The 56,910-nt window shown below is 33.2% G+C and carries 63 protein-coding genes (2 of these 63 running past the window's edge); 21 read left to right on the forward strand and 42 right to left on the reverse strand.

The features are described from left to right. The 5 genes from ASG22_RS00260 to ASG22_RS00280 all read right to left on the reverse strand — a co-directional run. A protein-coding gene (locus tag ASG22_RS00260; protein WP_055978802.1) for a PD-(D/E)XK nuclease family protein crosses the window boundary here: on the reverse strand, nt 1-928 show its start. 1,766 nt of this gene lie to the left of the window's left edge; the window shows 928 of its 2,694 coding nt (coding positions 1-928); the start codon lies at nt 926-928; its stop codon lies beyond the left edge, outside the window. After that, nucleotides 925-1,461, reverse strand: coding sequence for a hypothetical protein (locus tag ASG22_RS00265; protein WP_055978805.1), 537 nt, complete (start codon nt 1,459-1,461; stop codon nt 925-927). Before ASG22_RS00265 ends, ASG22_RS00260 begins: the two co-directional genes overlap by 4 nt. A gap of 4 nt (nt 1,462-1,465) precedes the next feature. Next, entirely contained in the window at nt 1,466-1,873 is a 408-nt protein-coding gene (locus tag ASG22_RS00270) for a hypothetical protein (RefSeq protein WP_055978809.1), read from the reverse strand. 62 nt (nt 1,874-1,935) lie between these two features. Beyond that, a complete protein-coding gene (rsmG, locus tag ASG22_RS00275; RefSeq protein ID WP_055978812.1) occupies nt 1,936-2,571 on the reverse strand; it encodes a 16S rRNA (guanine(527)-N(7))-methyltransferase RsmG in 636 nt (211 codons plus the stop codon). A gap of 239 nt (nt 2,572-2,810) precedes the next feature. Beyond that, nucleotides 2,811-3,632: a GLPGLI family protein gene (locus ASG22_RS00280; protein WP_055978815.1), complete on the reverse strand. Its 822-nt coding sequence runs from the start codon at nt 3,630-3,632 to the stop codon at nt 2,811-2,813. Nucleotides 3,633-3,780: 148 nt separating this feature from the next. Between ASG22_RS00280 and ASG22_RS00285 the strand changes: the two genes are divergently transcribed. Continuing rightward, nucleotides 3,781-4,971, forward strand: a complete 1,191-nt coding sequence (locus ASG22_RS00285; protein WP_055978818.1) for a pyridoxal phosphate-dependent aminotransferase — start codon at nt 3,781-3,783, stop codon at nt 4,969-4,971. Between the two features lie 43 nt (nt 4,972-5,014). Here the strand turns inward: ASG22_RS00285 and ASG22_RS00290 are convergent, their stop codons facing one another. Continuing rightward, nucleotides 5,015-5,194: a bacteriocin-like protein gene (locus ASG22_RS00290; protein ID WP_055978821.1), complete on the reverse strand. Its 180-nt coding sequence runs from the start codon at nt 5,192-5,194 to the stop codon at nt 5,015-5,017. Nucleotides 5,195-5,522: 328 nt separating this feature from the next. Between ASG22_RS00290 and ASG22_RS00295 the strand changes: the two genes are divergently transcribed. The 3 genes from ASG22_RS00295 to ASG22_RS00305 all read left to right on the forward strand — a co-directional run bounded on the left by ASG22_RS00295 (nt 5,523) and on the right by ASG22_RS00305 (nt 6,831). Then, complete coding sequence (locus ASG22_RS00295; RefSeq protein WP_055978824.1) at nt 5,523-6,155, forward strand: peroxiredoxin; 633 nt, start codon at nt 5,523-5,525, stop codon at nt 6,153-6,155. 119 nt (nt 6,156-6,274) lie between these two features. Beyond that, nucleotides 6,275-6,580 carry a thioredoxin family protein gene (locus ASG22_RS00300; protein WP_055978828.1) on the forward strand — a complete coding sequence of 102 codons (306 nt, stop codon included), beginning with the start codon at nt 6,275-6,277 and terminating at the stop codon, nt 6,578-6,580. A gap of 2 nt (nt 6,581-6,582) precedes the next feature. Further along, on the forward strand, nt 6,583-6,831 hold the full coding sequence (locus tag ASG22_RS00305; RefSeq protein WP_055978832.1) for a DUF6952 family protein: 249 nt from the start codon (nt 6,583-6,585) through the stop codon (nt 6,829-6,831). Nucleotides 6,832-6,933: 102 nt separating this feature from the next. Here the strand turns inward: ASG22_RS00305 and ASG22_RS00310 are convergent, their stop codons facing one another. Genes ASG22_RS00310 through ASG22_RS00320 form a run of 3 tightly spaced genes read right to left on the reverse strand, consistent with a single transcriptional unit; the run spans nt 6,934 to nt 9,175 of the window. Further along, the gene (locus ASG22_RS00310) at nt 6,934-7,620 is read right to left on the reverse strand and encodes a Bax inhibitor-1 family protein (RefSeq protein ID WP_055978834.1); all 687 of its coding nucleotides are present in this window, start codon (nt 7,618-7,620) and stop codon (nt 6,934-6,936) included. Between the two features lie 35 nt (nt 7,621-7,655). After that, on the reverse strand, nt 7,656-8,102 hold the full coding sequence (locus ASG22_RS00315; RefSeq protein ID WP_055978837.1) for a hypothetical protein: 447 nt from the start codon (nt 8,100-8,102) through the stop codon (nt 7,656-7,658). Between the two features lie 38 nt (nt 8,103-8,140). Beyond that, nucleotides 8,141-9,175, reverse strand: a complete 1,035-nt coding sequence (locus ASG22_RS00320) for an acyl-CoA reductase (protein WP_055978841.1) — start codon at nt 9,173-9,175, stop codon at nt 8,141-8,143. A gap of 59 nt (nt 9,176-9,234) precedes the next feature. On the opposite strand from ASG22_RS00320, the gene ASG22_RS00325 reads away from it, so the two are divergent. The 6 genes from ASG22_RS00325 (at nt 9,235) to ASG22_RS00350 (ending at nt 15,915) form a co-directional block, all read left to right on the forward strand. Then, on the forward strand, nt 9,235-9,585 hold the full coding sequence (locus tag ASG22_RS00325; protein WP_055978843.1) for a 4Fe-4S binding protein: 351 nt from the start codon (nt 9,235-9,237) through the stop codon (nt 9,583-9,585). Nucleotides 9,586-9,704: 119 nt separating this feature from the next. Then, entirely contained in the window at nt 9,705-10,769 is a 1,065-nt protein-coding gene (gene serC, locus ASG22_RS00330) for a 3-phosphoserine/phosphohydroxythreonine transaminase (RefSeq protein WP_055978844.1), read from the forward strand. Nucleotides 10,770-10,893: 124 nt separating this feature from the next. Next, nucleotides 10,894-11,856 carry a D-2-hydroxyacid dehydrogenase gene (locus tag ASG22_RS00335; protein WP_055978846.1) on the forward strand — a complete coding sequence of 321 codons (963 nt, stop codon included), beginning with the start codon at nt 10,894-10,896 and terminating at the stop codon, nt 11,854-11,856. 3 nt (nt 11,857-11,859) lie between these two features. Continuing rightward, entirely contained in the window at nt 11,860-13,104 is a 1,245-nt protein-coding gene (locus ASG22_RS00340; protein ID WP_055978848.1) for a DUF1015 domain-containing protein, read from the forward strand. 50 nt (nt 13,105-13,154) lie between these two features. Continuing rightward, a complete protein-coding gene (locus tag ASG22_RS00345) occupies nt 13,155-14,561 on the forward strand; it encodes a M28 family peptidase (protein WP_055978851.1) in 1,407 nt (468 codons plus the stop codon). Between the two features lies 1 nt (nt 14,562). Beyond that, on the forward strand, nt 14,563-15,915 hold the full coding sequence (locus tag ASG22_RS00350) for a M28 family peptidase (protein WP_055978854.1): 1,353 nt from the start codon (nt 14,563-14,565) through the stop codon (nt 15,913-15,915). A gap of 44 nt (nt 15,916-15,959) precedes the next feature. Here the strand turns inward: ASG22_RS00350 and ASG22_RS21595 are convergent, their stop codons facing one another. Both ASG22_RS21595 and ASG22_RS00355 read right to left on the reverse strand, forming a co-directional pair. Continuing rightward, nucleotides 15,960-16,073 carry an NTF2 fold immunity protein gene (locus ASG22_RS21595; protein ID WP_157844691.1) on the reverse strand — a complete coding sequence of 38 codons (114 nt, stop codon included), beginning with the start codon at nt 16,071-16,073 and terminating at the stop codon, nt 15,960-15,962. A 10-nt stretch (nt 16,074-16,083) separates the two neighbouring features. After that, nucleotides 16,084-16,359 carry a lipoprotein gene (locus ASG22_RS00355; RefSeq protein WP_055978856.1) on the reverse strand — a complete coding sequence of 92 codons (276 nt, stop codon included), beginning with the start codon at nt 16,357-16,359 and terminating at the stop codon, nt 16,084-16,086. A gap of 372 nt (nt 16,360-16,731) precedes the next feature. Between ASG22_RS00355 and ASG22_RS00360 the strand changes: the two genes are divergently transcribed. Genes ASG22_RS00360 through ASG22_RS00365 form a run of 3 tightly spaced genes read left to right on the forward strand, consistent with a single transcriptional unit; the run spans nt 16,732 to nt 17,721 of the window. After that, nucleotides 16,732-17,337, forward strand: coding sequence for a DUF6261 family protein (locus ASG22_RS00360; RefSeq protein ID WP_055978859.1), 606 nt, complete (start codon nt 16,732-16,734; stop codon nt 17,335-17,337). Then, complete coding sequence (locus ASG22_RS20930) at nt 17,319-17,459, forward strand: hypothetical protein (protein ID WP_157844692.1); 141 nt, start codon at nt 17,319-17,321, stop codon at nt 17,457-17,459. Before ASG22_RS00360 ends, ASG22_RS20930 begins: the two co-directional genes overlap by 19 nt. A gap of 16 nt (nt 17,460-17,475) precedes the next feature. Then, nucleotides 17,476-17,721, forward strand: coding sequence for a hypothetical protein (locus ASG22_RS00365; protein ID WP_131726126.1), 246 nt, complete (start codon nt 17,476-17,478; stop codon nt 17,719-17,721). Nucleotides 17,722-18,016: 295 nt separating this feature from the next. Here the strand turns inward: ASG22_RS00365 and ASG22_RS00370 are convergent, their stop codons facing one another. From ASG22_RS00370 to ASG22_RS00390, 5 genes are all read right to left on the reverse strand, one after another. Then, nucleotides 18,017-18,835: a hypothetical protein gene (locus ASG22_RS00370; RefSeq protein WP_055978865.1), complete on the reverse strand. Its 819-nt coding sequence runs from the start codon at nt 18,833-18,835 to the stop codon at nt 18,017-18,019. Next, complete coding sequence (locus tag ASG22_RS00375) at nt 18,835-19,404, reverse strand: hypothetical protein (protein ID WP_055978868.1); 570 nt, start codon at nt 19,402-19,404, stop codon at nt 18,835-18,837. The genes ASG22_RS00370 and ASG22_RS00375 overlap by 1 nt, the downstream gene beginning before the upstream one ends. Nucleotides 19,405-19,524: 120 nt before the next feature. Continuing rightward, nucleotides 19,525-20,562 (reverse strand): peptidylprolyl isomerase, encoded by a 1,038-nt coding sequence (locus ASG22_RS00380; protein ID WP_238586842.1) that lies wholly within the window; start codon nt 20,560-20,562, stop codon nt 19,525-19,527. Between the two features lie 81 nt (nt 20,563-20,643). Continuing rightward, nucleotides 20,644-21,153, reverse strand: coding sequence for an FKBP-type peptidyl-prolyl cis-trans isomerase (locus tag ASG22_RS00385; RefSeq protein WP_055980201.1), 510 nt, complete (start codon nt 21,151-21,153; stop codon nt 20,644-20,646). A 274-nt stretch (nt 21,154-21,427) separates the two neighbouring features. Then, entirely contained in the window at nt 21,428-22,498 is a 1,071-nt protein-coding gene (locus tag ASG22_RS00390) for a branched-chain amino acid aminotransferase (protein WP_055978875.1), read from the reverse strand. Between the two features lie 84 nt (nt 22,499-22,582). Between ASG22_RS00390 and mnmD the strand changes: the two genes are divergently transcribed. Together mnmD and ASG22_RS00400 are read left to right on the forward strand one after the other, a co-directional pair. Further along, the gene (gene mnmD, locus ASG22_RS00395) at nt 22,583-23,257 is read left to right on the forward strand and encodes a tRNA (5-methylaminomethyl-2-thiouridine)(34)-methyltransferase MnmD (protein WP_055978878.1); all 675 of its coding nucleotides are present in this window, start codon (nt 22,583-22,585) and stop codon (nt 23,255-23,257) included. Nucleotides 23,258-23,413: 156 nt separating this feature from the next. After that, a complete protein-coding gene (locus tag ASG22_RS00400; protein ID WP_055978880.1) occupies nt 23,414-23,830 on the forward strand; it encodes an NUDIX domain-containing protein in 417 nt (138 codons plus the stop codon). A gap of 30 nt (nt 23,831-23,860) precedes the next feature. Here the strand turns inward: ASG22_RS00400 and ASG22_RS00405 are convergent, their stop codons facing one another. Further along, on the reverse strand, nt 23,861-24,565 hold the full coding sequence (locus tag ASG22_RS00405; RefSeq protein ID WP_055978883.1) for a DUF4294 domain-containing protein: 705 nt from the start codon (nt 24,563-24,565) through the stop codon (nt 23,861-23,863). A gap of 51 nt (nt 24,566-24,616) precedes the next feature. On the opposite strand from ASG22_RS00405, the gene ASG22_RS00410 reads away from it, so the two are divergent. Both ASG22_RS00410 and rpe read left to right on the forward strand, forming a co-directional pair. Next, nucleotides 24,617-25,693, forward strand: a complete 1,077-nt coding sequence (locus ASG22_RS00410; RefSeq protein ID WP_055978886.1) for a M42 family metallopeptidase — start codon at nt 24,617-24,619, stop codon at nt 25,691-25,693. Nucleotides 25,694-26,020: 327 nt separating this feature from the next. After that, on the forward strand, nt 26,021-26,671 hold the full coding sequence (rpe, locus tag ASG22_RS00415; RefSeq protein WP_055978890.1) for a ribulose-phosphate 3-epimerase: 651 nt from the start codon (nt 26,021-26,023) through the stop codon (nt 26,669-26,671). 422 nt (nt 26,672-27,093) lie between these two features. On the opposite strand, the gene ASG22_RS00420 is transcribed toward rpe, so the two are convergent. The 8 genes from ASG22_RS00420 to ASG22_RS00455 all read right to left on the reverse strand — a co-directional run bounded on the left by ASG22_RS00420 (nt 27,094) and on the right by ASG22_RS00455 (nt 35,159). Further along, the gene (locus ASG22_RS00420) at nt 27,094-27,510 is read right to left on the reverse strand and encodes a nucleoside-diphosphate kinase (RefSeq protein WP_055978893.1); all 417 of its coding nucleotides are present in this window, start codon (nt 27,508-27,510) and stop codon (nt 27,094-27,096) included. 301 nt (nt 27,511-27,811) lie between these two features. After that, entirely contained in the window at nt 27,812-28,747 is a 936-nt protein-coding gene (rsgA, locus tag ASG22_RS00425; protein WP_055978895.1) for a ribosome small subunit-dependent GTPase A, read from the reverse strand. A 122-nt stretch (nt 28,748-28,869) separates the two neighbouring features. After that, nucleotides 28,870-29,949: a chorismate mutase gene (locus ASG22_RS00430; RefSeq protein WP_055978898.1), complete on the reverse strand. Its 1,080-nt coding sequence runs from the start codon at nt 29,947-29,949 to the stop codon at nt 28,870-28,872. Between the two features lie 533 nt (nt 29,950-30,482). Further along, entirely contained in the window at nt 30,483-30,743 is a 261-nt protein-coding gene (locus tag ASG22_RS00435; protein ID WP_238586825.1) for a hypothetical protein, read from the reverse strand. A 356-nt stretch (nt 30,744-31,099) separates the two neighbouring features. Continuing rightward, complete coding sequence (dnaX, locus tag ASG22_RS00440) at nt 31,100-32,185, reverse strand: DNA polymerase III subunit gamma/tau (RefSeq protein WP_055978904.1); 1,086 nt, start codon at nt 32,183-32,185, stop codon at nt 31,100-31,102. 97 nt (nt 32,186-32,282) lie between these two features. Beyond that, nucleotides 32,283-32,912, reverse strand: coding sequence for a TetR/AcrR family transcriptional regulator (locus ASG22_RS00445; protein WP_055978907.1), 630 nt, complete (start codon nt 32,910-32,912; stop codon nt 32,283-32,285). A gap of 6 nt (nt 32,913-32,918) precedes the next feature. Beyond that, nucleotides 32,919-34,178 carry an aminotransferase class I/II-fold pyridoxal phosphate-dependent enzyme gene (locus tag ASG22_RS00450; RefSeq protein WP_055978910.1) on the reverse strand — a complete coding sequence of 420 codons (1,260 nt, stop codon included), beginning with the start codon at nt 34,176-34,178 and terminating at the stop codon, nt 32,919-32,921. A 225-nt stretch (nt 34,179-34,403) separates the two neighbouring features. After that, nucleotides 34,404-35,159 (reverse strand): response regulator transcription factor, encoded by a 756-nt coding sequence (locus tag ASG22_RS00455; RefSeq protein ID WP_055978913.1) that lies wholly within the window; start codon nt 35,157-35,159, stop codon nt 34,404-34,406. A gap of 97 nt (nt 35,160-35,256) precedes the next feature. Between ASG22_RS00455 and ASG22_RS00460 the strand changes: the two genes are divergently transcribed. Then, nucleotides 35,257-35,904, forward strand: coding sequence for a DUF1349 domain-containing protein (locus ASG22_RS00460; RefSeq protein WP_055980204.1), 648 nt, complete (start codon nt 35,257-35,259; stop codon nt 35,902-35,904). A gap of 644 nt (nt 35,905-36,548) precedes the next feature. Then, a complete protein-coding gene (locus ASG22_RS00465; protein ID WP_055978916.1) occupies nt 36,549-36,881 on the forward strand; it encodes a hypothetical protein in 333 nt (110 codons plus the stop codon). Here ASG22_RS00465 and ASG22_RS00470 read toward each other — a convergent pair. After that, on the reverse strand, nt 36,867-38,450 hold the full coding sequence (locus ASG22_RS00470; protein ID WP_055978919.1) for a Na+/H+ antiporter: 1,584 nt from the start codon (nt 38,448-38,450) through the stop codon (nt 36,867-36,869). The two genes, ASG22_RS00465 and ASG22_RS00470, sit on opposite strands and share 15 nt — an antisense overlap. A gap of 394 nt (nt 38,451-38,844) precedes the next feature. On the opposite strand from ASG22_RS00470, the gene ASG22_RS00475 reads away from it, so the two are divergent. Continuing rightward, nucleotides 38,845-39,261: a hypothetical protein gene (locus ASG22_RS00475; RefSeq protein WP_055978922.1), complete on the forward strand. Its 417-nt coding sequence runs from the start codon at nt 38,845-38,847 to the stop codon at nt 39,259-39,261. Between the two features lie 94 nt (nt 39,262-39,355). Here ASG22_RS00475 and ASG22_RS00480 read toward each other — a convergent pair whose 3' ends face one another. From ASG22_RS00480 to ASG22_RS00500, 5 genes are all read right to left on the reverse strand, one after another. Beyond that, a complete protein-coding gene (locus tag ASG22_RS00480; protein WP_117590767.1) occupies nt 39,356-41,080 on the reverse strand; it encodes a DUF4041 domain-containing protein in 1,725 nt (574 codons plus the stop codon). Nucleotides 41,081-41,223: 143 nt separating this feature from the next. Further along, the gene (locus tag ASG22_RS00485) at nt 41,224-41,643 is read right to left on the reverse strand and encodes a hypothetical protein (protein WP_055978925.1); all 420 of its coding nucleotides are present in this window, start codon (nt 41,641-41,643) and stop codon (nt 41,224-41,226) included. 9 nt (nt 41,644-41,652) lie between these two features. Continuing rightward, nucleotides 41,653-42,363: a glycohydrolase toxin TNT-related protein gene (locus ASG22_RS00490; protein WP_055978932.1), complete on the reverse strand. Its 711-nt coding sequence runs from the start codon at nt 42,361-42,363 to the stop codon at nt 41,653-41,655. A gap of 529 nt (nt 42,364-42,892) precedes the next feature. Further along, on the reverse strand, nt 42,893-43,693 hold the full coding sequence (locus ASG22_RS00495; protein WP_055978935.1) for a Cof-type HAD-IIB family hydrolase: 801 nt from the start codon (nt 43,691-43,693) through the stop codon (nt 42,893-42,895). A gap of 114 nt (nt 43,694-43,807) precedes the next feature. Continuing rightward, nucleotides 43,808-44,680: an AraC family transcriptional regulator gene (locus tag ASG22_RS00500; protein WP_055978938.1), complete on the reverse strand. Its 873-nt coding sequence runs from the start codon at nt 44,678-44,680 to the stop codon at nt 43,808-43,810. A 160-nt stretch (nt 44,681-44,840) separates the two neighbouring features. Between ASG22_RS00500 and ASG22_RS00505 the strand changes: the two genes are divergently transcribed. Then, on the forward strand, nt 44,841-45,437 hold the full coding sequence (locus ASG22_RS00505) for a hypothetical protein (protein WP_055978943.1): 597 nt from the start codon (nt 44,841-44,843) through the stop codon (nt 45,435-45,437). 143 nt (nt 45,438-45,580) lie between these two features. On the opposite strand, the gene ASG22_RS00510 is transcribed toward ASG22_RS00505, so the two are convergent. The 11 genes from ASG22_RS00510 to egtB form a co-directional block, all read right to left on the reverse strand. Then, on the reverse strand, nt 45,581-45,805 hold the full coding sequence (locus ASG22_RS00510) for a hypothetical protein (protein WP_055978946.1): 225 nt from the start codon (nt 45,803-45,805) through the stop codon (nt 45,581-45,583). Between the two features lie 10 nt (nt 45,806-45,815). Next, entirely contained in the window at nt 45,816-46,043 is a 228-nt protein-coding gene (locus ASG22_RS00515) for a hypothetical protein (RefSeq protein WP_055978949.1), read from the reverse strand. Between the two features lie 62 nt (nt 46,044-46,105). Then, nucleotides 46,106-47,272: a cytochrome-c peroxidase gene (locus ASG22_RS00520; protein WP_055978952.1), complete on the reverse strand. Its 1,167-nt coding sequence runs from the start codon at nt 47,270-47,272 to the stop codon at nt 46,106-46,108. Between the two features lie 320 nt (nt 47,273-47,592). Beyond that, a complete protein-coding gene (locus ASG22_RS00525) occupies nt 47,593-47,958 on the reverse strand; it encodes a response regulator (protein WP_055978954.1) in 366 nt (121 codons plus the stop codon). Nucleotides 47,959-47,995: 37 nt separating this feature from the next. After that, on the reverse strand, nt 47,996-48,568 hold the full coding sequence (locus ASG22_RS00530) for a chemotaxis protein CheB (RefSeq protein WP_055978957.1): 573 nt from the start codon (nt 48,566-48,568) through the stop codon (nt 47,996-47,998). A 12-nt stretch (nt 48,569-48,580) separates the two neighbouring features. Next, entirely contained in the window at nt 48,581-49,411 is an 831-nt protein-coding gene (locus ASG22_RS00535; protein WP_055978959.1) for a CheR family methyltransferase, read from the reverse strand. After that, a complete protein-coding gene (locus ASG22_RS00540; RefSeq protein ID WP_055978962.1) occupies nt 49,411-49,779 on the reverse strand; it encodes a response regulator in 369 nt (122 codons plus the stop codon). Before ASG22_RS00540 ends, ASG22_RS00535 begins: the two co-directional genes overlap by 1 nt. Nucleotides 49,780-49,793: 14 nt before the next feature. Continuing rightward, a complete protein-coding gene (locus ASG22_RS00545; RefSeq protein ID WP_055978965.1) occupies nt 49,794-53,390 on the reverse strand; it encodes a response regulator in 3,597 nt (1,198 codons plus the stop codon). Nucleotides 53,391-53,393: 3 nt separating this feature from the next. After that, on the reverse strand, nt 53,394-54,869 hold the full coding sequence (locus ASG22_RS00550) for a response regulator (protein WP_055978968.1): 1,476 nt from the start codon (nt 54,867-54,869) through the stop codon (nt 53,394-53,396). A gap of 342 nt (nt 54,870-55,211) precedes the next feature. Further along, complete coding sequence (locus tag ASG22_RS00555) at nt 55,212-55,886, reverse strand: YceI family protein (protein WP_055978971.1); 675 nt, start codon at nt 55,884-55,886, stop codon at nt 55,212-55,214. 180 nt (nt 55,887-56,066) lie between these two features. Continuing rightward, nucleotides 56,067-56,910 carry the 3' portion of an ergothioneine biosynthesis protein EgtB gene (gene egtB / locus ASG22_RS00560; protein WP_055978975.1) on the reverse strand. 329 nt of this gene lie beyond the right edge of the window, so only the last 844 of its 1,173 coding nucleotides appear in the window; its start codon lies beyond the right edge, outside the window — the gene reads right to left on this strand; its stop codon occupies nt 56,067-56,069.

The following is a 56,910-nucleotide window of genomic DNA, read 5'->3' on the forward strand; positions in this document are numbered from 1 at the left end:
CCGGAAGAAGATTTTCATCCAACAAAACCAATGCGGTAGTTGAAAAGGTTTTATTTTCTATATTTTTGAAAATCTCCGGTAAAATTTTCGTTTGTGTTACATTTCCGGAAACTTCATAGACTTTAATGTCTTTGGGTTGATTAAAATCATCTTCAATCCATTGAAAAGCACGGTTGTCATCAAATTCTTTCCATGTTTTATGATTTCTCAGAAACTTTCCTGCTTCCTGTCTTTCATCATCAAAATAATAATGATCTGCCTGAAAAAAACACTGTCCTTTATTCCATTGCAAAAGACTTCTTACTAACTTTTCTTCAACGGGAGTAAAGGCATTGAAACCACAGAAAACAAACTGTTCGTTGGTATTTTTAGCAAAATTAATAATTTCAGACTTTGCTCTCTCATGAATCATTCCGGAAGTTGCCCAGTTTTTCTCCTGCAATTTTTCTTTTAAAACAGGAAGAAAAACATTCATATTTTTCCAGAAATTAAGGAATTTTTTTCTCGGAACATCATCATCTTCACCCAGATCCTGCGCCCATTCTTTAATTCTTTCTTCATCAAACATATATTGCAAAACTGCCTGATCGCTGTCTGAAAATTTTAAAATATCGTCCCAATCTTTCTGTAAAGTCGGAAACCACTTTAAAAAATCAGCAAAATCATCATTTGGAATAAGATTGAGACTTTTATAAACATCAAATGCAAAAAGCCACAAAGAAATTCCCTGGATCGGTTGCTTATCAGCAATTCTGTCAATTAATTCTTCAATAGTAAAAAAATTCGGAAGAAATCCTGAATAATTATTTTCTTCCAAAATCTCACGAATGAACACGATCGGACGCTTGCCCGGCAGCACAATATTGAAATCCGAAAGATCCGAATTCTGAGATAAAAGTTCATGAATGATTTTGTTGAGAAATTTCAAGAGGCTTTAAAGTTTTTTAAATGATCCAACTCCTCAGCAATAATACGATTATATTCTGATTGTTTTTCTTCAATCATTCCGTTTTTAGTTTCTCCGTCGTAGGTATTCTGAAACTCTCGGTACTCATTCAGAATTCGGTTATAAATAGCCTTAAAATAGCCATCAAAATCTGAAGATGTTTTTATTTTTTCACTTACTTCCTTGCGCAGTTTTCTTGCAAAAACTTCTGCTACATCAAAATGTTTCTGCTCGTGTAACAAAACGTAATTATTTATCCTTTTTACATCTTTCCACGATTGATCCTCGTTGAAAATAGTCTGGATTTTTATTTTTATCGGAGCTTTCGGATTGGATGATTTAACATAAGAATACGTCCATCCGCAATTGGTATAAGCCACCACATTTTCTCCTTTCTGATTGTTTATTTTACTTTTAAAATTACTCCAATTCAGTTTTCTATCCTCTTCCCAATATATTTTCTGACTCCATATCATATTAGAAATCAGAAAACAAGCTGCAAAAATCCATTTCATTATATTATTTTACGACAATTGTTTTGGTGATCCAATTTGTTCCACCATTCCAAAATTTTAAAGTGTAAGTTCCAGTCTGCTGAGGACTGAAATTAATCTGGTTAGTTCCGGTATACACGCTTTGAGTACAAGGTCCGGTAGAAATATATTTATAAGCAGTAATTGTTCTTGTCAAATTCTCATTATGAATATAATCGTAACCATAAAACCCCTCACAATGAGAAGGATAAGTAGAATAAGTCCTGATACTCTGAATGGTAAAAACGTCCATCGTGTCGTTTACAATTTTCACACTGTCAATTTTAATTTTATCAATTGATTCGACTGTCTGATAATCGTCGTCGTCCTTACATGAAGTAAAAAATAATCCTAATAGTACTGCTGAAAATCCGATGTTTAAAAACTTTTTCATAAGGCTATTTATATTTCGATTATTAATAAAACTTAAAAAAATTATTCCTTAATGATATAAAATTAAGAATTAAAATTACCTTTTGACAGATAAACTACTTTTTTCGTCTCAAAAAATTCTTCATCAAAATAGTTTTTAAGGCTGAAAATTTCACATTTCAGTCCGGCAAGTTCTTCAGCAAGATCTCCACCTTTTAAATATAAAATCCCGTTGTGTTTAGGATTAATTTGTTCTTTTTCAAACTTTCCTTTCAGCCATCTTAAAAATTCCGGCATTTGTGTAACCGCACGGCTCACTACAAAATGGAATTTTTCCTTTAATTTTTCTGCTCTTCCGTGAATAGCAGTTAAATTTTTTAACCCAACACCTTCTGCAACAGCATTTACTACAGTGATTTTTTTTCCGATAGAATCAATTAAAGTAAATTGTGATTCGGGAAACAAAATCGCTAAGGGAATTCCTGGAAAACCGCCACCTGTACCGATATCCAAAACTTTGGTTCCCGGTGCAAATTCCATCACTTTCGCTACTCCTAACGAGTGCAGAATATGCTTTTCATACAGAGATTCCATATCTTTTCTGGAAATCACGTTGATTTTTTCGTTCCATTCCTTATATAAATCTTCCAATTTATTGAACTGATCAATCTGTGTTTCTGTAAGATCCGGAAAGTATTTTAGTAGTAACGTTGTAGACATGTGAAATATTATAGAATGCAAAAATAAGTTTTTTACCAGCGTTATTCAAATCTCAAAAAATAAAAGATTGCCAAATGACAATCTTTCAGGTTTAATACCCGTTGTGCATTTTGATGTATTTTCGTCACTTCTTGAAGGCAGATCTATTCTCGATACATTTTTTCTCCACTTCATTACGAAAAAACACTCGAATTGACGTATCTAACATTAAAATTTTTCAAAATGCACACCGCGTAGGTTTAATTTCTTTCGATATAATTATTGGTTCGTCTCAGTCGCTTGGTAATTTCTTCATCAAATTTCTTCATTTTTTTCATTTCATCAAGTCCGATTTTAGTTATATAGCCGTCTTTTAACTGAATATCTGCTTTACCGGTTTGCTTATTAATACTCATACTTTCAATATCATCATTGCTAAAAGTATAACTATTCATGTACTTTTTATATTCAGCAAATGTCATTTGTTTACTCGACTTTGGTAACAGTGAAAAAATTTCTTTTACTTTTTTAATTTGAATTAAATTGAAAACATGATCATCATCAGAATCTTTCAGACTTACAACCAATCCCGGAAGCCCTGAAAACTTATACGGACCGTCGTTCACAGGATAATCTTTGCTGAACCAAGCTTCCCAAATTCTTCCTTTATAATTTGTAGTCGCTTTTTGACAATTAATATTATTGATTTTTAAAAATTCTTTCTCAATTTTCCATTTCGGACTTTCATTTTCAAATATCAACAAGTTGACAGTCTTAAATTTATCATAAAAATTCATACTTTTTTTAGAATAGTCTTTTTCAACAACATAACTCAAGTTTTGATCATAAGATTTTGCATTCAATAGATCTTTATAATTTTTTGATGCATTATAAGTTGAATCTCGCTCATATTTTGTGGAATTATAGAAATACGATTTCTTCCCATCCGTATCAAGATTCATATAATCAGTAACTATAGAATCCTTTTTATTGGTGTCCGGTTTCATTTTATATTCGTAAACAAATCGATAATTCTGTGCAGAAACAAAAGACACAATTAGTAAGAAAAGTAATTTATACATATTTAAGATTAGTATTTAAAAATTCATACCACATAACTACAAAAATAGTGATAAAATTTGTGTTGAACAAAAAATACCACAATCTTACTTGGATAAATTTTTTAAGAAATACTTTTTATCATATATTTGTTACAATAGAAATAATTAAATGAATAAACTTTCAGATAGAGTAAATAGACTAGGTTACTCGCAAACTTTCGTAATGTCAAATAAAGCAAGAGAAATGAAAGCCAATGGAATTGACGTCATCAGCTTAACTCTTGGTGAACCAGATTTTGACGTTCCCGATAACATTAAACAAGCCGCTTTTGACGCCATCAACGAAAATTACAGTCACTACTCTCCTGTTCCAGGATTTTTGGAACTTCGTCAGGCAATTGTTCATAAACTTAAAAGAGATAATAATTTAGAATATCAACCTTCACAGATTTGTGTTTCAAATGGTGCTAAACAGGCTATTATCAATGTTTTGGCTGCACTTGTAAATGATGGAGATGAAGTTATTCTTCCTAATCCGTATTGGGTCAGCTATGATGAAATGGTAAAAATGATGGGTGGAAATTCTGTCATGCTTCCTACCTCGTATGTAACTGATTTTAAGATCACTGCTGAACAACTGGAAGAAGCAATCACCGATAAAACAAAAGCCGTTTTATTTAGTTCACCATGTAATCCTTCAGGAGGTTATTACACGTATGATGAACTAAAATCTATCGCTAAAGTTATCGCTAAATATCCTCACGTAACAATTATTTCTGACGAGATTTACGAATATATCAACTACGAAACACAAACGACTTCTATTGCCCAGTTCCCTGAAGTTTATGAACAAACAGCCGTAATCAACGGGATGTCTAAAGCTTTTGCAATGACAGGCTGGAGAATAGGATATTCTGCATGTCCCGAATGGTTGGCTAAAGCTTGTGAAAAAGTACAGGGACAAATGACCAGTGGCGCCAATACAGTAGCACAAAGAGCTTCGATTGTTGCTTTACAGGCTGATCCTTCTGAATACAAATACATGATTGATGCCTTTAAAATAAGAAGAGATCTTGTGTACGATTTAATGAAAGAAATTCCTGGCTTTAAAGTTGTTTTACCTAAAGCTGCATTTTATTTCTTTCCAGACATTTCATATTATGTAGGAAAAACATTACATGGAACAGAAATTAAAGATTCTGACGATTTTGCGATGTTCCTATTGGAAAAAGCTCATGTTGGCTGCGTTGGCGGAGTTTCTTTCGGAAGCCCGGAATGTATCAGATTTTCTTACGCCGCTTCGGAAGAAGAATTAAGGGAGGCGATGAGAAGAATTAAAGAATTATTAACAAACGTATAAATAAAAAGTTCTTCCTTGGGAAGAACTTTTTTACTGTATTTCATTAGCAAGATAAACAACCTGCTTCTGGTATTTCTGGAACAATTATATAGCATTCCATTATAATAGGAATACATACTGCAGCATCTGGACACCAGTGATCTCCTGGAGGACATTTTGAAGTTGACGCCGCTCCTTTAATTGTTTTCAGTTCTTTTCTTGACAGACTTTTTAAATTTTTCATAATAATTATGTTTGGTTGTTTTTAAGTTTTTTGTTCTATATTCTCAAAGTTATAATATATTTTCATTTGTTTTAAATTTATTTTTTTGATAATTCTTACTAGAAAAAGATTATAAATTACTAATTATGAATAATTTATTATTTGACTCCACCCTACAAGATAAGTTTTCAATAAAAATTAATATACAAAAAGCCTTTTAGTTAAGCATCTTTTATATGATTGATACCAAAAACAATTATAGATTTTATTTATCAAAATACAATTGTTTGATAGATGAAATATTTCTATATTTGTACCGGAAAAATTTAATTATAAAAACGAGAAAATTATGTCTTTAGTAGGAAAAAAATTCCCGAATGTAACAATAGACGCAATGTCTGAAATGGGTGATGATCTTAAAATCAACATCTTTGAAGAAGCAACAACAAATCAACAGAAAGTAATTTTATTCTGGTACCCAAAAGATTTCACTTTTGTTTGCCCGACAGAACTTCACGCTTTTCAAGAAGCTTTAGGTGAATTCGAAAAAAGAAATACTAAAGTAATAGGTGCTTCTTGCGATACAAACGAAGTACATTTTGCTTGGTTGAACGTATCAAAAGATAATGGCGGTATTGAAGGTGTTACTTATCCTCTTTTAGCTGATACTCACAGACAATTGGCTAATATGTTGGGAATTGTAGATCAGGATTTCGAATACAATGACGAAGGTGAAGAAGTTTTCACTGGTTCTAACGTAACGTACAGAGCAACTTATTTGATCGACGAAACAGGAAAAGTATTCCATGAGTCGGTAAATGATATGCCTTTGGGAAGAAACGTAAAAGAATATTTAAGACTAATCGACGCTTACACTCACGTACAAAAGCACGGTGAAGTTTGCCCTGCAAACTGGGAAGAAGGAAAAGATGCGATGAAAGCTGACAGAACTTCTACTGCTGAATATTTGGCAAAAAACTAAAGTTTTAATCTAACAATGTATCAATCTAATAATGTAACAATAATGCAGCAGAAAATGATATTGGTAAACTGTTGTATTGTTATATTGGTACATTGTTAAATTTTATTAAAAATTAACTTATGTATACAGAATTAACAGAAGATACGCTGCAGAATATTGTAAGCGATAATGAAAAAGTGATTGTACAGTATGGAGCAACATGGTGCGGGAACTGCAGAATTATGAAGCCTAAATTCAAGAAATTAGCTTCAGAAAATGATTCAATTCCATTTTTATATGTAGATGCTGAAAAATTACCGGAAAGCAGAAAATTAGCTAAAGTCGATAACTTACCTACATTCGCAATTTTCAAAAACGGAGAATTGGTAAATCAGGTTCAGTCTAATCAGGCAGAAAGTTTAATTAACTTATTTAACGAATTGTAATTATGAAATTACCAATCATCAGACAATTTTATCAGAACCAAACTCCTGAAAATTTAGAAAAAACGTTGGAAGTATTGGAAAGCTTCACAGAATTCAGAGGAACTACAGAAGAAGATATGAATGTTGCAGGAGAATTAATCACGAACATTTGTGGAGCATTGGAAGTACACGCCAACGTACAAAACGGAATGAGCGAAAAAGATGCTTTAAACTCATTTGCGCAAAAGGTTTTAGGATCAATTGATAAATAATTTCAAATAAAATTCTAAGAATAATCAACTATTCTTACAATAAAAAATCCCGATGAAAAGACATCAGGATTTTTTGGGTTTATAAAATTTCTTTAATTCTAATTAGCTTCTTCTGCTCATCAAAATTCTCAGGATATACCAGAACAACAACATAATAGAAGCGAATAATTGTAAAGAGGCTCCAACGTACTGATTCGTAGTATAAGAATCTTTCAGTTTGCTCGTCTGATATAAGATCGTCGCAGAAGCCAAAATTACCATTCCTACCGAAAACCAAAGTCCAAGGTTAAAACCAAAGATTGCTCCGACAATAATAAGCCCCAAAGCAATAAAACCGCCAATTACGATAATATTTCTAAGGAATGAAAAATCTCTTTTTGAAGTAAATGCAACTACGGAAATTCCCGCAAACATTGCAACCGTCAACATCGCAGCCTGATAAATCACTACTCCACCAGCCTGATAGATCGCAATATAAATTAACGGAAGGAAAATTGCCGCTTCAAGCAAAACATAAAATCCTAATCCTAAATATTGAGTTGATCTGCTTTGAGATAATGACCATTTATTAGCCAAAATAGAAGCCAGCCAAAATGCACCGATAATCAATAGCCAAGTATATTTCTGACCAAACATTAAACCGATAATTTCGGGTGGTACAATATTAAACAAAACAGTTTCTACACCGATAAATGCAAGAATTGCAAAAGCAACATGCATATACGTTTTTTTGTAAAATTCTGCCTTTTCCACATCCGTAGAATGCGCAACTAAAACATCTGTCATCATAGTTATATTCTTAATTTTAATTTATTATAATAAGTTTATTCACTGTATTCAGGTTTTACCCCTAAAATTTTTCCATCGTTTTCAAAAATGACCGTAATAAGATCTCTCGGCGGAATCGATTGATCATCAACATATTTATACTGAATTGCAGGATAAATTTCTCCGCCGAGTATTTTTTGATTTCCGGATTTATAAACTTCTGTTTTTCTGTTGAAACTTATTCCCCCGGAAAGTGTCTGAATCATCTTATCACCGACAATAGTTTTCACTTTATCTGAAAGTAAAGTATTGATTGTCTGTTTGTCCGAAGTCTTTAAAGCATCGACAAATTTCAAAAAAGACTGATTGTACAAATCAATTTTATCGTTACTTAATTCTCCCTTTAATTCAATTTTCTTACTTTCAACAACTGTAATACTGCTGTTTTGAGAAAATCCCAACTGAAAAGCCAAAACGCTAAGAATCAGAAATATTTTTTTCATATTAAATTAATGATTGGTTGACAGCAAGGTACGAAGAATTATATTACCGATAAAAATTTCATCGTATCTACATTATCTGCATATGTATCCAAACTTGGATTTTGTGCTTCTCCAAGACCTATCGAATCCAATCCTAATTCCTCTTTTGCTACTATACATTGAATATCATTTTCATTTTCAGCAAGAAAACTTTTCACTTCATTCAAAGAAGAATATCTGCTGAAATTGATCACAGAAAGCGGACTGAATAATTTTTCATCTTCTTGTAGCATGACAAAATTATTATCCCAGAATTTTTCCTGATTTAAAAGGTAAACTGCTCTGTTGTAATCATAATTATTCGCATATTTATGGTGATTGATAATATCTTTAAAATTCAAAAAGTTCTCAAAAATCCTGTCGATTAAAAAATCCTGCGGAATTAAAAGTCTTGTTACATTTCTGCAGCCCAGTCCGAAATACTGAAAAATATCCTTTGCTAAAAGCTGTAATTCTTCATCCGATTCATCGCCTTTTAAAACCGCTACAGAAGTTCTGTTTTTTCTGATAATACTTAAATGATTTTTAAAATAATATTCTAAATATCTCGCCGTATTATTACTTCCGGTTGCAATGACGGCATCGAAATCCTCTAACTTCTCAACAAACTCAAATTTAATATCTTCTCCTGAAAATTCTTTCCACTTTTTTAATAAAAACGGAATCATATATCGGTCTTTAGAAGATAATTTAATTAACGGAATGTGATTGCTTAAAACCACAGAAATCACATCGTGTAATCCGACCAATGGTATATTTCCGGCAAGAATCAATCCTACTTTCTTTGATGTTTTTGAAGTTTTATATTCTTTGATCCAGTTGTTAATATTTTCCTCTGTCAACAAATCTGCCCATTGCTGTAAAGCAAATTTCTGATTTTCAATCGTAAACCACGGATTATCTATTTTTGACTTCTCTAATAATAACTCAAAATCGGAATCATTTTCATTATAACTCTCCTTATTTTTTGTTAAAAATTCTTTTATATAACTGCTTAATTTCGCAAGTCCTAAAACTTTGTTTTCAATATTCATAATTACTGTAAAATTGGGGAATATTTTGTAATTTTGTGCAAATTTAAAAAAAATTAGCGATGGCTATTAAAATAACTGATGAATGCATTAATTGTGGCGCCTGCGAGCCAGAGTGTCCTAACAATGCAATTTATGAAGGAGCCGTAGATTGGAAAGCTTCCGAAGGTACCGAACTTTCAGGTACCGTAACATTACCATCAGGTCTTACTGTGGATGCAGATTCGCCGCAAGAACCTGTAAGTGACGATGTTTATTTCATTGTAACAGATAAATGTACAGAATGTAAAGGCTTCCACGAAGAGCCACAGTGTGCGGCCGTATGTCCGGTAGATTGCTGTGTTCCGGATGAGGATCATGTAGAATCTGAAGAAGCACTGCTTAGCAAAAAAGCATTCTTGCACGGAGAATAAAAAACTGCCGTCTCATTCAGCATGAGGCGGTTTTTTATATCAAAAAATCAGAATTTAAATCATAAACCAAAATATAGCTGTAAGACAAAAACCTTTACAGCAACCAAAAAAGTAAAAATATGAGCAAAAAGCATAACTTCAGCGCAGGACCATGTATTTTACCTCAAGAGGTATTCGAAAAATCAGCACAGGCTATCCTTGATTTTAACGGAATCGGACTTTCTCTTCTTGAAATCTCTCATAGAAGTAAAGATTTTGTAGCTGTAATGGACGAAGCGCGTGCGATTGTAAAAAGACTGATGAATTTGGGTGATGATTATGAAGTTTTATACTTGGGAGGCGGTGCAAGTCTGCAATTTGCAATGGTTCCTTACAACTTGATGAAAGTTGGCGGAAAAGCAGCATATACCAATACAGGAACCTGGGCTGCGGGAGCCATTAAAGAAGCTCAAAAAGTAGGAACGGTAGACGTTGTAGGTTCTTCGAAAGAAGAAAATTATTCTTTCATTCCGAAAGATTATACGGTTGGTTCAGAATATGATTATTTCCACTGTACTTCAAACAATACGATCTATGGAACTCAAATGAAATCTTTCCCGGAAGTTGATACTTTGATGGTTTGTGACATGAGTTCTGATATTTTCTCAAGACAATTAGATTTTTCTAAATTTGATTTAATCTACGCAGGGGCTCAGAAAAATATGGGACCTGCAGGAGTAACTTTAGTCGTTATCAAAAAAGAAATTTTAGGCAAAACAGGAAGAGAAAATATGTTCTCCATCTTAGATTATTCTCAGCATATTGCGAAAGAATCTATGTACAATACACCACCGGTTTTTCCTGTTTATGCATCTTTGCTGACTTTACAACATTTAGAAAACAACGGAGGAATTGCCGCCGCTGAAGCAAGAAACGAAGCAAAAGCAAAACTTTTATATAACGAAATCGACAGCAATCCTTTATTTGAGACGTTCTGCGTAAAAGAAGACCGTTCTTTAATGAATGTTTCTTTTAAGCTTATCGACGACAGCAAAAAAGAAGAATTTGATGCTGCATGGAAAGCTGCAGGCATCAGCGGACTAAACGGACACAGAAGTTTAGGAGGTTACAGAGCAAGTCTTTACAACGCTTTACCAATTGAAAGCGTGCAGGTTTTGGTGGATGTCATGAAGTCAATAAAATAACTTATATTAGACGGCTTAAAAAATTGAAAGATTGAGGTACCTGAAAATTAATATTTTCCTTTAAAGTCAGGGAATTGATGATTTTTATTCATTTCTCATCTTTGTATAATTTTAAATAAAAACCATGAAAGTTTTAGCTAACGACGGAATTTCGAAATCAGGAACACAGGCATTGAAAGATGCAGGTATAGAAATTCTGGACCATAAAGTGGCACAGGATCATGTCATTAATTTCATCAACGAGAATAATGTAGACGTTCTTTTGGTAAGAAGTGTGACACAGGTAAGGCAAAATCTTATCGATGCCTGCCCGACTCTGAAAATTATCGGAAGAGGTGGCATCGGAATGGATAACATTGATGTTGAATATGCTAAAAGCAAAGGAATTACGGTCATCAATACTCCGACTGCTTCCTCAAAATCGGTTGCAGAATTGGTTTTCGGGCACTTTATTTCTTTGGCAAGATTTCTTCATGAATCCAACAGATTAATGCCATTGGAAGGAGAAACTCATTTCAATGCCATGAAAAAATCGTTTGCTCATGCGTATGAACTTTCAGGAAAAACATTAGGAGTAATTGGTTTTGGAAGTATTGGTCAGGAAGTATTAAAAATAGGAATTTCTTTAGGAATGAAAGTTAAAGTATTAACCAGAAAGCCTAAAACTAAAGTTCTAACCTTAAGTTTCTTTGACGGACAGTCGGTAGACTTTGAAATTACTTCAATAAATGATATGGATGAATTTCTGAAAGATGCAGATTTTATCAGTATCAATACTCCGAAAACGAACGAATATATCATAGATACGCCTCAGTTTGAAAAAATGAAAGACGGAGTCTATATAGCAAATACTGCAAGAGGTGGTGTAATGAATGAAGTTGCTCTGATTGATTTTATTGAGTCAGGAAAAGTAGCAGGTGCCGCACTGGATGTTTTTGAAAAAGAACCCAATCCGGAAGTGCTTTTGCTGATGAACCCTGCCCTGTCGCTTTCTCCGCACATCGGAGGAAATACGGTGGATGCTCAGGAAAAAATCGGAATCGAACTTGCAGAACAGATTATTAAGATTAAAGAAACCATACTATAAAATATGCCTATTTTTAAACCCTTTCGTGGAATAAGACCTCATAAAGATCATGAGAGCACTTTCCCTACTCACCCTCTGGATAATTTTACTCAGGAACAGATAGCGGAAAAAGCTCAAGTTGAAGATACTTATATCAATATGATTAAGCCATATGTTGTAAGTAAATCAAAAGATATAGACAGGAATTTAAGGAAAATACGTTCTACATTTGAAGAACTCGTGGAAGAGAAAAAACTCGTTCAGGACAATTCTTCCTATTATCTTTATGAGCAGATCTATCCCAACAAACAGGTTTTCAGAGGGCTTTTAGGATTGGCAAGCATAGAAGATTTCTGGGCTGGCAAAATCAAGAGACATGAAAGTACCATTCCTCAGAAGAAAGAGAAACTGGCACATTATCTTGAAAAAGTAAACATTCAGGCAGAACCGGTATTGCTTACCTATCCTGCCAATTCTAAGATTGAGCTGTTGATGAATCATGAAGAGAAAAATGTTCCGATTTTTAATCATGTAGATTCAATAGGCATCAGACATAAAATCTGGAGAATTGATAACCGTTTAAAACTTCAGCAATTTAAGGAAGTTATCGATCAGATCGAGTCTTTCTATATTGCTGATGGTCACCACAGAATCGGTTCTACGGCTCTTAATGCAAAACATCAGAAAGATAAAAACAAGAGACATAACGGTACGGAATTGTATAATTTTGTTTACAGTTTTATTGTTTCCAACCAATCCATTAAAATTCATGACTACAACAGAATTGTGTCGGATCTTAACGGATTGTCTACTGAAGAATTTTTGAAAGAATTGGAACAATATTTTTTAATTCACGAAAAAGGAGAAACGGCATATTTTCCTTCGCAGAAATTCCACATTTCAATGTATCTTGATGGTAAGTTTTATTCTCTTCACGTAAAGCATGATCTTCGTTCCCAACATATGTCTCTGGATAATCTGGATCATCATCTATTGGATAAATATATTTTTAAAAATATTCTAAAAATAGAAGAATCAGACAGTTCTGATAAAATTTCTTACATCAAAGGAACTTCAAATCTCCAGGGAATTGCTGAGATTAAAGAAAAAATAGACAGTGGAGAAGGAAAAGTAGGATTCGGAATTTTCCCTGTAAGTTTTAATGATATGATTAAAATTTCAGACCTGAAACTCAGTATGCCTCCGAAATGTACATTTATTGAACCAAAATTGGTTACAGCCTTGTTAATGTACGATATGAAACCTTAAAAAATTACTATTTTTTCGCTACTTTTATCAGCGGAAAAAAGAAAAATAAAATGAAAAAAACGTTCATTATGATTCCACTCTTTTTGGGTGGATTTTTATTTTCTCAAAAAAAACCACAGAAAAATCCATTTAAGAAACCTACGGTCACGGCTAAATTCAATTATCATGAGGAATTTAAAAAGATTTCTGATGAAATCATGACCAACGGAACGGCTTACGATAATCTGAATGAACTGACAAGAGGTGTCGGATCACGCTTCAGTGCGACTCCAGGTTATGCAAAAGCCGTGGAATGGGCAGAAAAAAAACTAAAAGACATTGGTATTCCAATGATCTGGAGAATGGAAGCAAAAGCCCCGATCTGGATCAGGGGACGCGAATCTCTACAGATAAAAGCGTCAAACGGCGACTGGAAAAATATCAGAATGCTTTCTTTTGGAAATTCTGAAGGAACAGGCGGAAAAGATCTAACCGGTGAAATTGTTTTAATAACCACAACTTCAGAGCTTAACGCAATGTCAGTTGGTCAATTGAAAGATAAAATTGTTTTCGTGAATCTTCCCATGGATCCGAAGATTATCAACACCAGTGATTCTTATTTAATTACCGCAAAATCAAAATTAATTTCTGCATCTGTTATTGCTAAAACAGGAGCAAAAGCTTTAATTATAAGATCATTAACAACTGCTAATGATGATGTTCCGCACGCAAAAATGATCTATTACGAACCGGATGATAAGGTGAAAATTCCTGCCCTGTCAATTGGCGCAAGATCTGCTGATGAACTTGAAAAATTATTAAAAAAGCAAAAAGTCACCGCAAAAATCAATATGACCGCCGAATCTAAAGGTGATACAACGAATCCTAATATCATTGGTGAAATTCAGGGTAAAAAAGATTCTAAAGTGATTCTTTTGGCTGCTCAGCTAGATTCCTGGGATTTTGGCGAAGGTGCTATTGATGACGGAACCGGCGTAGTACAATGTATCGAAGTATTAAGAACACTGAAAGCTTTAGGCTACGAAAATAATCACACCATAAGAGTTGTTCTTTTTGCCAATAGCGAAAATGGCGGACAAGGCAGAGAAATGTACTCAGCGTACGTAAAGAGAAAGGAAGAAAAACACGTTTTTGCATTAGGAACAGATGCCGGAGGTTATTCTCCGAGAGGATTTTCATTAGATATGTCACCGCAGCGAAGACGGCAGGTTTTTGAATGGAAAAACTATTTTCTTCCTTACGGTATCTATGACTTCGACCAAACCGATGCCATTCAGGATATATCTCCTTTGAAAAAAATGGATATTCCTTTGGCAGAGCTGGTTGTAGATACACAACGATATTTCGATTATCATCACTCTGTGGAAGACACTTTCGATAAAGTAAATAAAAGAGAACTTCTGTTGGGCGCAGTTGCCATGACACAAATGATCTTAATGATCGATAAAAACTGGTAAAATGAAAAAGATATTAGGAACATCACTATTACTACTGAGCATAGCAGTCTTCGGTCAGAAAGAAGATTCTATACAATTTGCAAAAATTTCTACAGAAATATTAAATAATGGAAAAGGATACTCCGAATTAAGAGATTTAACTAAAAATATTGGTCACCGTTTAAGTGGTTCCGAAGCTTATGAAAAAGCGGTAAAATGGGCAGAACAAAAACTTCGTGATGCCGGAGCCGATAAAGTGAGGCTTCAGGACGTGATGGTTCCGGTGTGGATACGGGGAAAAGAATCTTTACAGATCAAAACTTCCAGCGAAAAATGGAAAAGCTTAAAAATGCTTTCGTTAGGAAATTCTGAAGGAACAGGTGGAAAAGATGTTTCAGGAGAAATCATCATGGTAAAATCCATGGAAGAATACGAAAAACTTTCGCCGGAACAGGTAAAAGACAAAATAGTTTTCTTTAATTATCCTTTCAGTCAGTCTTATATTGAAACTTTTAAGGGATATAGTGATGCTGCGAAATACAGAACAACTGCCGCTTCATTAACAGCGAGAAAAGGAGGAAAATTTGCGATCATCCGTTCGCTTTCTTCAGCATTTGACGATGTTCCGCATACAGGAGCGATGCGTTACGAAAACGACAAAAAAATTCCTGCCGTTGCCATTGGGAATACGGTTGCCGATGAATTAGCTGAACTTTTACAATCTCAAAAAATCATTGCAAAACTCAATTCTAATTGTGGAATGAAAGGCGAGAAACTCTCTCACTCTGTGATTGGTGAGATTACAGGTAAAAAAGACAAAAGCGTCATTGTTGTCGGCGGACACTTGGATTCTTGGGATGTGGGTGAAGGCGCACATGATGACGGAGCAGGAATTGTTCAGAGTATTGAAGTATTGAGAACTTTTAAGAACCTCGGAATTCAAAATAATCATACAATCCGTGTTGTCTGTTTTGCGAATGAAGAAAACGGTGTGAAAGGCGGCGTTCAATATGGAAAAATAGCCAAAGAAAATAACGAGAAACATTTATTTGCGATAGAAACTGATGCGGGAGGTTTTACTCCGAGAGGAATTTCCCTGGAAATGGATAATGAAAAAAGAATGCAGATACAAAGTTGGGCAAAGCTGTTTTTACCTTACGGAGTGTACGATTTTACGGGAACGTATTCCGGGACAGATCTTTATCCGCTTCATGATTTGGGCGTTCCGACGGCAGAACTGGTTCCTGATTCTCAACGCTATTTTGATATTCATCATACAGAGGAAGATACGTTTGAAAAGGTAAACAGAAGAGAATTACTGCTTGGAGCCTCTACTTTGACACAACTTATTTACATGATCGATAAGAATTGGTAAAATATATGAAACCGCCTGTTATGGGCGGTTTTTTTTATAAAATACTATTCGCCATGTGTAATTTTAATAATTTCAGCATTCTTTTTATTCATAATAATCAAAAAAGTTCCGCCAATGCCACTGCGTAAAATACCTTCAATTATATAATATCCTTTCAACTCACTTACTTTATACGGTCTTTGTTTTATTTATGATATTTTTTCTACCATAGATTCCGAAAAGAATGGGTTCTGCAACTTTTACGGCGATTTCTGGAGTTTCAATAATATTGGTATCTGAATTAATAAAATTATGATCTTTATTTTTAGTTAATACTTCTTCTAATGTTTCTTCTGCATATTTTCTTTCTTGGCTGTCTGCAATTGTAAAAAGATTCGAATCTTTATTTTGGATACATCCTGAAACGAACAGCGTAATTATTATAAGAGAAAATATTTTTTTCATAATTAAATTTATATCTCCAAAGATAAAAATTAAGCATTCAAAGCAGCGATTATTATTCAATAAATTAGCCTTACATAATCCCGTTATCGGAATATCCAAACCGAAATAATTTCATCCAGTCCCACGTTAGCAAAGTCTAAATCAAAACTATTTCTCTCCGTCCCATCATGGGAAAACTTAAACTAATTTTAATTTGTGTCGTCCCAATCTCGGACGAAGCGAACGAGTAATTTGTTTAATTCACTCTTCATACTGTGAGATAAAAAGATATTTATTTTCTTAACTATTTAATTATTAACACTTAAAATATAATTCTGGCATGATTATGGCTACATAAAACTTTGAAAAAAAATTATTTAAAAACACAAAACGATGAAAAAATTAATCAATATGGACCTTCAGAGGCTCCATCACGCTGAGTTTGGGCAATTAATTGTCCGCTTCTTTGAAGATTTCAGCACTTCATCTTTAGATGCAAACACGGATACGGATTTTAGTAGATTGCTTATGGCAATTCAGGAACAAATTCCGGTTTATAATACCGCACTTGACCAGATCAGGAGAAGTGAGGAAACGGCAGCCATTGCTTATGCAGACGCTGTACGTGATGCCGATTTGCAGGCACTGAAAGATGCTGTGAAACCTTACAGATATGCAAAAACTCAGGCAGAAAAAGATGCATATACAACCGTAAAAATGTTGTTGGATCAGTACAAAAATGTACAGAATGCATCGTATGAAGAGGAAACCATAAGGCTGAATATACTTGTGGAAAAATTACTCTCTGCGGAATATAGCTTCCATATTTCCGTATTGAGCATCGTGAAATTTGCCAATCATTTGTCGGATTCCAACTCGGCTTTCAACACAATTTTTGCCAAACGTTCTTACCGGACGTCGCAAAAAGAGATTTATGATATCAAGGCATTGAGGAAATCCTCACTCACGATTACAAACAGATGGCGAACTACATCGTAACCTTAGCCAACGTAAAAAGCGAACCTTTTTACACCGATGTATTAGCAATCTTGAATAATGGCAGAACGTACTTTTCAACAGTCGTTCTGTCGAGAAGAAATAACCATAAAAAAGTAGTTTAACAATTAAAAGTAATGTATGATGAAGTATATGTTTAAGAGCCAGGAAGGCTCAATGAAAATGAGAGTTTTGAGTATTATTTTATTAATTGGTTTTGCACTGTTTTCGGTGCTTGTATTTGCAGCAAAAATCAGTTTTAACAATCTGATGGTCTACCTGATCGCTTTTGTTGTGTACGTCGGATTCAGTCTGATGTTTATCAGTTCATTAAGTGAAAGAAGCAATAGCTTGTATATAAAGAAAAGAATGGACAGACATTCGTAAAACTTTTTAGTTTGATTGTATTGAAAAACCGCACCTTTGGATGCGGTTTTTGTTTTTAGTATGTAACTTCTTTTTATTTTAACAATATATACTTTTAAATATAAGAATAATTCTCTCAACTGGATTCTAAAGTTGTGCTTAATATTTTTGAAAAATTACCTTGTACTTCCCGAAAAATCACAACTATTTAAAATATGAAAAGGCAACGTAGTAATTTTTTCATTTACTTCTTTTATATGAAAATAAGATTTTTTGTAGGAATAGGGAAATTATAAAAACTCCTTGATAAAGACGATTAATTTAATATTTTTAGTATTCTTTCTTTTTCCGACCAAAGAATTGGTTGTTCTGTTAGTTTTTCTGATAATAAATTTATTAGACTTTCAGATTTATTCGCATTATATCCCTCACTTTGATCATTTATTATTGATATTTTATTTTTAATATCTTTTTTAGATAATGATCTTTCTGAAATCTCAAAATTTACTATAGATTTTCTTAAATCATTTTCAAAGTATGTTGTGGTTGAACCTGTTACATAAGATACTAAATTAAGTTCCATACCTTTATAAATAATCGCATTGAATTTAATATTTTTAAAATCATCTAATGGCTTTCTCATTTTAACTCTACCTTCGTAGTTAATTTTCAAGAATAAATCAGCCTCCTTTCTGAATGTTTCTCTTTCTTTTTCTTCTTTTTCATCTTTGAATTGAACACAGTAAGAATTAATAATACCTAATAAAAAATTAGATAAATCATAAACAAGAGTCGGAATCTGTTCAATATTAAAAGTTGATTTATAATAATATATATTTCCTTCTTTATCACTCGTATTTTTTATATCATAAGTGTAAATATATGTATTCTTAATTTTAACTAGTATGTCTTCTGATTCATCATAATATGGCGTATCATAATAGTTTTGATCAAACCAACCAAAATCAGTAACAATATATTTACCTTCATTTGACCTATAAATAAAAACAGAAATAAACTTATTATTTATAGTAGAATATCCCGTTATAACTTCAAGAGTTTTTTTTCTATTTTTAATAGCTACTAAATTACAAAATGACGTTTTTATCTTTTCAGCTATATCTACTTTATCCATTAATCAAAATTTAAAGAGTCAAAATTAAACATTTCCTCATAGTCAAAATCAAGTTGCAGATCATTTTCTAAAACTTGAGGGTACAAATTATTTTTTAATTTCGAATTTGATTCTTGACAAAATAAAGCCATTCCAAAATTAATATCATTTAAAATTATGTCTGCTTGATCTTGATCTTGTAATACCTTATTTTTATAGGCGATAGAAACTCCAAGACTATTAAAAGAATTAAAATGAGGTGTAGTTACTTTCTGTTCTGCTAATGGAATATTATCATCATTATTTCGATGTGCTGGTCCATCTGAATCAAATCTAAAAAAAGGTTCTTGTGAAAGTTTTGAGGTTCTTAATTTAATATGATATTTTTTATCTGCTTTTTGTTTCTCTACAATTAAATGCAAATCATCAATTTCTAAAGAAATGCTACATTTAGAATTACTTTCTGACCATCTTTTATTATTAACCTTATTTTTCAAAATAATTACTTCGTCAAAAATTATTTTTTCTTCAGTAAAAAGTTTTTCAAAAAAAGTGAAATTTTCTTTTATTTCATGGTTTAGTTTACTCATATTTAAAATTACAAATAATAATTAATACTTATGTATACTTAACTTAATTTTCAAGTATTTAGCTTAAAAAAACAAAAGCCATCCTCACGGATGGCTTTTCAAAATATCTTAAAGATTCAATTATTTTACTTTTACAAGCTCAACATCGAAAACTAACCATGCATTTGGCGGGATCACTCCTCCTGCTCCGTTTGCACCGTAACCCATTGCTGGCGGAATCAATAAAGTTGCAGTTTCACCTTCTTTTAATAAAAGAATACCTTCGTCCCAACCTTTGATTACTCTTCCCATTCCGATAGGAATTTCGATTGGTTCGTTTCTTTTGAATGAAGAATCGAATTCAGTTCCATCTACTAACTTACCAGCGTAATGTACAGAAACATTATCTCCTGCTTTTGGAGCTTTCCCGTCAGCAATTTTAGTAATCTTATAGTAAAGACCAGATTCAGTTTTTTGCATTCCTGCTTTCAAATCTTCAACCATTTTTTCCTGGTTAGCTTTGAATTCTTCCTCTTTTTTCTTCTTGTCAGCTTCAGCTTTCGCCATTGCAGCTTTGTTGTTTTCTGCAATTTTAGATTTACCTTCAGTGAAAGTTTTTGCAGGATCGTAGTTTTTATACTCGTCACCTTTGCTGAATACAGAAACTTTTTCTAAAACAACATCGGTTTTAGGTTTGTCCTGAGCTCCTTTTTCTACGTTGGCAATCGCATCGATCACGTCGTTACCTTTTACCACTTTTCCGAAAATCGTGTGTTTTCCGTCTAACCAAGGGGTAGCAACTTCTGTGATGAAGAACTGAGAACCGTTGGTATTTGGTCCTGAATTCGCCATAGAAAGAATTCCTTTTCCTGTGTGTTGAAGGTCGTTTTTCTCGTCCTCAAATTTATATCCAGGATCTCCCATTCCTGTTCCTTGAGGATCTCCTCCCTGGATCATGAAATCTTTGATTACTCTGTGGAAAATTGTTCCGTCATAGAAAGGAACTCCTTTTGCCTTAGCTTTGTTATCGATTTTTCCTTCTGCAAGACCAACAAAATTAGCCACAGTTACAGGTGCTTTTTTATCTTCAAATTTTACGATAAGGTTACCTTTTGTCGTTTGAAGATTTGCATAAAGTCCGTCATTAAGACCTTCGTAAGTTTCTTTGTCTACGTTCATTTTTTTATAAATTGGTGTACAACTCATCAGCGAAATACTTGCCGCCGCCAGAATTATATTCTTGTTAAACAATTTCATTGATTATAATGCTTTTAATTTTATGATTAATGGTACGTCGTTGTCTATTTTTTTCTCATCACCGTAAGTTCCATATGCTAAAGAAGACGGAACCAAAAGTGTAACTTCCTCACCATCCTGTATAAAACGCAATGCATCTTCTACTGCTTTTAATTCATCAAAGTGCCCGAATCTGGCATTTCTTCTTTCAATCGGCTGATCATAGATTTTAGTTTCGTCAAAATCGTAAAGATCATAGGAATACGAAATAAAAGTTTCATCCTGTCTTCTCTGTCTCTGATCAAAACCCTGTGTACTTACCCAGTAATTAAGCTGTGTAGGATAATATCTCACCGACTGTCCGTTGATCCATTCCTGCATATGCATTCTTTCCTGAGTATTAAGATTTTTCATCCTCTCTCTGGAAATATTCAGATCATCTTTGCTCAGAACACCGCCGATGGGTGGATGAGTCTGCGCATTTTTGCTACAGCTCAAAAAACTTAACACTGATATGAAGAGTATTTTTTTCATAAACATTTGCGAAAATACACATTTCGGGAATCAATTACAAAACTTGATGAAGTTATTGAAATAAAAGTTTCCACATTTTTCAAAATTGAATTGATTTTAAAATTGAACCAATAAAATTTTTCTTACCATCCTTTTGATGAGGGAAGAATCTCCAATGATTATAATTTGGATTCTTCATTCCACTTTGCTCTGTTCAGAAATAACAAAAGTGAATATTTCCAGAACAAAAAAAGCCGGGAAAATTCCCGACTTTATATAGATTGTAAGTTTAAAATTAAACTGTTTCCAATACGTGATCAACCAATACTCTCCATCCGAAAGAATCTTCTGAAAGATTAGTCTGTAAATTTACTAGATCGTTTTTCAAGATCACCGCGTAGCTTTCTTCGTCTGATAATCTTGGTAATTCCAATTTCTCCCCGTTATATCCCAAAGCCTGGAAAACTGTTGTAACAACCGCTGTTCCTACTCCCCAAACCTCTTTTAAAGTTCCATTTTTTTGAGCTTCTACAACATCTTTTACTTTAATTGGCTCTATTTTTACTTCAAATCCTCTTTTCTTTGCTAAAGTAATGAAACTGTCTCTTGTAACACCATCTAAGATTTTCTCAGAAGTTGGTGGCGTAAAAATCGTATCGTTAATTCTTACAAAAACATTCATTGTTCCACTTTCTTCGAAATACTCGTGAGTCGCATCATCTGTCCAGATAATTTGGTCGTATCCTTCTTCGATCGCCAATTGAGTCGGGTAAAAAGATGCAGCATAATTTCCGGCAGCTTTAGCAGAACCTACTCCACCGCTTGCCGCTCTTGAATAATGATCAGAAATCTTAACAGAAACAGGCTCAGTATAATACATTTTTGCAGGTGTCGCAACGATTGCAAACATATATTTATCAGAAACTCTCGCTTTTAAAGCTTCTTCTGTAGCGAAAATCAACGGTCTGATATATAAAGACATACCTTCTCCCTGAGGAATCCAATCTCTGTCGATGTCAACCAATGCTTTTAGTCCTTCCAAAAACATTTCTTCTGTTACTTCCGGCATTGCAAGACGTGTCGCCGACTTATTGATACGTTCAAAATTCTTTTCAGGCCTGAAAAGGAAAACCTGTCCGTCTTTGTCTTTGTAAGCTTTCATACCTTCAAAGCAAGCTTGCCCATAGTTTACACCCATCATCGCCGGTGTAAATGCCAAAGGACCGTAAGGAACCAATTTTACATCTCCCCATTTTCCATTCTCATACTCGCAGATCACCATATGATCAATAAAAGTATTTCCGAATGAAAAGTTATTTGGGTCGAATGTAGAAATTCTGGAGTTTTCAGTTTTTTGAATTATCATTTCTAAAATTTTTTATGATGTTCTACAAATTTAACATAATTATTTAAATATAAAAATTTTAGAGTAAATTTGTAAAAAAATAGCTTGAAAAGGGAAATTAAGACCACAAATGACGGCAGTAAAACATTGTTTATCAATGAATTAAACGAAAACTATCATTCTCATCACGGTGCGCTCCAAGAAGCAGAACACGTGTTTATCAAAAACGGATTAAATTTAGTTAATGATTACGAAATTAATATTTTAGAACTCGGATTTGGAACAGGTTTGAATGTTTTGGTGACAATTAATGAATATTTAAAAACTGACAAAAGTCATATCATCAACTATTTTACCCTTGAAAAATATCCAATAAATGAATCGGAAATGAACGATTTGGCATATTTTGAGCTGTTCGATAACCCGGAATTCAAAAATATTTATCAAAAAGTTCATCAATCAGATTGGGAAAAGTCAGTTGAAATCATTAAAGGATTCAATTTAAAAAAAATACAATGTGACTTCTTTGATCTGAAAAACATAGACTTACCCGAAATAAATCTTGTTTATTTTGATTGCTTTGGCGCAAGGGTGCAACCTGATCTTTGGGAAAATCCTTTATTTGAAATGGTTTCGGACAAAATGGCGGTTAACGGACTTTTAACAACCTACTCTTCAAAAGGCAGTGTAAGAAGAATTCTTCAGGATCTTAATTTTAAAGTAGAAAAGAAAGCGGGGCCTCCGGGGAAAAGAGAAATGATTAATGCTGTTAAATTATAGAAGCTAGATATTAGAAGTTAGAGCTTAGTAAATAAGAGATACACATATATAATATAGATCAAAAAGACATTATTCATCATATTAAAACTAATTTCTAGTTTCTAAATTCTAACTTCTTTCTAAAAATTCCTAAATTAGCTTTACAAATTATTATATATGATAGATAAGATCAACATTAGAGTGTATGCCTGCGCTGTGAAAGATAAAAAAGTTTTGACTTTATTTGAAGAATATGCCGGCGAACCTTTAATGAAATTCCCGGGTGGCGGACTGGAATTTGGAGAAGGAGTAATAGAATGTTTACATCGTGAATTTGATGAGGAGCTTAATGTAAAAATAGAAATTGTAGAGCACTTTTATACTCAGGAAGAATTTTTGGTTTCCCGTTTCAGAGATAACGAACAATTGCTTACCATATATTATATTGTAAATATAGTGAATGAAGAAGATTTTTTAATTCTCGATCCATGCATTGAAAAAGCAGAATGGATTGACATCGATACTTCTGACAATCTATTTCCTTTACCTATTGATAAAATTGTTTTTGATAAGCTAAAAGAAAAATTCCTGTAAGCTTTACAGGAATTTTTTATATTTAAAATATTATTTGTAAACTTTAAAAGTATTTGCTCCCGGATAAGGCTGCAAATAACCAGAATTCCAATTGGACTGAAGAAGTGACTCCAAATATTCATCGGTTCTGTTTTTATGAGGATCATACTTGTCTTTAAGATCAATATCTGCCATTTTACCTTTCACGTTCCACCAGAAAGCACTCCATCCACCTCTTAATTCTTTGATAATTTCATAAACATTTTTCCCGGTAGCTCTGTTCATTAACTTTGCAAAAAGCTGACCTTCCGTTGTTGTAAGATCTCTCAATTGCTTTTCATACTGGTCGGCTAATATATTTTGTCGGTCTTTCATGTACTTTCTCTTCGCTTTACTATCCAGATTTGTCATTTCGCCCTGAATATCTCTGTATTGCTGAAGAGCCGTTAAAAATAAAGGATATACTCTGTATAATTTTTTATTCAGAAAATAATAATAATTTCTATCAAGCTGATTATTGAATTTAGGTTTGTTTACTAAAACCAGTTCATCCATCACAACAACTGTTTCACCATTGATATCATATACCCGCATTTTCTGTCTTTCGTCGTAGTAATATTTTTTTCCGAATTCATCCGTTTTCAAAAGTTCCTGCGGATATTGACTCAAAGGAACTGCGATAATCGAGTCCTGCTGACCAAAAACATTTACTCCTAAAAAGAAAATAAAAAGACAAACAATCTTAGTAAATTTCATTATTTTTACACCTATTATAGCAAAAATTAAACGCAAAAATCATTCCTTTTTATGAAATTTGAGAAGAAATCTTTAAAGTTTTTAGAAAAATATTTAAACACATCCTCACCAACAGGATATGAACATGAAGGTCAGAAAGTTTGGATGGACTATATTAAACCTTACGTTGATAAAATTGAGGTAGATCATTACGGGACATGCTACGGAATTATCAATCCTGAAGCGGAATTTAAGGTGGTTATTGAAGCTCATGCTGATGAAATTTCGTGGTATGTCAATTATATTACAGATGACGGATTAATTTATGTTATTAGAAACGGAGGATCAGATCAGACAATTGCCCCTTCAAAAGTGGTGCATATTCATGGTGAAAAAGGAATTATAAAAGGCGTTTTCGGATGGCCAGCAATTCACACAAGAAGTGCTAACCAAAATGAGCCAACTCCAAAAATTGATAATATTTTCATCGACTGTGGAGCAACTTCAAAAGAAGAAGTTGAAGAATTGGGAATTTACGTTGGATGCATGATCACTTATCCTGATGAGTTTTTCGAAATGAATGATCGTTATTTCGTTTGCAGGGCTTTAGACAACAGAATTGGAGGTTTTATGATTGCTGAAGTGGCGAGGCTTTTAAAGGAAAACAAAAAGACAATTCCGTTCGGGTTGTATATTACCAATTCCGTTCAGGAAGAGGTTGGTTTGTATGGTGCTGATATGATTGCAGATACGATTAAACCCAATATCGCCATCGTAACAGACGTTACTCATGACACGACAACTCCAATGATAGAAAAGAAAAAAGAAGGCGATCAGAAATGTGGAGACGGGCCGGTTGTTTTCTTTGCACCAAGCGTTCATCATACCATTAGAGAATTGATTATTAATACCGCAAAAGATAAGAAAATTCCTTTCCAGAGAGCAGCAGCAAGCAGAGCTACAGGAACAGATACTGATGCGTTTGCACATTCAAACGGAGGTGTTCCGAGTGCATTAATCTCTCTGCCTTTACGATATATGCACACAACTGTAGAAATGGTTTCAAAAGAAGATGTAGGAAATGTGATTCAACTGATTTACGAAACACTTCTGAAGATTCAACCGGAAATGAAACTGAAGTATCATTAAAATGAAAAAAATCTTTTATCATTTAGTCCGAAAGCCTACTTTTATATCCATTATAACAGCTTTATTCTTTATTTATATAGGTTTTTTAATGATATATAAGTTGTTTGATCCTCCCAAAACTGGTTCAGTATATAATATGGTTCTGGAAACGTTATTATTTTTCAGCATCATCCCTTTAGGATTATTTATAATTGATAGATTATTAGTTATTAAAATTAATAATATCCGATTAACAGTCATAGAAACAATTCTATTTACAGGTATTTTCTTGTATTATTTTCTGTTGGTTAATCCATTTTAAAAGATCAAAATAAAAGTAAAGTAAAAATGAAAACGAAACTTATTGCTCCTTCCCTTTTAGCCGCAGACTTCGGGAATCTGCAAAGAGATATTGAAATGATTAACAATTCGCAGGCAGACTGGTTTCACGTAGACGTGATGGACGGGCGATTTGTTCCCAACATTTCATTCGGTTTTCCTGTGATGAAAACGGTGCAGCAACATGCAAAGAAATTTGTGGATGTACACTTGATGATCGTAGAACCGGAAAAATATGTTGAAGAATTTATAAACCACGGTGCAGACTTAGTTTCGGTTCATTATGAAGCATGTACACATCTTCACAGAACGATTCACCATATTCAGAGTTTGGGCGCAAAAGCAGGAGTTGTTTTAAATCCTTCCACTCCGGTTTTGATGTTGGAAGATATTATTGCTGATGTAGATTTAGTTTTATTAATGAGTGTAAATCCAGGATTTGGCGGACAGAAATTCATTGAAAATACCTACAAGAAAATTGCAGAAACCAAAGATTTGATTTTGAGCAATAATTCTACTGCTTTGATTGAAGTTGACGGAGGAGTGAATCTTGATAATGCAGGAAAACTTTTCGAAGCCGGAGCAGATGTTTTGGTGGCAGGAAATGCGGTGTTTTCAGCAGAAAGTCCGGAAAGAACAATTGAATTACTGAAGATTTAAATTCCTTCAAAATTATAAAAAACAAAAGGCAGCTAGATTTAGCTGCCTTTACTCTTGTTGAAAATTTCGTCTTAATGGTTATTAGTTTTAAAGACTTTAATCTTAATTTTCCTGTTTTAATTCTGGCGTAAAGATCATAAAAAAATCCAATACAAAACATCCGTAAAAACACTGAATTTTAACGCAAGTATTTCTACCTAATCCTGATTTTAACTGAATTTTTCAACAGCTTTTTTATATTTTAGTAGGCACATAAACTACTGAATCTTAAATATTTCCGATAAATTTTTCATTTAAAAATGAATATTTACTGTAAATATAGTAACAATGGCAGCATTGTCACGAAATGACACATTATGTCCTAAAAAAAAGAAAGTCCGAAGAAAATATTCTCCGGACTTTTTATTGTAATTATTTTTTTCTTAGAAAATCTCTCTTCCTGAAAAATGAAACTGAGCTTCGATAAGTGCATTCTCGTCAGAATCTGAACCGTGAACCGCATTTTCTCCGATGCTTCTTGCAAACATTTTTCTGATCGTACCCTCAGCAGCGTCTGCCGGATTAGTAGAACCGATTAAAGTTCTGAAATCTTCAACAGCATTATCTTTTTCCAAAACAGCAGCAACGATTGGTCCTGAACTCATGAATTCTACCAATTCTCCGTAAAACGGTCTTTCAGCATGTACTTCGTAGAACTTTTTTGCATCAGCAACTGTAAGCTGAGTTAATTTTAATGCTTTGATCTTGAATCCTCCTTCAGAGATTTTACCTAATATAGCACCGATATGTCCGTCTGCAACAGCATCAGGCTTAATCATAGTGAATGTAATGTTAGACATAAATGAATATTTTTTTAATGGCGCAAAAGTACAAAAAATATCTTTGATTTTAATTTTAAAATTTCTTTAACATAAAAATAACTTTTATTAAGAAATCATGAATTAAATCTTGGCACAGTAATTGTATAATCTATTTCGATTCTCATGTTTAATTTGAGTTTTCATGGTTATTAGTTTTTACCCAGCTTCGGCTGGGTTTTTTATTGATCAATGTTTGCGTAATTTAACTCTACTTTTTTCAAAATCAGCAAGTTAAACAAACGTTTACTTTTTCAAGCATAAAATATTAAGGATTATTAATCTAAGAATGATTATTTTGAGACAATTCTTCTGCTTCATCCATTAGTTTGATATAAGTAGAATATCTGGAATGTTGAATTTCTCCGGTTTCTAAAGAATCAAGTACGGCGCATTTTGGCTCGTTGATGTGAAGACAGTTGTGATATTTACACTCTTCTCTCTTTTTGAAGATTTCTGGAAAATAATGTTGTACTTCTTCTTTTTGGATATCGATCATGGCGAACTCACGAACCCCTGGTGTATCAATTACATTTCCTCCAAAATGCCAGAAATGCATCTGCGCAAAAGTAGTAGTATGTTTTCCTTTTAAATTAGTATCAGAAATTTCCGATGTTTTTAAGTTCAAATCAGGCTGTAAAGCATTCACTAAAGTAGATTTTCCACAACCGGAATGACCGAAAAATACAGAAGTTTTGTCTTTCAGTAAATCCTGCAGCTGATCTAAATTTAATCTTGAATATGAAGATATCTCTAATGTTTCATATCCAATTTCATTATAATGAAATTCTACATCTTTTACGATTTCAATTTCTTCTTCATGCAAAACATCAATTTTGTTGAATAAAATTAACGGAGTAATATTATATGCTTCACAACAAGCCAGAAATCGGTCAAGAAAACCAAGCGAAGTTTCAGGATGTTTTAATGTGAAAATAAAGCAGGCTACATCAATATTTGAAGCAATAATGTGCGCTTCTTTAGAAAGGTTTACAGATTTTCTGATCAGGTAATTTCTGCGCGGATCAATTTTGGTAATCCATGCAACATCATCCTGCTCCAGTTGAAATTCCACAAAATCTCCCACAGCAAGCGGATTCGTAAGCCTGGTTTTGATTAATTTAAATTTTCCACGAATTCTTGCTTCAAAAATTCTATTGGTTTCCATTTCCAAAACCTGATACCAACTTCCTGTAGATTTAATGATTTTTCCTTTCATACTTTAAGATGATACAAAGATAAGCAATTAGGATTATGTTTGAGAGTTTAAAAGACGTAGAGTTTAATGTTTATCAGCACAATTATTCTCATCATTTAAGCCTCTTAAACTCTCAAATTTAATTATCTATCAATCATAATGCTATTCTGAACCTCAATCGATTCTTCATGAATCATCTTGAAAACTTTCTCAATAAACTCTTTGGACATACCGGTTTCAACAGCTTTTTGTGTTGCATATTCTGTAATTACTTTCCAACGTTCCGGCTGAAAAATAGCGATGTCATTTTCTTTTTTAAGTTTACCAATTTTCTCGGAAATTTTCATTCTTTGGGAAAGAAGTTCGATCAACTGAAAATCAATATCTGAAATCAACGTTCTGTGTCTTCCCATATCACCTTCAAAACCAGCTAAATCTGTACTTCTTACTTTTAGATTGCTGATCAATTCTCCCAAAACTTCGGGTGTAATCTGTTGTGCAGCATCACTCCACGCTTCATCGGGATTGCTGTGTGTTTCGATAATAGCACCCTGGTAACCTACATTTAGTGCCTCTTGAGTAATATCTGCCAACCCCGTTCTGTTTCCACAAATGTGTGAAGGATCAATCAACATCGGAATATTCGGGAACTGACTTTTAAAATCCAAAGCAATCTGCCAGTTAGGATTATTTCTGTATTTTGTTTTCTGGTACGTTGAAAACCCTCTGTGAATAACACCTAAATTATTAATATCCTGTCCTAAAAGTCTTTCCAGTGCGCCAATCCATAATGCTAAATCAGGATTCACAGGATTTTTCACTAAAACAGTTTTATTTGTTCCTTTTAAAGCCATTGCAATTTCCTGAACCGTAAACGGATTCACAGTAGAACGTGCCCCAATCCAAAGAATATCTACATCTGCTTCCAATGCTGCAAAAACGTGATGTGCATTCGCAACTTCCGTCGCTGTTTTAAATCCATATTCTTCTTTTACTTTTTTTAACCAATTTAAACCAATAACCCCAACTCCCTCAAATCCATTGGGTTTTGTGCGTGGTTTCCAGATTCCTGCACGGAAAATCGGAACATTTGCATTAGTTTCCCTGATTCGTTTTGCTGTTTCCAACATCTGAGCTTCACTTTCTGCACTACACGGTCCTGCAATCATCATAGGCTGAGAAAACTCATTGATCCAGTCGTTTTTTAAATCCTTTAAATTCATATCTAATTTATTTTTCTTATTTTATTATTGAGACAACAGCAATTTGCATTATAAAATTTAATTTATAATTTCTTTTCAAAAATGCCGTTAAAAAATGTTTTTGTGGAGGAAGGAATTTCGAAATAAATCAAATATTCCTAAATTTTTGAGAAAGAAATTTAGTTAGCAGTACCAATAAAATCGATAATACTTTCTAAAATTTCTAAGATAACCAAATGAAAAGTCAAAATAGCGGCTGAAAATTTCAGCAGCTGTAAAACCAAGCTGGCTTTTAGACTTATGTGAGATAAATTGTTCCACTTTTTAGAGTTGTGAATCGTCTATTTCTAACTTTTCAATATTAATTTATTTGCCGGAAAAATTGATTTTCTTAACAAATATTGGACAAATATATAAAATTTATTTTAAAATAACCTTTTGTGCCCAATTAATTTAATGCAAGAATTCGACTTTGAATTAGTCATTCTATTACTAAATTCCTTATTGAAGAACGATAATTTTAAACTAATTAATACTTAGATGACACTTAGAATTTATGTCAGATCAAATTTCATAAGATCATCAAGATCTTTCAGAAATGGATTTTTCTCAATAAATTTTTCAAAAATTTTCTTTTTGGTCATTACTTCAACTTTAAGATTTTCAAAATCTCTCTTATATTCAATTTCAATAGAAAAATTGTGAACCTTTGTTTTAAAATGATTGAAAAATTCCCTGCTTATTTTATCAAACTCTGTTTTTGCAGAATCAGATGGATAGGAAACCGTAATCTGATTTTCATCTGATTTAATCATCTTAAAAGTTTTTACCGCATTGAAAACAAAAGTATCTTTTCTTTGGAGCTGTTTCAAGAATAAATTCCATTCTGTCTGCAAATCTGTATCTGTAAAATGATTTTCCGGAAGTTTTTCTGTGGCTGCAACAGTTGTTTCTTCCTCTTTAGGTTTTTCTTCTTTATTTAAAAAAGAATTGATACTAAATCCTGTAGAAATTCCCTGTCTGGATAAAGGTTTAGATGTTTTTTGAACTTCAACTTCCTGAGGCTTATTAAGTTCAACAGCCTGTTTCTGTTCAACCTTTTCAGATGTTATTTCTTTGAGTGGCTCAGCAGATTTTATTTCCTGTTTTTCACTAAGAAACGGTGCGAGTATTAAGAACTTTTTTTTTTAGCAACGTCTAAATCAGCCGTCAGAGAAGTCAATTGCATTAAAGCAATTTCAACAGTAAGTCGTGGATTTTTGGAATTTTTATAATTAATATCTGCGTGATTACAGATCTCAATGGCATCAATTAATTGCTGGGCGTTCCATTTTTGACCTTGCTCAACGAATTTGGCTTTGGTTTTCTCTCCTACCTCGATAAGTTCGATGGTTGAAGCATTCTGAGCCATCATCAAATCTCTGAAATGATTTCCTAATCCGGCTATGAATATGTGCGGATCGAAACCTTTTTTAACAATTTCATTAAAAGCAAAAAGTACTTCAGGAATTTTATTTTCTTTGGCTAAATCAACAATTTTCAGATATTGATCATAATCGAGAATATTTAAAACTTCAGCAGCTTTTGCCAACGTAATATTCTTTTGTGAAAACGTGGAGAGTCTGTCAAAAATAGACAACGCATCTCTCAACGCACCATCAGCTTTCTGAGCAATAAGATATAAAGCATCATCTTCGTATTGAATGTTCTCTTTCTGAGCGATTTTTCTGAGATGATCCTGAATATCTTCAATCACAATTCTTTTAAAATCATAAATCTGACAACGCGATAAAATTGTCGGAATGATTTTATGCTTTTCGGTTGTTGCTAAGATAAAAATAGCGTGAGCAGGAGGTTCTTCCAGTGTTTTCAGGAATGCATTGAAGGCGGCAGAAGACAGCATATGAACCTCGTCGATAATATATACTTTGTACTTACCTACCTGCGGTGCAAAACGAACCTGATCGATCAACTCTCTGATGTCATCAACAGAGTTATTGGAAGCAGCATCCAGCTCATAAATGTTATAAGCAAAACCGTCTTCTGAAACAGAGCCGTCTTTTTCGTTGATCTTTCTCGCCAAAATCCTGGCACAAGTAGTCTTACCCACTCCACGGGGACCGCAGAACAGCAATGCCTGTGCTAATTGATTTTCTTCAATAGCATGTTCTAAAGTATCCGTAATATGAGATTGTCCGACAACAGTATCAAACTGCCGCGGACGATATTTTCTTGCAGATACAATAAAATTTTCCATTGGCCAAAAGTAAGAAATATAGTTTTAATTTGAAAATGAAAACTCTCAAATTATCAATAAACTCAATTTTGGTCAATAGGAAAACTTTTTTTCATCATTATTTTTCTTCGTAAGCAAAATCGATAATTTCAGTAATAGCTTTTTCGATTTCTTTTCTACCATCTTCGCTTTTCAGATCAATACCGCAGAATACGCTGGCATTGTATGCTGTGTAAAGATTCAGATAATAAGCTCCCGAAACCAAAAGTGCAGCAATTGCACGGTATCTCGTCGATTTATCTTTGAAGTGAGGATCTACGATATTTTTAAAAAGCAACTCTCCTGCTTCTTCTCTGTCATCGGCTACTTTTTTTAGAATAGGTTTTCCTTCAGAAAGCCCCCAAAGAATAATTTTCTGAAGCTCTTTATTTCTTCTGATTTGTTCAAACTGATTAAGAATAGCAACTTTAGACATTTCCTTACCTCCGTCACTAAAATCTACATGAAGTTCTTCCTGACCTGTTCTACTCCAATAATCCTGAGATCTGATATACTCGTCTATAAGTTTTTCGGTACTTCCAAAATACTCATAAATAAGCTTTTTATCAAAGCCGGCAACAGCAGCTATCTTGCTTACTTTCAGCCCTGAATAGCCTTTTGTTCTTAAAATTTTTCCAACTGCGGCCAACAGTTTTTGTTTAGTTTTTTCTTTGTCCCTGATGGGACCTTGTACAACTTTTCTAGGCATTTGTTATTATTTTTTCGCAATATGCAATTTTTTATTGATATCCTCAAATGCATTGAGGGTTTTATCAAGATGTTGTATCTCATGTGTTGCGGTAACACTCATTCTGATACGACCATTTTTCCTTGCTACAGCAGGATACATAATAGGGTTTGTATAGACCCCTCTGTCCAGTAGCATTTTTCCTATATCTAATGTTAAATGGGGATCTCCTATTTTTACCGGCACAACCGCAGAACATGTAGTTCCGGTGTCTAATCCCAACTCATCCAATCCTTTTTTCAAGTAATTGATATTTTCCCAAAGTTTAAATCGTAAGTGCGGTTCTTCATCAATTAAATCGATTGCTCTAATAATTCCGGCAGCAGTTCCCGGAGCAATTGTCGCCGAAAATATCTGCTGACGCGATTGAAATCTGATGAAATTGATAAGATTTTTATTCGCTATTACATATCCTCCAAGATTACCAAAAGTCTTACTGAAAGTTCCCGTTATAATATCAATTTTATCTAATAAACCGGTATCTTCAATTGTTCCTCTTCCTGTTTTACCTAAAATACCTACTCCATGAACATCATCGATCATCAAATAGGCATTATATTTTTTGACTAATTTATAAATTTCTTCAATAGGCGCAGTATCCCCATCTTGAGAATAGACCCCATCTATAACGACTAGCTTTGTACGGTATTTATCTTCAGAAGTTTTTAATATATGTTCTAAAGCAGCAAGATCGTTATGAGGAAATGTTTTCCTGTTTGTCAGAATGCAACCTTCATAAACGCTGGCATGTACTGCCATATCTAAAATTGCAATATCTTCTTTCTGAAGCAAAATCTGCAAAGTGGCACTGTTTGCTGTATAACCTGTTGTAAATGTTACCGCTTCATCCCCTGTTCTTCCAAAAAACTCAGCAATTTTTGTTTCAAGTTCATTGTGGTAAGAATAATATCCACCAATAAGAGGTGTAGCTGCTGAACCTGCACCAAATTTCTCAATACCTTTAATCGCAGCCTGCTTTACCTTGGGGTGTTGCGTAAGCCCCAAATAATCACTGGTGACGAAGCTTACCATTTCTTTTGTTGCCTCTTCTTCATCACCAATATTCATCACAGAGCTACATCCCGTATTGTTCTGTAATCTGTATCGGTGACCGTTTGTTTTCATGTATTCGATGAAATCATAATAGATGTCTGCTCGGTCCATCATATCATATCCAGGGATATTTTCAAAATCCTTGAATGTCGCTGTTGAAAAGTTAATGTTCATCCTTAATTTGTTAGCTGTTAATACTAACAAATATATGATTAATTCAAAAAAATATATATTAATATTGCAATAATATTTATTATGCATGAAATATTTTTACTAAAAACTCTTAAATTGAAAACATATTCGTAATACAACTCCATTATTTCAATTAAAAAAAATAATTACATTTTTTGTGCAACCCATTAACAGTTAAATATTTATTCATTATTATGAGAAATAACTCTAATTAGGCTTGCTATCTACAACTGCTTTTACTGAATTTTTAACATTAAGTTTTATCAGTATATTCTGGCGATGTCTACTGACTGTATTAACGCTTATAGAAAGGAAATCCGCAATTTCTTTGCTGGTAAAACCCTCACCGATCAGCTTCAGAATTTCCAATTCCCTCTTGGACAGAATATTTTTATAATTTAATTTATCTTCAACAACTATATTTCCTTTTTCAGAATTAATAATTAGAAATTCAGAAGGCAAAACTTTTGACTGATCTAAAGCAATATTATATAAGCAAAGTGCAAATCTCAATTTCTTATTAAATTCAGAATAAAAATAGAACATCCGATGCTGAATAAAACGATAATTATCGTCCTTATCTTTTATTCTCATTCTTGACAAAACACTGTAATCCGCTCGCTCTTCATTTTTCAGTGATTCCAGCAGTTGAAAAAAACGCAATTCATGAATATACTTTTTAAGTTTATCGTCCGGGTGAATTTTTTTCAAAATTTCTTCTTCCCAAATTGAATCTATTACAACAGGATTTTCTGTAAACGACAAACCCAATTCAGAAATAATCCCTGAAGTGTAAACATAGCTTTTATTATGTTGCATATCACTTAAAACAGCGATAGAATTTTCAATTTTGGAATAGGTAAGAGCAATATTTTTATAGACTTCAATATCAAGTATACATTTTCCGCTCTTCTCTGAATTTATTTGAAGAAGTTGATCGTTCAGCTTTTTTACAATTTCCATGAAAAATGGTTATTTATAAGTATTGATGAAAGGTATTAGAAATTATACTTTTGCTAAAATAATCATTTACAATCAGTTTATTTCTCAATTTAAGAAAATGAAAAGAATATTTTTAAGTTTTTGTACATTTTTTCTCATTTCTAAAAACTTCGCACAGACGTTAGAAAAAATGACATGGTTTAACGAGCCTGAAAAATGGGAAATCAAAAACAACAGTTTATCGATGTTTGTTACTCCGCAAAGTGATTACTGGAGAATTTCTCATTACGGATTTACCGTTGATGATGCCCCTTTTCTATATGCGACGTATGGCGGAGAATTTGAAGCCAAAGTTAAAATCACCGGAAATTACAAAGTCAGGTTCGATCAAATGGGATTGATGCTGAGAATTGATAAAGAAAATTATATTAAAGCCGGAATTGAATTTGTTGACGGAAAATATAATCTGAGCACTGTTGTAACCCATACAACCAGCGATTGGAGCGTAATAACTTTAGACAAAATACCCTCTGCCGTCTGGATAAAAGCGGTGAGAAAACTTGATGCCGTTGAAATCTTCTATTCTTTTGATGATAAAAATTACGTAATGATGCGAAACGCTTACCTTCAGGATAATTCTCCTGTAATGGTTGGATTAATGGCGGCTTGCCCGGATGGAAACGGCTTTAATGCCGTTTTTGAAAATTTCAACGTAAAACATTTACCCGATTCACGTCGCCTGAAATGGCTTGAGAACAATAAGTAGTTGGATTACATCCAAAATACATTCTAGTTTTATTAAACCTCTCAAGTTTTTGGGAGGTTTTTTTACAAAAAAAAGGAGATCCTCATAATAAAGATCTCCTACTAACCGCTATACATCTATCTTTATTAAAAGACATTTATGTAGAATGAACTAACCGGCCATGAAAACTGATGTAAATTTATGATGATAAGTCATTAAAAAGAAATAAAAGCTGTAGAACTAAACCTACACTTATGTAGATATTATTCTACGAAACGTATAATTAAAATAGTTCAAACTATAAAAAACATTTTAATTAAAAATATTGAATAGATACCACAAAATTCACAATAATACCTTAGTATTAAAATAAAATAATGCATATTAACTGCATTTTATTACATATTTTTAATATTTTTGAAAAATATCACAGAATTGGTTAGGTTTTTGAAGTTTAAAAATTTACATAAAAAGGCTACTTTCAATAGCAATTTTATCAACCACACCCACACAAAATAGTAATATCATGAAACCTGAAAAATTTACTTCAGTACGAAAAAAATTGGTCTTCCTATTGAAGAAGTCTTTCCCTGTACCCGTCCGTTGATCTTCTGAATCATTAAATATTTCAATCTTTTTCCTTTAACTTTTAAACTTTTACGATCATGATTTTTGAAGATGAACATTCTGTATTACAGGATAAGCACAATTTGTCGTTTACTAAACACACCATTAATTTCCACGGGGATAAGTCATTTATATTAAACTCTTTACAAAAAATAAAGAATAATACAATATGCAAATTAAAGAGGAAAACAATCAATAAACTCATTAAAGAATATACCCATCACCTAAATCAGTATATCGAAAATGAAGATATTAATTCGAAACCTGAAAACTATGAGCTTTCTCCTGTGTATGCGAGACAATCTTATAATAAAGTGGTAAAAGAAGATGAGTACTTACAGAAAGTCTTAACTTTTTTAATGAATCAATAATATTCTCTCTTCCTCCAGATCGATTTTCATGAGGTGTTTTCTTATAAGATCCTCATCAAAATGTTGTTTTTTGTCATGATTTTGTTCTATAAGCCAATTACGCTGTCTGTTAAGCACGTCAAGATAAGCCAGCTTGATCTCGGAGGAAAGTTTTATATCTGATTCTTCATCCAATTTCCCTTTCCATTTTTCATGAATCTGATGTAGAAACGGACTTTTTTCTAACATTTCACTATAGTTATCAGAAAGATGCTGAAGCGTAATTTTTGCCATTTCCCGACGGATCATATCTTCTGCTTCGTCATCAGGAAGATGATCATCATATGATGGCATATCCATTTTTTTAATCAGATAAGGCAATGTAAGTCCCTGAACTAATAAAGTCGTTAAAATAACGATAAATGTTATAAATAAAATCAAGTTTCTCTGAGGAAAATCCGGACCGTCTGTATGCAATTTTACAGGAATTGATAATGCCGCCGCCAACGAAACAACGCCTCTCATTCCCGTCCAGCCTAAAAGAATAGGAGCTTTAAAGCCCGGACTTCTATTATCTGCCACGGTAATATAATTTCGGGCAATCAATGTAATAATTACAGCTCCGTAAGCAGATAAAATTCTCACAACAATAAGTACGGCGGTTACTAAAAGTCCATATCCTATTGCGGCAGAAATACTTACTCCTTCCAAACCGGAAGTAATTTCTGGAAGATCGAGACCAATGAGAATGAAAACCAATCCATTTAACACAAAAGAAAGACTTTGCCAGACATTGATCCCTCTCAAACGGGAAGATGTACTTAAAAAATTATGCCTGTTATTTGACAAAAGTAATCCTCCACTTACCACCGCCAAAACTCCGGAACTATGCACTTCTTCCGCAGCAATGTACATTAAATAAGGTGCAACAATAGTAAGAATCGTATCCATATTGGCATCTGTAGGAAGAATTTTCTGACCTTTCATAAAAAGCCAGCCAATCAACAGCCCGATTCCTACTCCACCGATTACCATCCACGAGAAACTTAATACCGCTTCATGCCAGATAAATTGTCCCGTAGCTACAGCAATCATCGCAAAACGGAAAATAATTAATGACGAAGCATCATTTAAAAGACTTTCTCCTTCCAATATAGAAGACATTCTTTTAGGTATTTTTACAAACTTTAAAATCGCTCCGGCACTTACCGCATCTGGTGGTGAAACAATTCCTCCCAATAAAAACCCTAATGCTAAAGAAAATCCAGGAATAAAATGATTCGCAACAAAAGCAACTGTAATTGCCGTCAGAAAAACTACAACAAATGCAAAACTTCCAATAATGCGGCGCCATTTCCAGAGTTCTTTCCAGGAAATCGACCAGGCAGCTTCATAAAGCAGCGGAGGAAGAAAAATAATAAATATGAGTTCAGGATCAATTCTGATCATCGGAATATTTGGAATAATGCTGATTAATAATCCTGCAACAACAAGCAACACAGGATAAGCAACCTTTATTTTGTTCGCCAGCATAATCAGCAGAACAATAGCAATAATAAGCGATAAGTAAAACGGAAAATCTTCTATCATTTGTTAAAGAGTTATAGATAAAAATGACTTTAAAATATACAGTCCAAATTACAATTTTTATAAAAAAGATTACATCATAAATATAAAAGCAATAGTTTAATTTTAATAAAACTCCATATGTATTTTATGTATATCACCAAAATTTGAGATTTAATAAAATTAACAATATTTTAAATATACCACATAAGTACCACATATTTAACTTTTTGAAATTTATTTACCAACTGATAATCAATAACTTAATAATATTTTAAAATTTTAAATTCGTTATTTGCTCACAATTTAAATAAAGTTTAAATATTATTCGCCACATAAGGCATAGTATTTGCCAACACTATTATAACAAATAATTCACCTTATTTAGTTTAATTAACATTAACACCCACAAAATATTATGAACGTTGCAGATCTAAAAATTCAAAATTTAGTAGAATACAGAAATCAGATCTTTACCATCACTGAGATTTTTCAGGATAATGACAAAGATTATTTTGTGAAAATTGAAAACGACATTCACAGTTTTTCAGTTCCTTCAAATTCTATTACTCCGATACAGATTACAGAAGAATGGCTGGAAAAATTCGGCTTTTCAAGAACTTACATTTCAGAACAGAGAATACGTTATGAAAGACCTGAAGCTTTTATCAAATATGATATTGATTTAAGTTCTAAGAAAATTGTTGAAGGCTTGAAATTATATGGAAATTCAATCAAATGTAAATACATTCACGAATTTCAGAATATTTTTTCATGTCTTTTCGGGAAATTACCATCAATGAATAACTACCAATTAGCGACCACCGAATCTTAATTATAGTATATTTTTTCAGAAAAATCCACAACTAATGGTTGTGGATTTTTCATTTATTATTAATTATTTCGTAAAAAAGAAAAATTTAGCCTGATTATTCTTCAACCAATTCTTCTTCCAAAGTTACGGGATCAACTTCTTCCTGATATTGTTCCCATTCTGCTTCAAGCTGCTTATTGACTTTCATTTCCTCTTCCAATTTCAACGTTTCACGATATTGTTTTGCTTCAGCAGCCATTGTCCATTTACAGACAATTCCCATAGCATCAATATAATTTTTAACATCATTAATTCCTAATCTGAAAAATTCTTTTCTTGGATTAATCTTATTAAGCTGACTTTTCAAGAACTTTTTGTGAAGTTGTCTTTCGAGCGCCGGTGCATCATCTGAGTAAATCATCGCATGTACATCAAACTCAAATGGAACACTCGCATCACCCAATTCACGAACACGATCAAGAGGTTCTAAACGTCTGGTCATTCCGATTTTATAAACGTCTTCACCAAAAGAACCAATGTTTGAAATAACGTAAACATTTCCTGCTTTTGTTTGCTGCGCCATAGAAATTGCACGCTGATTTTTTTCTTCAGCCAATTCCAATTTATTCTGCAATTCTTCTAACTTTTGTTGGAAAAGAAGCTTTTGTTCTTCGTTAGCTCTTGATACCTGAGATTCAGCTTTTTCAATTAATCTTTTTAATGTTAACTCTTCTTTTTCCGCATCTTTTATAGCTTTTTCAAATTCCTTTCTCGCTTTTTCTTCCTCACGAATCTGCTCTCTGATTTGTCTCTGTTCTTCCTGCTCCTGAGACCTGAGTTCCTGAGCAACAACTGCCCATTTCAATTCTTCCAGACGAGCTTCATGATAAATAGTTGAAATTCTGGCTTTACGGAATGCTTCACCATTAAAGTTCACCAATTGAAAAGCATCATCCATCTTTTGTTTAAGAATTCCATAATTGTCTTTTTTTACAGTAGATAAAATGGTTTCAATTTTTCCATTATAAGCATCAATTACAAAATCAATAGCAATATTTCTTCTGTATTCATCCATATATTCACAGATTCCGGCTTGTCGGCTTACGATCATCAACTTGTTATTCTGTCGAAGCTTTTTAAGATTTTCTCCTGCTTCTTTATGACTGAAATCTTCTGCCAAATCATCCAGTAACGTATAAATTGGAACGATGTACTCATTTCCATAACCTTCAATTACATTTTTCATCGCTTTAATTCTTTCTGCAATTTCATTGGCTTCTCTTAAACTTCGATACGCATCACCACCAATAGATTCTGCCCTATTCTCAGCATTATCGATAATTCTCTGAGATTCTCTTACCGCATTATCATATAACAATTCTACTTCTCGTGTTCTCTTTTCGGTATATTCCCTTGTCATTCTACGAGATTCTTTTGCCTGCAATTGAGCGTTATCTAACTCGAGTTGTGCTCTTTCTGTCAATTTTAAACTTTCTTTTTCGGCTTTCTTTAAAAGATATTCACATTCTACCTGAACATTAATTATATCCTGATATTTACTTAAAATATCGTTATGATTTTTAAGTTGAATATTCTTTTCATCAACAGCTCTTTTATCAATCTGAAGATTAGAAAAGTCTGTTCTCAATCTTTGAATTTTATCATTTAAAGATCTTTTATCGTTTTGATGATTTGAAATTTCGATTTTTAACTGACTGATTTCCCGATTGAGATTTGAGATTTGAGCATCTCTTTTGATAACTTCTTGTTTGATTTTGTTTGATTTGCTAAATGCGTACAGCATTAAACCTAAAAGGAGGATGATTAATACAATTTCCATGTTTAAATTTTGTTAGTTTTTTAATTATTAGCTTTTACAATAATACTGATTTTTATTGTACTCATTTTATGGTAAATCATAACTGCATAAATTCGGCTTCAAATCAAAGATTTGAAGCCGAAACTTATCTATAAATTTTATAATTAATTTATCTCTTCATATTCCCAAATTCCTGAAACGGTCAGCTGTTCCAAACCTGGTTGTTTTTCTCCGTAGCTGAATACACAGATATATTTTGATTGACAATATTGACAAGCAGTTCCAAAATAAAGAGTTGGTAAATTATTAACTGTCAGCTCCCCAAAATGTAATAGATTGTTGAATGTTTTGTAAACGATTCGGTTTTCTAATAATTCTTTTTTAGATAAAATTTTATCTTCATTATACAATTGAAAAATCGGGAAACCTGTTTCATAAGGTGTAATTCGAACTGTATTTTCGTTATCGCAATTACAACATCTGAATTGTATTGGAGTGGAATGTACAATTTCATTGTTGCTAAAATTACTTTTTACAACAGAAGCCTTTCTACCAATATTTATTTTTCTGATAATTGAATACATCTAAATATTTTACTGAATAACTGTACCTGCTAAGGTATTATATTTTCCGCTTGGACTTTTAATAATCGTTACTTTTATATATCCTTCCTGAGCTAATTTATTCCACGTTTTTTGGTAGCCAGTCAACGGGTCGATTGGAATTTTCCACATGGTTTGTACTCCGCCTCCCACTTGATTAAACCAAGGAATAACATCTGCCAATTGTCCTTTGAAAGGGAGTAAATTATTCAAGACATCAATATGGTAATAAAAATCGTACGCATTTTCGGGTTGATTTAAAGCCCTTTGGCTAAAAGTATAAGTATACCCATCAATAATCGGACTTGTAAAACTGCCTCCCAAAGTAGGAACTCCAGTTCCGCTGTAACTGCCGACTGCACCACTATATCTGTCATATTTTTGACCAGCAGTAAACGAGACATTGTCAACAATATTGTATCCTCCACTTGCCGGCGGCCATCCTCCGTTCAGATTATGATTTTTAAAAAAAGTTTCCAATTCGCTCCATTTACCCTGCTTATATAAATTAAATGCTTGATTTCTATCTGTTTGATTTACTTTTCCATTGGGATCATACGTTTTAGCAAAGTCATCGGCATTTTGATAAAACAAGGTCATCACAGGAGTTATCCTATTTTCTAAAATTTCGTCATCTGACTTACAAGCAACTGATAATAATGGAATTGCTAAAATTAAAATGTACTTAAACAAGTTTTTCATGGGTAATTTTTTATATAATTTTTTGTTTTTAAAATATTAATCAGGATTAAATGGAATAAAAAACAGCCTTTAAATCATCCATTCAAAGGCTGCTAACTAATTTAATTCTATGGTGAGACTATTGTGAAAACTGTAAAATATGATTGGTTGGCACTAACTGAAGAGTGAATTAGTAAATACATGGTTAAATTTTAGTTTGCCCTACTCTATTGGCTTTTCGGTTACGCCATAAAAAATGATGACTAGCGCTCTTTTCAGAATAACTTTAAACATCAAAAATCTAATCACAAAAGTGAATTACAGTGACAAAAATATCACTTCGTAAACGGTACAAGAAAGGCAAAAATTTCAACGATAAAATTAAAATAAAAAATTCAATTATTGGTGAGTTTTGTTAAAAAAATTGAAAATCTTCAGATATAGCAAATTGTAAAATCCATTTACTAAAAATTTCATCGACAAAAAATTTCAATAAAAAACCTTCACATCTTTCGATATGAAGGTTGGATATTTTTAATTGAATAACTCATTAACTGATTTTCAAATAATCTTTAATGATTTTCAATACGCCAAAATTATCATTAGAACAAGCTTCAAAATTTGCCGCTTTTTTTACTGAAGGATGTGCGTTTTTCATCGCATAAGAATATTTCGAATTCTCAAGCATCTGAATATCATTCATATAATCTCCGAAAGCCATTGTCTGTTGTGGCGTAATATTAAGAACTTTCTGAAGTTTTTCCAAAGCATTGCCTTTATTGATGTTCTTATTCATAATATCCAGCCAATACTGTCCAGACACTACAATTTCAAGATCATACTTTTCAAATTCTTTTAAGAAAGGATAAACGTTTAATTCAGAGCCATCAGCATGATACACTGCAATTTTAAAAATACTGTCATCAATAGCTTCTGTAAGGTCTTCCCTTCTTTCATTATCCGTATAAAATTGTGAAATATAATCTATAAAATCCTGATTATCTGTTTCAAAATATGCTTTCTTTTTTCCCGATAAAACTGCTGTAGCACCTGGAATTGTTCTTATTACAGTAATAATTTCCGCAACATATTTCTGATCTAACTGATCTGCAAAAAGTTCTTCATTTTTATAAATAACGTACCCTCCATTTTCTGCAATAAAAGCCATTTCATTTTCAATTTCACCAAAATATTTTGTGATGCCCAACATCTGTCTTCCGCTCGCAGGAACGAATAAAATATTTCTCTTTTTCAGTTCTTCATAAATTTTCGGAAATTCCGGGCTTACTTCGTGTGAAGAATTCAGGAAAGTTCCGTCCATATCGGTTACAATTAATTTAATATTTTCCATACTGTCAGTAAAAAATGAATCTATCGAGCGATTTCAAGACATAAAGCTACTGAATTCATTTTTAATTTATTGTTTTCTATTTTTATGATTTCTTAATAATAAAGGTTTAAAATTCTATTCAATAAAAAAATTAAACTCTTTTCTATATTGCGACGGGCTTTTTTTGATATACTGTTTAAACGTTTTATTAAAGTAACTAAAATTATTAAAACCCGACTCAAAGCAAACCTCTGTGATGCTCAAAGGCTTTTCAGCAAGCAGTTTCAGTGAATGTGTAATTCGATATTCATTCACAAACTGAGTAAAAGTTTTATTGGTTATTTTCTTAAAATAACGACAGAAAGACGGCACTCTCATATTCGCCAGATCAGCAATTTCTTCCAACGTAATCTGTTCCTTAAAATGATCTTTTACATAATTAAAAATCAAATTAATCCTGTCATTATCCTCAACTTGTGTCTGTAAGTAATATTTCCCTGCATTCAAAATCCGGTAATCTGACGTAGAAGCCAACGCATCTAATATTTCTATAAACTTAACAAGCTTTTCCAAAGACGAAGACTCATGCATCTCTACAATTTTTTTGCCAATAATCTTCTTTATATTTTCAGAAAACACAATTCCCGCTTTTGCTTTTTCCAAAAGGTTGGCAATTCTTTGCATTTCCGGAAGATCCCAAATATTTTTGCCCAAAAAATCTGGTTTAAACTGAATTACCATTTCATAATCGTTATTCGTATTTTCATTTGTCATTCCGCAATGTGGCAAATTGCTTCCCATCAGTACAAGATCTCCATCAGAAAAGTAGGAAATATTACTTCCAATCTGCCTTTTTCCTGAACCTCCGCAGACGAAAATCAATTCAACCTCAGGATGATAATGCCAAACGTGAGATTTAAGATTTTCATTCTGAAGAAATTTCAAACTGGTAAAGCTACTTCCAATATTAGGTTTTACCGCTTCAAAGGCAGGATGTGAATGTTTCATTTTATACCAATAAATTCATATACAAAATTAACAATAATTATTTATTTAATTACCATAAAGGTTAATATAAAACATAAATATGAAAATTGTATTGTAGATTCCATCAATTATCCGTCATACATTTGCAGTATAAATTATTGATAATAAAAACCTTATCATTATGACTAAAATATTAAAATCTACTTTTCTTGCAGGATTTCTACTAATCTCAGCAAGTTTGATGAGTAAAGACAGAGATTTTTCTCTTTCTTTCGGAAACGCAACAGCGAAAACTGTAAATTTTGAAGTACTAAATGCACAAAATATATCTCTTGTAATTTATAACGAAACTTATGGAGAAGTATTTTCGGAAAAATTGGGAATGGAAAATTCTGTATCAAAATCTTACAATTTGGAAGATTTAGCTTCAGGAACTTATTTTTTAGTCGCTGAATCTGATCAGAAAATTGAAAAATTTAAAATAAAAATCAATTCTGACAACACACTGGAAATCGAAAAGACACCTTTTGCAGAAATTAATAAACCGGAATATACAATTTCCGGAAATATGGTAAAACTTCACCTTTCAGGTTTGAAAACTGACGCCGATATTACTGTAACAGATCTTTCAGAAAATGTATATTACAGCGCAACGAAAAAAGCAGAAGACGGAGATATTAATCTGACATTTGACCTTGGTCTGAGAACAGCAGATAAATATATTATTACTGTGGAAGAAGGCGGAAACGTTTTTAACAAAATTATTGCTCTTAACTAAAAGAGATTCATTTATTTCCGTATTATATCGGAATTAAAATTTTACGTACAATCAGTATTGAGGCATCTATTTTCTTTAAATCACGGAAAATAGACTGCCTCAATTTTTTTATGATAATATCTTGCGTTGATAATTTTAAGACTTTATTCTTCTTTTTTAAAACTTACCACTTGGTATTCATCATCTGAACAGAATTTTTTACAACTCTCATCATTAAACTTATCAGGATTTTCTAAAAAAGTTTCAATGTACTTTGTACTTTCCTCTGTATTGGCAGGAACGATTAAAATGTGAAAATTATCGATTACGTTTTGATCAGCATTTTCAACTGACTCTTTTTTATGCTGGTGTGCTTCTTTATAATTCATAATCAATCAGTTATTTTTCAAAAATTAATCTTCCTTCAAATGGTTCGCTCCAAACGATAAAAATTTGTCCATCGTGTCTATGTATCTGTGCCTGAACAACTTCATATTCACCGTTTTCATTCTTTTTTTCTACAGTTAGATTTGATCCTTCACCAATTTCCTGACTGGTGTATTCTACATGATACTGTTCCTGAGTATTTTTAACAAAGTCTTCTTTACTGAAAAATTTCTGTGCCATGATATTTATTTCTTAATATAACCTGGCTAATGAATAAAGTATGCCAATTGTTGATGAAAATACTACTTGGGCATTTCAGGTGGATTAATTCTTTCTGTTTTAGTTGATAATGTTCTTAAAAATGATTCTAATTGTGAAATTTCTACATCTGTCAGTTCCAATAATCTTACCATATTTGATTTTTCGGAAGTTAACGTATTTCCTTCATGAATGGTTGTTCTGTTTTGATAAGATTCAGGATTTCCTTTGCTGTAAAAATCTATAACTTCTGTCAGCGTTTTCATAGATCCATTGTGAAACCAAGGTCCTGTTCTTGCCACTTCTCTTAAACTCGGAACACGGAATTTTCCAACATCTTCAAAGTTTTTCGTCACTAGATATCTTCCCAAATCTTCCTGCTTGGAATTCAATAAAGCGTTTCCTATATTTTCAAAACGGTTGCTGGAGAAATATCCTGAATGATGACAATTCATACATTGCGCTTTTGTACGGAAAAGATGTAATCCCATGACTTCATCGTCAGTATAAATTTCAGTTTTACCATCAATAAACTGATCAAATTTTGAGGGAGAACTTTTAACGGTCCTTTCGAAAGTTGCAATCGCTTTGGCAATTCTTTCTTTCGTCACTTTTTTATTACCAAAAGCTTTTTCAAATAAGAGTTCATAGCCTTTTATTTTAGCAATTTTTCCTGCTGCAATATCAATATGCTCACTCATTTCCCTTTCATCCTGAATAGGCATCTTTGACTGATCTTCCAGAGATTCTGCTCTTCCGTCCCAGAAAAGAGATTTGGCATATGCAACATTTAAAATAGTCATTGAATTTCTTGTTCCGATTTGTCGGTCGTGTCCGAAAGAAAACGTACGGTTATCCGTCCAGGCAAGTTCGGGATCGTGGCATGAAGCGCAGGCGATCTGATTAGATTTTGAAAGTCTTGGATCGAAAAAAAGTGTTTTTCCTAATAATTCTTTCTCTTGAGAATATTGATTATCGTTTGGAAATTGGATTTCGGGCAAATGTCCGATTTCAGAAAAAGAAGACAAGGCTTCTTGGTCGAGAATGGGTTTTGGCCAACTTAAAGAATTACCGGAAGAATACAGTTTTCTAAGATGAGCTATAAAAGAAGCTTTTTGCTCAATATCTTTGCGAACGCTGCTGTTTAAGCAGTTATTCAGAAGGGATACCGTGAGAAAGAGAATCAGCAACCAGCTTAGTACGTTCTTCATTATTCATTGAAGTTTTCGCAAAATTATGGATTCTTCTGTCGCTATCCTATTTTTCTTTTGAAGCAGAATTTAAATTTGGAATCTTTTTATCTTATTTCGAGCAAATTTTGTATTACTGTGGAATGTTGTAATGACTGACTGCAACTATAGCTCCGATTGCAGCCTTGTTTGAGCTCATTTTTCGGCGCAGCAAAGCTGCGCCGCCGAAACACCTGAAAAATAGCGAGTGCGGAAAGCGGGAAACAGATTCAAAAAAGTTTAAATAGATTTTAAAGTAAAACCCCAGCCGAAACTGAGGTTTTCATTTTTTGGAATTGTAATTAATTTTTCAAATATTTTGCTACTTTTTCTTCCAGATCTTCAAGATTAAAAGGTTTTGCAACATAATCATCTGCCTGAGCCGTTTGTGCCAATGCCACGATATCGTTATTGGCAGTCACATAGATGACAGGAATTTTTTTGAATTCTTCATGATTTTTCAAAAGCTTGGTAGCTTCTACTCCACCGATTTTAGGAATCCAATTGTCCATGAGAATTACATCCGGCTGAAACTGTGAAACACGTTCAATAATGTCGTGCGACGTTTCTGAAATTTCAACAAGATAACCGTTTTCTTCGAAAATGATCGTGATGACTTCCAAAATGGTTTTATCATCATCAAAAATCAAAATCTTCTTATTATTCATATAGGTCTAATTTATTTCTTTTTAACTTTATTTTTTACTACAACTCATTAATATATGCAGCCAAATCTTCCGGCTTTATGATAAGATTATATTCTCCGGCGTGAATAGCCTGTTTGGGCATATAATCTACTTCGGCCGTTTCGGGATCCTGAACCCAAGCTTTACCACCGTTTTTTTTAATATAATGCAGACCTTCCACTCCGTCGGCATTTGCTCCTGATAAAAGTATGCCAACCATTCTTTCACCAAAAATTTCCGCAGCAGATCTGAAAGTTACATCTATCGACGGTCGGGAATAATTCATTTTTTCTGAACTGTCAAGCGATACCCTAAATTCATCTTCAAACAAAAGGTGATAATCGGCAGGAACTAAATATACTTTATTTTTTTCTAATTCCGTTTTGTCCTCAATTTCAATCACTTCAATGCTCGAATATTGCTGCAACAACATACTTAAAATATTATTAGGTTGCGATTTACGATGGACAATAATGATAATGGTTACATTTAATTCTGTATTCAGATTTTTCATCATCTGTATAATGACCTGCAGACTTCCCGCAGAACCTCCAATGGCAACCAAATCAATTGTAGTGTTAGTTTTTCCCATCACTTAATGTCTTTAATAATGACCTATCTTTTTCCAGATCTTTTGATCATCCACCTGCTGATAATCTTTATTAATACCGGAAAATCTGAGTGTTTCTTTTGCTCCCAACGCCAGATAGCCAAAATTTTCCAGACTGTCATCAAAAAGCTTAAAAACTCTTTCCTGTAAAGGTTTATCAAAATAGATCAAAACATTTCTGCAAATAATCAATTGGAAACTGTTAAAAGACGTATCTGAAACGAGATTATGCGTTGACAGAATCAGTTTTTCCTGTAAGCTTTTATCAAATCTCACACTGTCGTAATTGGCAATATAATATTTCGAAAAATCTTCTTTTCCTCCTGAAAGCATATAATTTTCAGAATATAATTTCATCTGATGTAAGGGAAATACGCCAGCTCTTGCTGTTTCCAACACCGAGGGATTAATATCTGTGCCGTAAATCAAGGATTTATGATAAAGATTAGCTTCTTTCAATAAAATAGCAATTGAATAGGCTTCTTCACCTGTCGAGCAACCCGCCAGCCAGATTCTTATCAACGGATAAGTTCCCAATTGCGGCAAAATCTTTTCTCTTAATTCTTTGAAAAAATAAGGATCACGAAACATTTCTGTAACATTTACCGTAATTTCTTCTACAAAACGTTTTAAATAGTCAATATCATTAAGTACAGTGTAGCGTAATTCTGCAAAGCTGGTAAATTTATCAATAAGACAAATCCTGTTGATCCTTCGTTTAAAAGATGCCCTGCTGTAATCGGAAAAATCATATCCGTACAGATCGTAGACATCCTTTATAAGAATTTCAACCTCATCGTCTTTTACAATACTTGGCTCGAGCATCAGGATAATTTTTCTATGGCAGTTAATAGCTGATCTACATTGATCGGTTTTGAAATATAATCATCGGCTCCCGCTTCCAGACATTTTTCCCTGTCACCCTGCATTGCCTGCGCCGTAACCGCAATAACAGGAATTTTACTATTTCCTGAAGGCATATTTCGGATAATTTTAAGCGCTTCATAACCATCCATTTCAGGCATCATCATATCCATTAAAATAATTCCTATCTCAGGATCATTTTCTATCATAAGAATAGCTTCCTGAGCAGATGTACTGCTTTCAGTCTGATAATTGCGTGCTTTTAATGTTATTTTTAAAGCAAATATATTTCGTGGATCATCGTCCACAATTAAAACTTTTTTATTCATCAGAATTCAGCTCTTTAATTTTCATATAACCAAACACGCAACAGCGACAAAAGCTGGTCTATATCTACCGGTTTTGAGATATAATCTGATGCTCCCGCAGTAATACATTTTTCACGGTCTCCAATCATAGATTTTGCGGTAATAGCAATTACCGGAAGTCTTGAAAACGCAGGCATTTTCCGAATTTGTCTTATCGTTTCATATCCGTCCATTTCCGGCATCATCATATCCATCAGGGCAACATCAATATCAGGATTTAATTTAATCTGTTCAAGCGCCTGCTTGCCATCCATCGCCAAGATAACTTCAACTTTATATTTCTCCAGCGCTTTGGTTAATGAGAATATATTTCTGGCATCATCGTCAGTAATCAGGATTTTTTTACCGCTTAAAACATCCGTTAAAGATCCTAGCGCTTTGCTTCTTGAAACTTCACTTAAATTATTTTTTTCTTCCACCAAATGTAAGAACAATCCTACCTCATCCAAAATTCTTTGATATGAATGAACGGTTTTTACGACGATAGAATCTGCATATTGCTTAATTTTAGCTTCTTCAGAATTTGATAAATTACGTTCAGTAAAAATAATTACCGGAAGATTTTCCAAACCTTCATAACTTTTAATCGATTCTATAATTTGGTATTCATTGCCTTTGGACGTTCCAATATCTAAAATAACACAATCAGCTTTTTCTGTTGTTAAGGCTTTCACACTGTCTTCCACATTATTTTCTACTGACAAAGAAATATTAAAATTGCTCAGGAAATAAGACAACGCACTTGCATGTTTGGCATTTTCTTCAACAATTAATACTTTTTGCGGAGACTTTTGCAGTGCTTCTTCAATTTTTCTAAATACTCCTGACATCTGCTCTAACGCAACAGGTTTGTTGATAAAATCAATTGCTCCTTTCATCATACTTTCATGTTTTACATGTAAAGCAGACATCATGTGCACAGGAATGTGTCTTGTTTTCGAATTAGATTTCAACTCATCCATTACTTTCCAGCCGTCTTTTACAGGAAGCTGAATATCCAATAAAACTGCCAACGGACGATACTGTTCTGCCGCCGACAGCGCATGATCTCCTCTTACCACGACAACCCCTTTATAATTCTGCATTCTGGCATATTTCAACAATGCTTTTGCAAAATTGGTATCATCTTCTATAATAAGAATTACTTTGTCATCTTTTGTAATTGAATCTCTGTCATCATCAATATTCTCAGGGATTTCCAAGAAATTGACATCTACAGAATGATCATCTATGATATTTTTGATTTCCTGAACATCTTCCTGAATAATTTCAATTAAATGTTCATCGGTTTCACTGTAAACAGACTTTGATTTTTCATTAACAGGAATGCTAAAACTGAACTCACTTCCTTCATCAACTTTACTTGAGAGAGACAATTCTCCACCTAATAGTCTGGCAATTTCACGGCTGATGGAAAGACCAAGCCCCGTTCCGCCAAATTTACGTCTTGTAGAACCGTCTGCCTGCTGAAACGCTTCAAATATAATTCTCTGCTTCTCTTCGGCAATCCCGATTCCCGTATCTTTTACACTGAAAATAATGAAATTTTTATTTTTAGGATCTTTTTTAATATTTAAATTAATGCTTCCTTCACTTGTGAATTTCAAAGCGTTAGACAATAGATTTCTCAGCACCTGATCTACTCTTAAACGATCTGTCTCAATAGTTTTAAGTCCGTTTTCAATATTGATATTAAACTTAATTCCTTTTTCCTGAACCATCGGATTGAATAATTTCTGAAGATCATCTGCTACTTCATTAATGACAACATTCTGATATTCCAAGGTCATTTTGCCGGACTCAATTTTAGCTAAATCTAATATTTCATCAATTAGAGTTAAAAGACTACTTCCCGAACTTTGGATAACTTTCGCCGATTCTATCTGATCTTCATTAAGATTCTCCTCATGATTTTCAGACATTAAACGGGAAAGAAGAAGGATTGAATTTAATGGCGTTCTCAACTCATGAGACATATTTGCCAGAAATTCTGACTTATATTTTGTACTTAATGCTAATTCTTCAACTTTTTTCTGAATTTCAATGTTACGTTCAGCGATTAAATAGTTTTTATCTTCTAATAATTTTGAACGTTCTTCCAATTCAGTATTTGCCTGCATCAGCTCTTCCTGCTGCACTTTCAGTTCTTCTTCCGATGCCTGAAGCTTTTGAGTTTGTGCCTCTAATTCTGTATTAAGATTTTCCAATTCAGAATGCTGAACCTGCAATTCTTCTGATTGAGCCTGAGTTTCTTCAAATAATTGCTGTTCTTTTTCGCGCCCTCTAGCGGCAGTTAAAGCAATACCGATATTTCTTGTACATTCTAAAAAATAGTCTATTCTTCCTTCGCTGAAATTTTCAGATGAACCCACTTCCAAAACACCTATGGCGTGACCTTCTGAAATTATAGGAATGACTAATATTCCGTTGATTTTCAATTTACTGCTTGCAAAAGTAACCGCAAAATCATTTTCATTAAGATCATTGTATACTTTTTCTTTTTCCTGAATAAATACCTGCCCGATCATTCCTTCACCCGGTTGGAAAGATTTTTTCATATTTCCTTCCAAACCTAAAGCAGTATTTAATTTCAGAGTCCCTTCATCCATTAGATAAATAACTCCGTTGATACACTTTCCGTATTCCACCAACTGATTTAATGATACTGAGGTAACTTCTTTTACAGAATTATTGCCAACCAAAGATTCATTTAGTAAAGCAAGACCTTTCTGACGCCAGTCACTTTTATTAATTTTATCAAAAGATTTCTTCAAAGAATCTGTCATATGATTGAGAGATTCCACAAGATCACCCAAATCATCCTGAGAATCGTCTGATGCTTTCTGACTGTAATCGCCATTGGCAACTCTATTGGCAACCTGCTGAATGGCACTTACCCTTTTCTGAATTTCTAAATCTTTTGCTACTAATGCTTTTTCAAGCTTATCTCTTCGAATTAAATCATTTTTTAATTTAATATAAAAGAGAACCGTTACAATAATCGCTGCAAGTGCCGACAAAATAATAAATACGACGGTTAAATTCGTAGAATCGTTCAGATCTTTATTGCTCTGCTCGCGCTGCTGCTCTTCGTATTTTACAAACTCGTGAACAATCTTACGGCATTGATCCATATAAAACTTGCTGGACAGCATTTGTTCCTGATTCATCTGCTTGCCATTGCGCTTATTTTCAACAAACTGGGTAAGATTGGTGATATTGCTGTTGACGTTTTGCTCCAGTTTATTCAGGCGATTCAGCTGTACCTGATCTTTAATATCCAAAGATTTAGCAATTTCCATAGCTTTTGGAAATTCAATAAGACTTCGCTTGTAAGGATCCAGAAAAATTTCTTTTCCGGTAAGCTGATACCCGCGATTTCCTGTTTCGGCATCCAAAAGGGAAACTAAAACATCTTTTACAGACATTATTGCACGACGGCTTCTGGAAAGATTTTCACGATTTTCAATCTGATTCTGTATGCTCCAGTAAGATGCTGCCGAACTTGTAAGCAAAATCAGCAAAGAAAATCCTACCCCGAACTGTAGATTTCGAATTATTTTTTGTGGCATAATTTAGTTTAATGGTAAGGTAAAATAAAAGGTGGAACCTTCATTTAAAATACTGGAAACACCGATGGTCCCGTGATGTTGGTGAATAATTTCCGAACAGATAAACAACCCGATCCCCATTCCCTGAAACTGTAATGAAGATTCTTCTACACGGTAAAATTTATTGAAAACAGCATCTTGTTTAAAATCCGGAATTCCGATCCCAAAATCTGTTACATTTACTTTTACTTCTCCTTCATCTTCATCCACAAAAGTAGTAACAATAACCTGATTGTTTTTAGGGGAATATTTGATTGCATTGGTGAGGAAATTAATCAAAACCTGCTCAATTCTCACTTCATCTAACGGAATCAGAATATCTGGTTTAATACCGTGACGATCAATTCTTACTTTATCTTCATCATGAGTCTGCAATATGGTTTCAATCGCATTCTGAATAACGTTTTCAAGATTGGTAGGCTTTTTATTGATTTTAAGCTTTCCGTTTTCTATTTTAGAAACATCCAGCAAATCGGTAATTAAATTATTCAGTTTTTCAATCTGATCCTGCACTTTATGCATATATCCCGCTTCGGCACTTTGAGCATCCAGTTTTAACTTTCTGTCAAGTAACTGAACGTACGCTTTAATACTCGTTAAAGGAGTTTTGAGTTCATGGCTGGCAATACTCAGGAATTCATCTTTTTCCTTTTCTATTTTTTTCTGATCATCAATATCTGTAAAAGTTCCCACCCATTTTTTAATCGTTCCCTCTTCATTCACGGGAGTCATTCTCAATAAATGATAACGGAATTCATTTGAATCTATATTTTTGATGCGGGTTTCCAATTCCATGGCTTTCCCTTTTTGTCTGCACCTTGTATATTCTTCTTTAATATCAGGATCGTCGGGATGAGTTTCAGGGAAATTTTCCTCAGAATATGAATATTGATGCCATTTTGCATTCACAGAATCTATAATTCCGTCTTCATTCAGCGTAAAAGCAATTTGCGGCAAAGATTCCATCATCAAATGAAAATGATCGATCTGAGACTTCATGGTAACCTGAGATTCTCTTCTTCCTTTTACTTCAAGCTCCAGACTTTGATGAGCTTTTTTCATGGCAATGTTTTTCTCCTGCAAATTGTAGAAAGTTTTCACCTTAAGTAAAAGAATTTCAGGATCCACGGGTTTAGTTACGTAATCCTTACCTCCGGAAGCGTATCCTTTTGTAATAAATTTTTTCTCTGTATTTACTGCCGATAAAAATATAATCGGAATATCTTTGGTTTTGCTGTATCCTGCAAGTGTTTCCGCCACCTCAAAGCCATCCATGTCAGGCATCTGAACATCCAGAATAATTAATGCGTAATCTTTTTTCAATGCTTTTACCAGAGCCGCTTCTCCGGAATTTGCCGTATCTACCTGAAAATCTTTCGATTCTAATAATTTTTTCAGAGAAAAAAGATTACTTTCATTATCATCAACAATTAAGATCATAAGGGCTAAAGTGTCTATTAAATTTATATTACTTGATACTCCAAAAATACTCACAATATTTCAAAAATACTTTTATTTTTTTGTGTGTCTATGAAGTATTTATTTTTATAACAAATCCAAATTTAGTCATTTTAAAAAAAATCTCATAACAATGTGGTATACACGGCATACTATTTGCTAAAAAGAAAACATCATCATCACACTTACATATATTTTTTAAATTACAACCTCGGCATTTGCTGAGGTTTTTCATTTTATGAATTCTTAAATTTCTCAAATACATAAAAAACAAAAGGCATCCGATGAACAGATGCCTTTTGAAGATTTATTTTAATTTATTATTTATTTCTGATTTGCTTTTACATCAATTGCGATTTCGATGTCTTTGCTGATCATCCATTCTGCAGGATCAGTTTCGTTTGTTCCGAATTTAATTCCCCAGTCAGCACGATTTACAGTGAATTGAGCTTTAACAGCCGCAGATTTATCCGCAACATCTACTTTTGCAGGGAAAGAAACGTTAAGTGTTTTTCCAAGAAGCGTAAGGTTTCCGCTTACAGTTTTGTTTGCTCCTTCTATAGCGTTTTGTGCACCGGCAGCAAGATCTTCAACTTTAGTAATTTTAAATTCTGCAGTCGGGAATTTTTCTACATTAAAGAAGTCAGCACTTTTAAGGTGACCTTCAAGTTCTGTATATTTTTTGTCTTTTTCAGTAACTGAAGCAGGATCTACTTTAATTGATTTCATATCAATCACAAATTCTCCTGAAGATAACTGCTTGTCTGCAACAGATAATTCTCCTGAAGTAATGCTAAGAGTTCCCCAACGTGGAGCCAACCCTCCTTTGTGGAAAGCTTTCCAGTTTACCATTGAAGTTGCCGCATCTACTGCAAAAACATCCCCTTTTTTGTCTGCAACCTGCTGTTCCTGAGCTGTAGAAACTGTATCTGCCTTCTTTTCACACGATGCAAGAAGTAAACCTAAACCCGCTAAAGCGATAAATCCGAATTTTTTCATTTTTTTAATATTAATTATTATTGATTAAAGTTCTATCTGAATTATAATGCAAAATAGTAATTTTTTTGACATCATAACTTTTATTCCTGCAAATGTCAGACAAAATAAGGTATTGCATCTTATCATAAATCAAGAAAACGAGAAAAATCAAATTAAAACCGAATATAAAGCCAATTTTAACTATCGAGCCAGCCGGATTCCCGTAAACTGCCATTGAAGTTTTGTCTGAAAGAAATTGCGATAGGTATTTCTACTGTGCCCTAAAGGCGTTGCTTCGGAAGCTCCCCGCAACACCATCTGATTGACCATAAATTTGCCATTGTACTCACCCACTGCACCGGGTTCTTTTTTAAATCCGGGATATGGTAAATAAGCAGAATTCGTCCATTCCCACCGTTTTCCCCAATCAAACTGGTCAGATGCAACTTCCCATTCGGCTTCTGTTGGCAGACGCATTTCTTTCCATGAGGCAAACGCTGAAGCTTCAAAGAAATTGATGTGACAAAGTTCTTCATCAGCATTGACTTCTGTTAAACCATTCAATGTATAATGCATCCATTTTTCATCAATAAAATGCCAGTATAATGGAGCTTTAGCGTTATTTTCCTTTACCCAATCCCAGCCTTCTGCGTGCCAATGCCTGAAATCCTGATATCCGCCGGATTCCATAAATTCCAGATATTCGCCATTGGTCACCAACTGATTTGATATTTCAAAGTCATTAAGATATATTTTATGTCTTCCCAATTCATTATCGAAACAAAAGCCTTCACCTTTGAAACCAATTTCATATACTCCTTCAGAAAATCGGATCATTTCAGAATTTGCTGAAATTTTATTACTTAAAATCTGATCCTTTTTGTAAGCAGGAAAAAGAGGATTGTGTCCTAAAATATATTTAATATCCGTCATTAGTAATTCCTGATGCTGTTGCTCATGATTAAGCCCCAATTCCAGTAAAGTTTCAGTTTTCGAAGTCATAAAATTACTTTGCAGTAAAATCTTCATATGTTCATCAACATAT

Source organism: Chryseobacterium sp. Leaf405 (assembly GCF_001425355.1).
Lineage (GTDB): Bacteria > Bacteroidota > Bacteroidia > Flavobacteriales > Weeksellaceae > Chryseobacterium.

Bases quoted from the DNA above. Each gene is read 5' to 3' on its own strand.
- ASG22_RS00490 (WP_055978932.1), bottom strand. From the start codon at position 42,363: ATGAAAAACTTGTTTAAGTACATTTTAATTTTAGCAATTCCATTATTA.
- ASG22_RS00410 (WP_055978886.1), top strand. From the start codon at position 24,617: ATGAAATTTGAGAAGAAATCTTTAAAGTTTTTAGAAAAATATTTAAAC.
- dnaX (WP_055978904.1), bottom strand. From the start codon at position 32,185: ATGGAAAATTTTATTGTATCTGCAAGAAAATATCGTCCGCGGCAGTTT.
- ASG22_RS00335 (WP_055978846.1), top strand. From the start codon at position 10,894: ATGAAAGTTTTAGCTAACGACGGAATTTCGAAATCAGGAACACAGGCA.
- ASG22_RS00535 (WP_055978959.1), bottom strand. From the start codon at position 49,411: ATGCTCGAGCCAAGTATTGTAAAAGACGATGAGGTTGAAATTCTTATA.
- ASG22_RS00285 (WP_055978818.1), top strand. From the start codon at position 3,781: ATGAATAAACTTTCAGATAGAGTAAATAGACTAGGTTACTCGCAAACT.
- ASG22_RS00520 (WP_055978952.1), bottom strand. From the start codon at position 47,272: ATGAAGAACGTACTAAGCTGGTTGCTGATTCTCTTTCTCACGGTATCC.
- ASG22_RS00550 (WP_055978968.1), bottom strand. From the start codon at position 54,869: ATGATCTTAATTGTTGATGATAATGAAAGTAATCTTTTTTCTCTGAAA.
- serC (WP_055978844.1), top strand. From the start codon at position 9,705: ATGAGCAAAAAGCATAACTTCAGCGCAGGACCATGTATTTTACCTCAA.
- ASG22_RS00480 (WP_117590767.1), bottom strand. From the start codon at position 41,080: ATGGAAATTGTATTAATCATCCTCCTTTTAGGTTTAATGCTGTACGCA.
- ASG22_RS00435 (WP_238586825.1), bottom strand. From the start codon at position 30,743: ATGATTAAATCAGATGAAAATCAGATTACGGTTTCCTATCCATCTGAT.
- ASG22_RS00290 (WP_055978821.1), bottom strand. From the start codon at position 5,194: ATGAAAAATTTAAAAAGTCTGTCAAGAAAAGAACTGAAAACAATTAAA.
- ASG22_RS00320 (WP_055978841.1), bottom strand. From the start codon at position 9,175: ATGAATATTGAAAACAAAGTTTTAGGACTTGCGAAATTAAGCAGTTAT.
- ASG22_RS00505 (WP_055978943.1), top strand. From the start codon at position 44,841: ATGACTAAAATATTAAAATCTACTTTTCTTGCAGGATTTCTACTAATC.
- ASG22_RS00390 (WP_055978875.1), bottom strand. From the start codon at position 22,498: ATGATAATTCAAAAAACTGAAAACTCCAGAATTTCTACATTCGACCCA.
- ASG22_RS00450 (WP_055978910.1), bottom strand. From the start codon at position 34,178: ATGAACATTAACTTTTCAACAGCGACATTCAAGGATTTTGAAAATATC.
- ASG22_RS00385 (WP_055980201.1), bottom strand. From the start codon at position 21,153: ATGAAAAAAATACTCTTCATATCAGTGTTAAGTTTTTTGAGCTGTAGC.
- ASG22_RS00340 (WP_055978848.1), top strand. From the start codon at position 11,860: ATGCCTATTTTTAAACCCTTTCGTGGAATAAGACCTCATAAAGATCAT.
- ASG22_RS00355 (WP_055978856.1), bottom strand. From the start codon at position 16,359: ATGAAAAAAATATTTTCTCTTATAATAATTACGCTGTTCGTTTCAGGA.
- ASG22_RS00510 (WP_055978946.1), bottom strand. From the start codon at position 45,805: ATGAATTATAAAGAAGCACACCAGCATAAAAAAGAGTCAGTTGAAAAT.
- ASG22_RS00265 (WP_055978805.1), bottom strand. From the start codon at position 1,461: ATGAAATGGATTTTTGCAGCTTGTTTTCTGATTTCTAATATGATATGG.
- ASG22_RS00465 (WP_055978916.1), top strand. From the start codon at position 36,549: ATGATTTTTGAAGATGAACATTCTGTATTACAGGATAAGCACAATTTG.
- ASG22_RS00305 (WP_055978832.1), top strand. From the start codon at position 6,583: ATGAAATTACCAATCATCAGACAATTTTATCAGAACCAAACTCCTGAA.
- rsmG (WP_055978812.1), bottom strand. From the start codon at position 2,571: ATGTCTACAACGTTACTACTAAAATACTTTCCGGATCTTACAGAAACA.
- ASG22_RS00530 (WP_055978957.1), bottom strand. From the start codon at position 48,568: ATGGGAAAAACTAACACTACAATTGATTTGGTTGCCATTGGAGGTTCT.
- ASG22_RS00325 (WP_055978843.1), top strand. From the start codon at position 9,235: ATGGCTATTAAAATAACTGATGAATGCATTAATTGTGGCGCCTGCGAG.
- ASG22_RS00525 (WP_055978954.1), bottom strand. From the start codon at position 47,958: ATGAATAATAAGAAGATTTTGATTTTTGATGATGATAAAACCATTTTG.
- ASG22_RS00295 (WP_055978824.1), top strand. From the start codon at position 5,523: ATGTCTTTAGTAGGAAAAAAATTCCCGAATGTAACAATAGACGCAATG.
- ASG22_RS00370 (WP_055978865.1), bottom strand. From the start codon at position 18,835: ATGGATAAAGTAGATATAGCTGAAAAGATAAAAACGTCATTTTGTAAT.
- ASG22_RS00360 (WP_055978859.1), top strand. From the start codon at position 16,732: ATGAAAAAATTAATCAATATGGACCTTCAGAGGCTCCATCACGCTGAG.
- rsgA (WP_055978895.1), bottom strand. From the start codon at position 28,747: ATGAAAGGAAAAATCATTAAATCTACAGGAAGTTGGTATCAGGTTTTG.
- ASG22_RS00455 (WP_055978913.1), bottom strand. From the start codon at position 35,159: ATGGAAATTGTAAAAAAGCTGAACGATCAACTTCTTCAAATAAATTCA.
- ASG22_RS00405 (WP_055978883.1), bottom strand. From the start codon at position 24,565: ATGAAATTTACTAAGATTGTTTGTCTTTTTATTTTCTTTTTAGGAGTA.
- ASG22_RS00380 (WP_238586842.1), bottom strand. From the start codon at position 20,562: ATGAACGTAGACAAAGAAACTTACGAAGGTCTTAATGACGGACTTTAT.
- ASG22_RS00460 (WP_055980204.1), top strand. From the start codon at position 35,257: ATGAAAAGAATATTTTTAAGTTTTTGTACATTTTTTCTCATTTCTAAA.
- ASG22_RS00420 (WP_055978893.1), bottom strand. From the start codon at position 27,510: ATGTCTAACATTACATTCACTATGATTAAGCCTGATGCTGTTGCAGAC.
- ASG22_RS00470 (WP_055978919.1), bottom strand. From the start codon at position 38,450: ATGATAGAAGATTTTCCGTTTTACTTATCGCTTATTATTGCTATTGTT.
- ASG22_RS00310 (WP_055978834.1), bottom strand. From the start codon at position 7,620: ATGATGACAGATGTTTTAGTTGCGCATTCTACGGATGTGGAAAAGGCA.
- ASG22_RS00315 (WP_055978837.1), bottom strand. From the start codon at position 8,102: ATGAAAAAAATATTTCTGATTCTTAGCGTTTTGGCTTTTCAGTTGGGA.
- ASG22_RS00555 (WP_055978971.1), bottom strand. From the start codon at position 55,886: ATGAAAAAATTCGGATTTATCGCTTTAGCGGGTTTAGGTTTACTTCTT.
- ASG22_RS00500 (WP_055978938.1), bottom strand. From the start codon at position 44,680: ATGAAACATTCACATCCTGCCTTTGAAGCGGTAAAACCTAATATTGGA.
- ASG22_RS00495 (WP_055978935.1), bottom strand. From the start codon at position 43,693: ATGGAAAATATTAAATTAATTGTAACCGATATGGACGGAACTTTCCTG.
- ASG22_RS20930 (WP_157844692.1), top strand. From the start codon at position 17,319: ATGGCGAACTACATCGTAACCTTAGCCAACGTAAAAAGCGAACCTTTT.
- ASG22_RS00345 (WP_055978851.1), top strand. From the start codon at position 13,155: ATGAAAAAAACGTTCATTATGATTCCACTCTTTTTGGGTGGATTTTTA.
- ASG22_RS00375 (WP_055978868.1), bottom strand. From the start codon at position 19,404: ATGAGTAAACTAAACCATGAAATAAAAGAAAATTTCACTTTTTTTGAA.
- ASG22_RS00515 (WP_055978949.1), bottom strand. From the start codon at position 46,043: ATGGCACAGAAATTTTTCAGTAAAGAAGACTTTGTTAAAAATACTCAG.
- ASG22_RS00365 (WP_131726126.1), top strand. From the start codon at position 17,476: ATGATGAAGTATATGTTTAAGAGCCAGGAAGGCTCAATGAAAATGAGA.
- ASG22_RS00445 (WP_055978907.1), bottom strand. From the start codon at position 32,912: ATGCCTAGAAAAGTTGTACAAGGTCCCATCAGGGACAAAGAAAAAACT.
- ASG22_RS00300 (WP_055978828.1), top strand. From the start codon at position 6,275: ATGTATACAGAATTAACAGAAGATACGCTGCAGAATATTGTAAGCGAT.
- ASG22_RS00540 (WP_055978962.1), bottom strand. From the start codon at position 49,779: ATGAATAAAAAAGTTTTAATTGTGGACGATGATCCACGAAATATATTT.
- ASG22_RS00350 (WP_055978854.1), top strand. From the start codon at position 14,563: ATGAAAAAGATATTAGGAACATCACTATTACTACTGAGCATAGCAGTC.
- ASG22_RS00475 (WP_055978922.1), top strand. From the start codon at position 38,845: ATGAACGTTGCAGATCTAAAAATTCAAAATTTAGTAGAATACAGAAAT.
- ASG22_RS00400 (WP_055978880.1), top strand. From the start codon at position 23,414: ATGATAGATAAGATCAACATTAGAGTGTATGCCTGCGCTGTGAAAGAT.
- ASG22_RS00280 (WP_055978815.1), bottom strand. From the start codon at position 3,632: ATGTATAAATTACTTTTCTTACTAATTGTGTCTTTTGTTTCTGCACAG.
- rpe (WP_055978890.1), top strand. From the start codon at position 26,021: ATGAAAACGAAACTTATTGCTCCTTCCCTTTTAGCCGCAGACTTCGGG.
- ASG22_RS00485 (WP_055978925.1), bottom strand. From the start codon at position 41,643: ATGTATTCAATTATCAGAAAAATAAATATTGGTAGAAAGGCTTCTGTT.
- ASG22_RS00430 (WP_055978898.1), bottom strand. From the start codon at position 29,949: ATGAATTTAAAGGATTTAAAAAACGACTGGATCAATGAGTTTTCTCAG.
- ASG22_RS00545 (WP_055978965.1), bottom strand. From the start codon at position 53,390: ATGCCACAAAAAATAATTCGAAATCTACAGTTCGGGGTAGGATTTTCT.
- ASG22_RS00270 (WP_055978809.1), bottom strand. From the start codon at position 1,873: ATGAAAAAGTTTTTAAACATCGGATTTTCAGCAGTACTATTAGGATTA.